The sequence below is a fragment of the Clostridium sp. Ade.TY genome (genome assembly GCF_000498355.1).
Classification (GTDB): Bacteria; Bacillota; Clostridia; order Clostridiales; family Clostridiaceae; genus Clostridium.
Genome location: NZ_AVSV01000003.1, coordinates 230,687 through 288,357, shown reverse-complemented (window position 1 = coordinate 288,357; position 57,671 = coordinate 230,687). Strand labels below are relative to the sequence as shown.

The 57,671-nt window shown below is 26.6% G+C and carries 56 protein-coding genes and 1 other annotated feature (1 of these 57 cut by a window edge); of the genes, 12 read left to right on the top strand and 44 right to left on the bottom strand.

Features of this window, described 5'->3' with window-relative positions:
* Positions 1 to 861: the 3' portion of a stage V sporulation protein B gene (spoVB, locus tag O212_RS0102050; protein ID WP_024613508.1), read on the top strand. Its footprint begins 633 nt before the window's first position; only the last 861 of its 1,494 coding nucleotides appear in the window; its start codon lies beyond the left edge, outside the window; the stop codon is at positions 859 to 861.
* Between the two features lie 32 nt (positions 862 to 893).
* Here spoVB and O212_RS0102045 read toward each other — a convergent pair whose 3' ends face one another.
* The 4 genes from O212_RS0102045 to O212_RS0102030 all read right to left on the bottom strand — a co-directional run bounded on the left by O212_RS0102045 (position 894) and on the right by O212_RS0102030 (position 6,900).
* Positions 894 to 2,516 carry a polysaccharide biosynthesis protein gene (locus O212_RS0102045; protein WP_024613507.1) on the bottom strand — a complete coding sequence of 541 codons (1,623 nt, stop codon included), beginning with the start codon at positions 2,514 to 2,516 and terminating at the stop codon, positions 894 to 896.
* Positions 2,517 to 2,530: 14 nt separating this feature from the next.
* On the bottom strand, positions 2,531 to 3,502 hold the full coding sequence (locus O212_RS0102040) for an RluA family pseudouridine synthase (RefSeq protein WP_024613506.1): 972 nt from the start codon (positions 3,500 to 3,502) through the stop codon (positions 2,531 to 2,533).
* Positions 3,503 to 3,569: 67 nt separating this feature from the next.
* On the bottom strand, positions 3,570 to 4,754 hold the full coding sequence (locus tag O212_RS0102035; protein ID WP_024613505.1) for an amidohydrolase: 1,185 nt from the start codon (positions 4,752 to 4,754) through the stop codon (positions 3,570 to 3,572).
* Positions 4,755 to 4,884: 130 nt separating this feature from the next.
* Entirely contained in the window at positions 4,885 to 6,900 is a 2,016-nt protein-coding gene (locus O212_RS0102030; protein ID WP_024613504.1) for an ATP-dependent helicase, read from the bottom strand.
* 110 nt (positions 6,901 to 7,010) lie between these two features.
* On the opposite strand from O212_RS0102030, the gene O212_RS0102025 reads away from it, so the two are divergent.
* Positions 7,011 to 8,486: a nicotinate phosphoribosyltransferase gene (locus O212_RS0102025; RefSeq protein WP_024613503.1), complete on the top strand. Its 1,476-nt coding sequence runs from the start codon at positions 7,011 to 7,013 to the stop codon at positions 8,484 to 8,486.
* Between the two features lie 76 nt (positions 8,487 to 8,562).
* Here O212_RS0102025 and O212_RS16805 read toward each other — a convergent pair whose 3' ends face one another.
* The gene (locus tag O212_RS16805) at positions 8,563 to 8,709 is read right to left on the bottom strand and encodes a hypothetical protein (protein ID WP_173391472.1); all 147 of its coding nucleotides are present in this window, start codon (positions 8,707 to 8,709) and stop codon (positions 8,563 to 8,565) included.
* A gap of 131 nt (positions 8,710 to 8,840) precedes the next feature.
* Positions 8,841 to 9,170 carry a hypothetical protein gene (locus tag O212_RS0102015; RefSeq protein WP_024613502.1) on the bottom strand — a complete coding sequence of 110 codons (330 nt, stop codon included), beginning with the start codon at positions 9,168 to 9,170 and terminating at the stop codon, positions 8,841 to 8,843.
* A 367-nt stretch (positions 9,171 to 9,537) separates the two neighbouring features.
* On the opposite strand from O212_RS0102015, the gene O212_RS0102010 reads away from it, so the two are divergent.
* A complete protein-coding gene (locus O212_RS0102010; RefSeq protein ID WP_024613501.1) occupies positions 9,538 to 9,945 on the top strand; it encodes a Fur family transcriptional regulator in 408 nt (135 codons plus the stop codon).
* Between the two features lie 34 nt (positions 9,946 to 9,979).
* Here O212_RS0102010 and O212_RS0102005 read toward each other — a convergent pair whose 3' ends face one another.
* A complete protein-coding gene (locus O212_RS0102005; RefSeq protein ID WP_024613500.1) occupies positions 9,980 to 11,197 on the bottom strand; it encodes an extracellular solute-binding protein in 1,218 nt (405 codons plus the stop codon).
* Positions 11,198 to 11,285: 88 nt separating this feature from the next.
* On the opposite strand from O212_RS0102005, the gene O212_RS0102000 reads away from it, so the two are divergent.
* A complete protein-coding gene (locus O212_RS0102000; protein ID WP_024613499.1) occupies positions 11,286 to 12,188 on the top strand; it encodes a hypothetical protein in 903 nt (300 codons plus the stop codon).
* A 131-nt stretch (positions 12,189 to 12,319) separates the two neighbouring features.
* On the opposite strand, the gene O212_RS0101995 is transcribed toward O212_RS0102000, so the two are convergent.
* The 12 genes from O212_RS0101995 to O212_RS0101935 all read right to left on the bottom strand — a co-directional run bounded on the left by O212_RS0101995 (position 12,320) and on the right by O212_RS0101935 (position 23,652).
* Positions 12,320 to 12,907, bottom strand: a complete 588-nt coding sequence (locus O212_RS0101995; protein WP_024613498.1) for a hypothetical protein — start codon at positions 12,905 to 12,907, stop codon at positions 12,320 to 12,322.
* A 149-nt stretch (positions 12,908 to 13,056) separates the two neighbouring features.
* The gene (locus O212_RS0101990; RefSeq protein ID WP_024613497.1) at positions 13,057 to 13,341 is read right to left on the bottom strand and encodes a hypothetical protein; all 285 of its coding nucleotides are present in this window, start codon (positions 13,339 to 13,341) and stop codon (positions 13,057 to 13,059) included.
* A 34-nt stretch (positions 13,342 to 13,375) separates the two neighbouring features.
* Entirely contained in the window at positions 13,376 to 13,918 is a 543-nt protein-coding gene (locus O212_RS15840; RefSeq protein WP_024613496.1) for a hypothetical protein, read from the bottom strand.
* Positions 13,919 to 14,071: 153 nt separating this feature from the next.
* Positions 14,072 to 14,668, bottom strand: coding sequence for a ribosome biogenesis GTP-binding protein YihA/YsxC (yihA, locus tag O212_RS0101975; protein WP_024613495.1), 597 nt, complete (start codon positions 14,666 to 14,668; stop codon positions 14,072 to 14,074).
* Positions 14,669 to 14,682: 14 nt separating this feature from the next.
* Complete coding sequence (lon, locus tag O212_RS0101970; protein WP_029699105.1) at positions 14,683 to 16,992, bottom strand: endopeptidase La; 2,310 nt, start codon at positions 16,990 to 16,992, stop codon at positions 14,683 to 14,685.
* Between the two features lie 126 nt (positions 16,993 to 17,118).
* Positions 17,119 to 18,417 carry an ATP-dependent Clp protease ATP-binding subunit ClpX gene (gene clpX / locus O212_RS0101965; RefSeq protein ID WP_024613494.1) on the bottom strand — a complete coding sequence of 433 codons (1,299 nt, stop codon included), beginning with the start codon at positions 18,415 to 18,417 and terminating at the stop codon, positions 17,119 to 17,121.
* Positions 18,418 to 18,444: 27 nt separating this feature from the next.
* The gene (gene clpP / locus O212_RS0101960; protein ID WP_024613493.1) at positions 18,445 to 19,041 is read right to left on the bottom strand and encodes an ATP-dependent Clp endopeptidase proteolytic subunit ClpP; all 597 of its coding nucleotides are present in this window, start codon (positions 19,039 to 19,041) and stop codon (positions 18,445 to 18,447) included.
* Positions 19,042 to 19,188: 147 nt separating this feature from the next.
* The gene (gene tig / locus O212_RS0101955) at positions 19,189 to 20,472 is read right to left on the bottom strand and encodes a trigger factor (RefSeq protein ID WP_024613492.1); all 1,284 of its coding nucleotides are present in this window, start codon (positions 20,470 to 20,472) and stop codon (positions 19,189 to 19,191) included.
* A 97-nt stretch (positions 20,473 to 20,569) separates the two neighbouring features.
* Positions 20,570 to 21,388: a hypothetical protein gene (locus O212_RS16630; RefSeq protein WP_024613491.1), complete on the bottom strand. Its 819-nt coding sequence runs from the start codon at positions 21,386 to 21,388 to the stop codon at positions 20,570 to 20,572.
* 57 nt (positions 21,389 to 21,445) lie between these two features.
* Complete coding sequence (locus tag O212_RS16800) at positions 21,446 to 21,601, bottom strand: hypothetical protein (RefSeq protein WP_173391471.1); 156 nt, start codon at positions 21,599 to 21,601, stop codon at positions 21,446 to 21,448.
* Positions 21,602 to 22,001: 400 nt separating this feature from the next.
* A complete protein-coding gene (locus O212_RS0101940) occupies positions 22,002 to 23,195 on the bottom strand; it encodes a hypothetical protein (RefSeq protein WP_024613490.1) in 1,194 nt (397 codons plus the stop codon).
* Positions 23,196 to 23,301: 106 nt separating this feature from the next.
* Positions 23,302 to 23,652: a hypothetical protein gene (locus O212_RS0101935; protein WP_024613489.1), complete on the bottom strand. Its 351-nt coding sequence runs from the start codon at positions 23,650 to 23,652 to the stop codon at positions 23,302 to 23,304.
* A 97-nt stretch (positions 23,653 to 23,749) separates the two neighbouring features.
* Between O212_RS0101935 and O212_RS0101930 the strand changes: the two genes are divergently transcribed.
* The gene (locus tag O212_RS0101930) at positions 23,750 to 24,523 is read left to right on the top strand and encodes a histidinol phosphate phosphatase (protein ID WP_029699104.1); all 774 of its coding nucleotides are present in this window, start codon (positions 23,750 to 23,752) and stop codon (positions 24,521 to 24,523) included.
* Positions 24,524 to 24,564: 41 nt separating this feature from the next.
* On the opposite strand, the gene O212_RS0101925 is transcribed toward O212_RS0101930, so the two are convergent.
* From O212_RS0101925 to cax, 4 genes are all read right to left on the bottom strand, one after another.
* Positions 24,565 to 25,530, bottom strand: coding sequence for an aromatic acid exporter family protein (locus O212_RS0101925; protein ID WP_024613487.1), 966 nt, complete (start codon positions 25,528 to 25,530; stop codon positions 24,565 to 24,567).
* A 16-nt stretch (positions 25,531 to 25,546) separates the two neighbouring features.
* A complete protein-coding gene (locus tag O212_RS0101920) occupies positions 25,547 to 26,746 on the bottom strand; it encodes a DHHA1 domain-containing protein (protein ID WP_024613486.1) in 1,200 nt (399 codons plus the stop codon).
* Between the two features lie 108 nt (positions 26,747 to 26,854).
* Complete coding sequence (locus O212_RS0101915; protein ID WP_024613485.1) at positions 26,855 to 27,370, bottom strand: nitroreductase family protein; 516 nt, start codon at positions 27,368 to 27,370, stop codon at positions 26,855 to 26,857.
* Positions 27,371 to 27,401: 31 nt separating this feature from the next.
* Positions 27,402 to 28,445 carry a calcium/proton exchanger gene (gene cax, locus O212_RS0101910; RefSeq protein ID WP_024613484.1) on the bottom strand — a complete coding sequence of 348 codons (1,044 nt, stop codon included), beginning with the start codon at positions 28,443 to 28,445 and terminating at the stop codon, positions 27,402 to 27,404.
* 364 nt (positions 28,446 to 28,809) lie between these two features.
* Positions 28,810 to 29,050, top strand: a binding site (T-box leader).
* Between the two features lie 231 nt (positions 29,051 to 29,281).
* Between cax and tyrS the strand changes: the two genes are divergently transcribed.
* Both tyrS and O212_RS0101900 read left to right on the top strand, forming a co-directional pair.
* Complete coding sequence (tyrS, locus tag O212_RS0101905) at positions 29,282 to 30,511, top strand: tyrosine--tRNA ligase (protein ID WP_024613483.1); 1,230 nt, start codon at positions 29,282 to 29,284, stop codon at positions 30,509 to 30,511.
* 322 nt (positions 30,512 to 30,833) lie between these two features.
* On the top strand, positions 30,834 to 31,751 hold the full coding sequence (locus O212_RS0101900) for an AEC family transporter (RefSeq protein ID WP_024613482.1): 918 nt from the start codon (positions 30,834 to 30,836) through the stop codon (positions 31,749 to 31,751).
* A gap of 114 nt (positions 31,752 to 31,865) precedes the next feature.
* On the opposite strand, the gene tdc (O212_RS0101895) is transcribed toward O212_RS0101900, so the two are convergent.
* The 6 genes from tdc (O212_RS0101895) to O212_RS0101865 all read right to left on the bottom strand — a co-directional run bounded on the left by tdc (O212_RS0101895) (position 31,866) and on the right by O212_RS0101865 (position 42,271).
* Positions 31,866 to 33,719: a tyrosine decarboxylase gene (tdc, locus tag O212_RS0101895; RefSeq protein ID WP_024613481.1), complete on the bottom strand. Its 1,854-nt coding sequence runs from the start codon at positions 33,717 to 33,719 to the stop codon at positions 31,866 to 31,868.
* Positions 33,720 to 33,913: 194 nt separating this feature from the next.
* On the bottom strand, positions 33,914 to 35,323 hold the full coding sequence (gene tyrP / locus O212_RS0101890; RefSeq protein ID WP_024613480.1) for a tyrosine-tyramine antiporter: 1,410 nt from the start codon (positions 35,321 to 35,323) through the stop codon (positions 33,914 to 33,916).
* A 501-nt stretch (positions 35,324 to 35,824) separates the two neighbouring features.
* A complete protein-coding gene (gene tdc / locus O212_RS0101885) occupies positions 35,825 to 37,678 on the bottom strand; it encodes a tyrosine decarboxylase (protein ID WP_024613479.1) in 1,854 nt (617 codons plus the stop codon).
* A gap of 181 nt (positions 37,679 to 37,859) precedes the next feature.
* Positions 37,860 to 39,275, bottom strand: a complete 1,416-nt coding sequence (gene tyrP, locus O212_RS0101880) for a tyrosine-tyramine antiporter (protein WP_024613478.1) — start codon at positions 39,273 to 39,275, stop codon at positions 37,860 to 37,862.
* Between the two features lie 654 nt (positions 39,276 to 39,929).
* On the bottom strand, positions 39,930 to 41,651 hold the full coding sequence (locus tag O212_RS0101870; RefSeq protein ID WP_035278941.1) for an MFS transporter: 1,722 nt from the start codon (positions 41,649 to 41,651) through the stop codon (positions 39,930 to 39,932).
* A 77-nt stretch (positions 41,652 to 41,728) separates the two neighbouring features.
* The gene (locus tag O212_RS0101865) at positions 41,729 to 42,271 is read right to left on the bottom strand and encodes a TetR/AcrR family transcriptional regulator (RefSeq protein ID WP_024613476.1); all 543 of its coding nucleotides are present in this window, start codon (positions 42,269 to 42,271) and stop codon (positions 41,729 to 41,731) included.
* Positions 42,272 to 42,534: 263 nt separating this feature from the next.
* Here O212_RS0101865 and aspD point away from each other — a divergent pair, with 263 nt between their 5' ends.
* Entirely contained in the window at positions 42,535 to 44,166 is a 1,632-nt protein-coding gene (aspD, locus tag O212_RS0101860) for an aspartate 4-decarboxylase (protein ID WP_024613475.1), read from the top strand.
* A gap of 94 nt (positions 44,167 to 44,260) precedes the next feature.
* On the opposite strand, the gene O212_RS0101855 is transcribed toward aspD, so the two are convergent.
* The 15 genes from O212_RS0101855 to O212_RS0101785 form a co-directional block, all read right to left on the bottom strand.
* Positions 44,261 to 44,557: a YciI family protein gene (locus O212_RS0101855; RefSeq protein WP_024613474.1), complete on the bottom strand. Its 297-nt coding sequence runs from the start codon at positions 44,555 to 44,557 to the stop codon at positions 44,261 to 44,263.
* A 39-nt stretch (positions 44,558 to 44,596) separates the two neighbouring features.
* Complete coding sequence (recQ, locus tag O212_RS0101850; RefSeq protein WP_024613473.1) at positions 44,597 to 46,741, bottom strand: DNA helicase RecQ; 2,145 nt, start codon at positions 46,739 to 46,741, stop codon at positions 44,597 to 44,599.
* An 88-nt stretch (positions 46,742 to 46,829) separates the two neighbouring features.
* Complete coding sequence (locus O212_RS0101845) at positions 46,830 to 47,396, bottom strand: NUDIX hydrolase (protein WP_024613472.1); 567 nt, start codon at positions 47,394 to 47,396, stop codon at positions 46,830 to 46,832.
* 16 nt (positions 47,397 to 47,412) lie between these two features.
* Positions 47,413 to 47,850 (bottom strand): GNAT family N-acetyltransferase, encoded by a 438-nt coding sequence (locus O212_RS0101840; protein ID WP_024613471.1) that lies wholly within the window; start codon positions 47,848 to 47,850, stop codon positions 47,413 to 47,415.
* A 29-nt stretch (positions 47,851 to 47,879) separates the two neighbouring features.
* Positions 47,880 to 48,644 (bottom strand): EFR1 family ferrodoxin, encoded by a 765-nt coding sequence (locus O212_RS0101835; RefSeq protein WP_242829546.1) that lies wholly within the window; start codon positions 48,642 to 48,644, stop codon positions 47,880 to 47,882.
* A 148-nt stretch (positions 48,645 to 48,792) separates the two neighbouring features.
* On the bottom strand, positions 48,793 to 48,930 hold the full coding sequence (locus O212_RS16795; RefSeq protein WP_173391470.1) for a clostri-philic family protein: 138 nt from the start codon (positions 48,928 to 48,930) through the stop codon (positions 48,793 to 48,795).
* 33 nt (positions 48,931 to 48,963) lie between these two features.
* Positions 48,964 to 49,551 (bottom strand): hypothetical protein, encoded by a 588-nt coding sequence (locus O212_RS0101825; RefSeq protein WP_024613469.1) that lies wholly within the window; start codon positions 49,549 to 49,551, stop codon positions 48,964 to 48,966.
* Between the two features lie 74 nt (positions 49,552 to 49,625).
* A complete protein-coding gene (locus tag O212_RS0101820) occupies positions 49,626 to 50,195 on the bottom strand; it encodes a class I SAM-dependent methyltransferase (protein ID WP_024613468.1) in 570 nt (189 codons plus the stop codon).
* Positions 50,188 to 50,712: an ECF transporter S component gene (locus tag O212_RS0101815; protein WP_024613467.1), complete on the bottom strand. Its 525-nt coding sequence runs from the start codon at positions 50,710 to 50,712 to the stop codon at positions 50,188 to 50,190. The genes O212_RS0101820 and O212_RS0101815 overlap by 8 nt, the downstream gene beginning before the upstream one ends.
* Before the next feature lie 116 nt (positions 50,713 to 50,828).
* On the bottom strand, positions 50,829 to 51,308 hold the full coding sequence (locus tag O212_RS0101810) for a hypothetical protein (RefSeq protein WP_024613466.1): 480 nt from the start codon (positions 51,306 to 51,308) through the stop codon (positions 50,829 to 50,831).
* Positions 51,309 to 51,407: 99 nt separating this feature from the next.
* Positions 51,408 to 52,088, bottom strand: a complete 681-nt coding sequence (locus tag O212_RS0101805) for an HD domain-containing protein (RefSeq protein WP_024613465.1) — start codon at positions 52,086 to 52,088, stop codon at positions 51,408 to 51,410.
* 11 nt (positions 52,089 to 52,099) lie between these two features.
* On the bottom strand, positions 52,100 to 52,597 hold the full coding sequence (locus O212_RS0101800) for a GNAT family N-acetyltransferase (protein WP_024613464.1): 498 nt from the start codon (positions 52,595 to 52,597) through the stop codon (positions 52,100 to 52,102).
* Positions 52,598 to 52,744: 147 nt separating this feature from the next.
* Entirely contained in the window at positions 52,745 to 53,182 is a 438-nt protein-coding gene (locus tag O212_RS0101795) for an ACT domain-containing protein (protein ID WP_024613463.1), read from the bottom strand.
* A 155-nt stretch (positions 53,183 to 53,337) separates the two neighbouring features.
* Positions 53,338 to 53,904 carry an NUDIX hydrolase gene (locus O212_RS0101790; protein WP_024613462.1) on the bottom strand — a complete coding sequence of 189 codons (567 nt, stop codon included), beginning with the start codon at positions 53,902 to 53,904 and terminating at the stop codon, positions 53,338 to 53,340.
* A 3-nt stretch (positions 53,905 to 53,907) separates the two neighbouring features.
* A complete protein-coding gene (locus O212_RS0101785; RefSeq protein WP_024613461.1) occupies positions 53,908 to 54,864 on the bottom strand; it encodes a PD-(D/E)XK nuclease family protein in 957 nt (318 codons plus the stop codon).
* Between the two features lie 188 nt (positions 54,865 to 55,052).
* On the opposite strand from O212_RS0101785, the gene O212_RS0101780 reads away from it, so the two are divergent.
* The 4 genes from O212_RS0101780 to O212_RS0101765 all read left to right on the top strand — a co-directional run bounded on the left by O212_RS0101780 (position 55,053) and on the right by O212_RS0101765 (position 57,592).
* Positions 55,053 to 55,268 (top strand): PspC domain-containing protein, encoded by a 216-nt coding sequence (locus O212_RS0101780; protein ID WP_029699100.1) that lies wholly within the window; start codon positions 55,053 to 55,055, stop codon positions 55,266 to 55,268.
* Positions 55,269 to 55,541: 273 nt separating this feature from the next.
* On the top strand, positions 55,542 to 56,132 hold the full coding sequence (locus tag O212_RS0101775) for an ECF transporter S component (protein ID WP_024613459.1): 591 nt from the start codon (positions 55,542 to 55,544) through the stop codon (positions 56,130 to 56,132).
* A gap of 58 nt (positions 56,133 to 56,190) precedes the next feature.
* Positions 56,191 to 57,162, top strand: coding sequence for a P1 family peptidase (locus tag O212_RS0101770; protein ID WP_024613458.1), 972 nt, complete (start codon positions 56,191 to 56,193; stop codon positions 57,160 to 57,162).
* Between the two features lie 247 nt (positions 57,163 to 57,409).
* Positions 57,410 to 57,592 (top strand): alpha/beta-type small acid-soluble spore protein, encoded by a 183-nt coding sequence (locus O212_RS0101765; RefSeq protein ID WP_024613457.1) that lies wholly within the window; start codon positions 57,410 to 57,412, stop codon positions 57,590 to 57,592.
* The last annotated feature ends 79 nt before the right edge of the window (positions 57,593 to 57,671 follow it).

Genomic DNA, 57,671 nt, shown 5'->3' with positions numbered 1-57,671 from the left:
AAACTACCAAAACCTAGATTTAAACCTGATGGAAGAGCGCAACTTCTTTTTAATGTTTTAGTTATTTCTATACCTTTATGCCTGAATGGATTTTTAAATAATATTTTTGCTACAATGTCAACTTTATTAGTTCCACGAAGGCTTATGGTTGCTGGTTTTTCTTATTCTGAAGCACTAGCTTTAATAGGAAAATATACAGGTATGGCTGTAACCTTAATAGGAATACCACTTATTGTTGTTGGTTCAATTAATACTCTACTAATTCCTGACTTATCTCAAACATTAAGTCGTGGAAATACTTATGAAGCTTCATTAAGAATAAAAAAAGTTATGAAAATAGCATTCTTATTAGGATTATCAACTACAGTTATATGTTCTCTAGTTCCTTATGAACTCGGAAACTTATTTTATGGAAGAAATGACCTTGGATCTTATATATTTATAGCCGCTTTATCTGCCCCAATTTTTTTCACTTCATCAACTATGTTTGGAATTTTAAATGGATTAAATAAACAAGGAATAATAGTTAGAAACTCTTTAATAATAGCAGTTCTTGAACTTATTTGTTTATTCATATTTACTTCAATACCTCAAATTAATGTTTATGGATATAGCTTAAATCTTTTTATAATATCAGTTGTTTCTCTAATTTTAAACTTACATGAAGTAAAAAAGGACGTTGATATAAATTTATCATTAACAAATATAATAATATTTGTACTATTATCAATATTAACTTTTTTAGTTTTAAACATATTTATAAAAAACGTACTAAGTCCATTAAGTTCACTAGAAACATTAATGATCGTCGCCGTTACATTTATTATTTTTATATACTATTCTAAATTTGGGGAATATTAAAGTGTAGGTAATTAATTACCTACACTTTTTATTTACCTTATTTTCTTTCTTATAAATCTTGGAAGAATTTTATATACTCTAGGAGATACTGCTTCTATATCTAGCTTTCTTATTCCACCTAGTACTATCATTACATAAACATATACAAATCCCCCAATTGCAACTAATATCATTGTATATATTAAAGTATATATAAATACAACAATCTTTGCAGTTCCAATAAAGCTACCTAATATTTCTATAGGTTGCTTTAATAAAAATATGACTATAACCATACAAACTGATGCTATTACTGGCTTAACACAATTTCTAACCATAGGAATTCTAGCTCTTATTGCTTTTCTTATTATTCTATGATTTATTATAACCGGAAGTAAATAACATAAGAAATTACCAATTAATACTCCCATTATATTTATTTCTCTTATTCCAACAAATATATAGTTTGCTAAAATTTTAAATATAATACCAATCGAGAATGATATTATCATTGGATAGAATCTACTAATACCTTGAAGTATAACTCCTTCTACTTGCGCAATTGCCATAAGTATAAGTATTATAGATCCAAGGCTCATAAGATATGCACCTTGAGAACTTCCATATAGTATTGTATATATATCATCACTTAAAATTGCAAGTCCGAATGCTGCTGGTATTGTTATTGCAAATGTTATTCTAAAGGCAAAATTTGTACTTCTTTTTATTTGTTTTCTATCTTTTAATGCATAAGCCTTAGATACAGCTGGCAATATAATAGTTGTAAGTGCTGTTACTATTATAAGAGGCACTCCAAGCAACGTCTTATATTGATAATATAATCCATACAACGTATCAGACTGGTTTATTGTAAATCCCGCACTTAAAAGCCTTAAATTAACATTTGCCATATCAACTAGACCACCAAAGTTCTGTATACCTGCACTTAAAGTTATTGGCAGACCATATCTTATTAATTTTCTTACAATAGTCTTTGTTGTAACCCTTTTTTCATGTAAATTTTCTGTAAGAATTTCCTCTTCAAATTTTTTCTTATCATAAACATATATAAGATAAAATATTGCAATCAAAGCTCCAACAGAAGTACCTATTGTTCCTCCTGCTGCTCCCATAGGTTCGCTTATATGTATAAAAAGGAATGCAAATAATAAACTTACTACTACATTTAATATTTGTTCTAACACCTGTGATATTGCAATTCCTGTCATTTCATCTTTTCCTTGGAAATATCCTCTATAAGCAGATAAAATAGCAGTTAACACTATACTTGGTGCTAAAAACATAATTGCAAATTTTGCATTGCTAATTTTTATTAAATTAGTAAGTGGTCCTGCTATAACTATTACTAAAATAGACAGAACTAATCCTACTATACCATAAATCTTCCTAGATACTTTAAGTGCCTTTATAGCATCTTTCTCATTTCCTAAAGCTCTTATTTCAGCTACTATCTTTGCTACAGCTGGCTGACATCCCATGCTTGTAAGCGCATAAACAAACATAAACACTTCATAACTTCTAGAATATATACCAACCCCATCTGTGCCTATAATTCTAGTTAAAAGTGGTACATAAAACGCTGATAAAACTTTAGCTATTATTCCAGCAAGAGATAGTATCATAAATCCTTTAGTAGATGATGACTTTTCCCTCATTTTAAATCCCCTATCTATAATCTAATTTTAAATACATCATGTTTAATTTTCTTAAATATAGGTGGAAGAGCTTCTACTATGATTTTATTTTTTAAATAAGCAAGTTTTCCGTCTACATTTTTAAAGTTTAACTTATATGCATATAAGAACTGATAATTTAATCCATATTTATTTAAGAAATGTGAATTTAACTTCTTATCTCCATATTTAGTATCTCCTATTATAGGATTACCAATATGTGAAAGATGCGCTCTTATTTGATGACTTCTTCCTGTTATTAAATCAATTTCTAAAAGTGAAAATAATCCATCACTTTGAATTGTCTTAACTTGCATTGATATTTCTTTTGAATCTCTAACTTTATTATCATAAACTTTTGATATGTTACTTTCTTCATTTTTTAATATGTACCCTTTATAAAGGCCATCTTTTATTCTGCCTTTAACTAAAGCCATATAATATTTTTTAACTTTACCTTCTCTAATTATTTCATTAAGTTCTCTTAATCCCTCAAAATTCTTACCAAATAATACAATACCTGAAGTATTTCTATCAAGTCTATTACATGGTGCTGGTGTAAATGTTACTTCCTTTTCTGGAAGGTAATCACCCTTTTCATTTAAATATGATAAAACGTAATCTGTAAGTGTAGGAATTTTTTTATTAGTATCAGGATGAACTAATACTCCTGGCCACTTTTCAACTACAACCATATTTTCATCTTCATAAGCTATTTTTAATGATCTTGGATCAACCTTTATAAAGTTTTCTTCTCTTTCAATCATCTTTTTGCTTTGTATATATCTAACTTCAACTACATCATTTATTTCTAATGTATACTTTTCCTTTTGTTTCTTACCGTTTACTCTTATGTCACCTTTTCTAAGGGCTTTAAATATTGCACTTAACGGAACATCCTTAAGTAATTTCCTTAAGAATTTATCCAGTCTCTGGCCCGCTTCATTAGCACCTATTTCTATTCTCACTATATAATCACTCCTATTTAAAGTTCTTTAGTAAATCTTTTTCTCATTTTTATAGATTAATCTTTATTTATTCCATTGTCAAATAATTAAAGGCTGATTGACACTGAATAGCAACCCCTAATGGTATTGCATCTTCGTCTATATCAAACAAACTACTATGAGCTGATTTATTTGTTCCTTTTTCTACATTTGCTGTTCCTAAGAAATAAAAGGCTGAATCTCTTTCCATAGCAAAGTATGCAAAACTTTCAACACCCATACTTGGAGCCTTTTGTTCTAATACATTTTCAGCTCCTAATACGCTTATTGCAGCATTTTTCACTAAATCTACACACTCATCATTATTTATAAGGCATGGATAGCTCTCTTCTATTGCAACTTCTGCCTTTCCTCTTCCAGTCATAGCTATTCCTTCTGATATTTCACAAACTCTTTTACATGCAAAAGCTCTATCTTCTGGAGTCATAGTTCTTATAATACCTGATATTTCTACTGACTCTGGAATTATATTTTGAGCTGTTCCTCCATGAAAAGTTCCAACTGTAACAACAGCCGGATTAACTGCTGAAATTTCCCTACTAACTATTGTTTGAAGTGTTGATACAACATTTGCACCAATAACTATTGGATCTATAGTTGCACTTGGTGATGCTCCATGTCCACCACTTCCTGTTATTTTTATTTTATATGGATTTGATGCAGCATTTACTACACCTTTTTTTATTTTTATTTTTCCATATTCAACATCTTCAGCTACATGAAGTCCTATAACTTTTGAAACTTTAGGATTTTCAAGTACTCCTTCTTCAATCATAACACTAGCTCCACCAGTAGTTTCTTCTGCTGGCTCAAATAATAATTTTATATTTCCACTAAATAAATGTTTATTATCATTTAAAATCTTTGCTGCACCTAAAAGAATCGTTGTATGTGCATCATGTCCACAGGCATGCATTCTTCCTGGAATTTTTGAACTATATTCACAAGTTTTTTTATCTTGTATTGGAAGTGCATCCATATCAGCTCTTAATGCTATTGTTTTTATAGGTCCTTCTTTTGTTCCTTTTATAATCCCACAAACACCAGTTGTTGCAACACTTCTATATTCAATACCTTCACTTTCTAAAAAGCTTTTTATTAAATTAGAAGTCCTAACTTCTTCAAATCCGACTTCTGGATGCATATGTATATCTCTTCTTATGTTTATTAATTGCTCTTTTATTTTATTTGCTTCCTCTTTAAAATTAATAATATTATTACTATTAATCATATCCAAAATATTAATCATCTTATTCCCTCCTAATCTTAAAGGTAAATATAAATTCTGACTTCTAGAGTTAATTATATCATCTTTTTTAGTTATATTTTATAATTTATAAACATCATCCTATTATAGTAATTAAATTTCTCTCTAATAATACTTTTATAGAAAAAGTTCTAGATGCACCATCTTGAAATAATATTTTCACTTTATCTCCATCTATACTATCTATAACACCATGCTCTTTTCTTCCATTGTGAAATATATTTACGCCTTTTTTAAACTCTCTTGGAACTTCATCATCATTTTTAAATTCAGTTTCACCTATAAATCTTGAAACTTCCTTAAATTTTCCTCCCTTTGTCTTTGGAGCATATATATAAAGATTATCTATAGCCCTTGTTATTCCTACATAAAAAAGTCTTCTTTCTTCTTCTATATTTTCTTCTCCCGCTGATATATGAGGTATTGTATCTTCATTACAATTTACAAGAAATACATTTTTAAACTCCATACCTTTAACTCTATGTATAGTACTTAATATTACTCTATCTTCATCAGTTCTTTCTTTTGATTTTTCTATTTCTTCTTTAACATTATCTATATGAGTAAAAAATTCAAATATTGTATTAAAACCATTAGCTGAAATTTTAAATTCCTCTATTATTTCTTCTAGGTCATCTATGTTTTGATTAAATTTATCACAATACTCTTTTAAATAATCTAAATATCCTAAATCACTTATTATAAATTGAATTGCACTATTTAATGATAACTTTGATAAATAATTTATGTCTTTTTTTAAATCATCTAATTTTTTAGCTTGAAATGGTGGTGTATCCTTCTTCCCTATTAAAATATCAAATGGATTTTTATATTCTCTAAAATTTCTAACATAATCTAAACTACTTTTACTAACATATCTAAATGGTTTATTTATTATTTTTAAAAATAACTCTCTATTATTTGGATCTATTGATAAATTTAAATAATTCAAAATATCCTTGCATATAAAATGTTCAAAAAAATTATATTCTTTATCTAATAACGTAAAAGGAATTTTCTTTCTAGTAAATATATCAATAAAGGTCATTGATTCCATATTCGTCCTATATAATATAATGTTATCTTTATAATTATAGCCTTTATTTTTTACTAAAGATTTTATCTCATCAACTATACCTTCACCTTGTATTTGTTCATCATAAGGTTTATTTATTTTTATAATACCGTCAGTATCTTTATTTGCTATAATATCTTTTTTATTTCTTTGAATATTTTTTTCTATAACACATTTAGCTCCATCTATTATATTTTTAGAACTTCTATAATTTTTAGATAAATAATATTTTTTTGCATCTTTAAAAATTTTATCATATATGACCATATATTCTGGTTTTGAACCTCTAAAGGAATATATACATTGATCTTCATCTCCAACTGCAAATAAATAATTATTTATATCTTCATTCATCATTTTTAAAAATTGTATTTGAAGATCATCACAATCTTGAAATTCATCTACTAATATATATTTAAATAAATTTTTATATCCATCTTTAAGTCTATTATCATTTTCAAGAATTTCTATAACTTTGATAGCTAAATCATCAAAATCCCATAAATTATTTTTTTCTTTATATTCACTATAAGCATTAAAACAATCTTCAAATATTTCTTTTGTTAATGATGGTTTAAAATCACTTAAACTTACTCTAGATGTTTTAAATAATGATATATTATTTATTACTTCTTTTATTTTATCTTCATTTATATCATCAAAATATTTCTTTAATATACCTTCTATTATTTTATTTACCTTATAACCTTCTATTATATTTATATTATAACCTTCCCTAATTAGCATTTTATAAAAAAGACCATGAAAAGTTCCAAAAAAAGGTGAACTAATTCTACTAAATCTATTCTTATATCTCTCTTTCATATTTAATGCAGCAGCTTTAGTAAATGTTATAACTATTATATTTTTATTATGTATATTAAGCTCTTTAACTAAATAATTTATTCTGTTTATAATAACCGTTGTCTTTCCAGAACCTGGAGCTGCAACAACTAAAATATTTCTCTCTTTAGCACATATGGCTTTATTTTGAAATGAATCTAAATTCAAAAAAATTCCCTCCTCTATTATTGATTATTGCCACTTCTTATAGGGAATAACTATATTGTAATAATTCTATTTAAGTTGTACAATAGTTTTAAGTATTTTTTTAGAGGAGTTGACTTATGAATAGTATAACAACTTTTGATGTTAGAGATGACAGAAACCTAACTATGTTAGTTGATTTTTATGAATTAACTATGGGAAATGGATACTTTGAAAAAGGCATTCAAGATAGAATAGCTTACTTTGATATGTACTTTAGAAGAGTTCCAGATGGTGGTGGATATTGTATAATGGCTGGGGTTAAGCAATTAGTAGAATATCTTAACACATTAAAATTTACAGAAGATGATATAGCTTATCTAAAATCTAAAAATATTTTTTCAGATAGCTTTTTAGAATATCTTAAAAATTTCAAATTTACTTGTGATGTTTGGGCTGTTCCTGAAGGTAATCCAGTATTTCCAAATCAACCACTTGTTACTGTAAAAGGACCTGTTGTTCAAGCACAATTTATAGAAACTATGATTTTATTAACAGTTAATCACCAAACTCTTATTGCTACTAAAGCAAATAGAATTTGTAGAGCTGCAAATGGCAGAACTGTAATGGAATTTGGTTCAAGACGTGCTCAAGGTTACGATGGAGCCATATATGGTGCAAGAGCTGCTATGATTGGTGGTTGTAATGCAACTGCATGTACTATAGCTGATCAACGTTTTGATATACCAGCAGTTGGAACTATGGCTCATAGCTGGATTCAATTATTTGATACTGAATATGAAGCATTTAAAACTTGGGCAGAAGTTTATCCAGATAATTGTCTTTTACTTGTTGATACATATAATGTTTTAAAATCTGGAATACCAAATGCCATAAAGGTATTTGATGAAGTTTTAAAACCTCTTGGAAAAAGACCTACTGGTATAAGAATAGATTCTGGTGATATAACTTACTTGACAAAAAAATGTAGAGAACTTTTAGATAACGCAGGTTATAAAGATTGTAAAATTGTAGTTTCAAATTCTCTAGATGAACACATTATTAGAGATGTATTAAGTCAAGGTGCTTGTATAGATTCTTTTGGTGTTGGTGAAAGACTTATAACTGCTAAATCCGAACCAGTATTTGGAGGTGTTTATAAGTTAGTAGCTGTTGAGAAATCTGGAAAAATAATTCCTAAAATAAAAATAAGTGAAAATAATGAAAAAATAACCAATCCAGGATTCAAAAAAACAGTTAGAATATTTGATAAAACTACACATACAGCAATAGCAGATTTAATAATGTTACATGATGAAGTTATAAATGAGAATGAACCTTTAACTATTTTCCATCCTATACATACATGGAAAAAGAAAAAATTAACTAATTATTATGTTAAAGATTTAATGGTTAAAGTTTTTGATAAAGGAAATTTAGTTTATAATTCACCATCTGTTATGGAAATAAGAGATTATGCAAAAAAAGAAACAGAAAAACTTTGGCCTGAAGTTTTAAGATTTGAAAATCCTCATACTTATTATGTTGATTTATCAGATAAATTGTGGTCTTTAAAGCAAACTCTACTTCATTCCACAACAAACTTTTATTCATAAAAACAAAAATAACATTGATATTTAAATATCAATGTTATTTTTGTTTTTTATTATTCTCTATAAATCACATCGTTTTCTATAGCTCAATAAATTTTAAATCACTACTATCTAAATATTCTTTAAAAACACATTCTTCATGCCTTTCTAAATCTTGAACCATAGGACATTCCTTATCGCAACTTATTTGTTCATCATCTGTCGACCAAAAAGGACACATTCTCATATTTTCTCACCCCATAAAGAAACCATTTATACTTCTTCATTATATATTAACTCATATCAAAAATAAACACTTTTTACAAATTTTATAATTAATTGTAAAATTAAAAGCCCTCACTAAGTGAGAGCTTTTTACTATCTTAAACAACCAGTATTTTTACCAACTGATATATCTATTATTTCGTTTTGGAATGCTTTTAATAAAGCTTTTTCTAAAACTTTTTCTTTATTAAAGTTTTCTATATCTTTACATATTGCAAAAACCTTATTAGTTTCTCCGTTTATATTTCTATATGTAAGTGTAACATTAGGTTTATCATACTCTACTTTTAATATTTTTATTCCCCATGAAATTTGAGCAAAATCATTTTCAACTTTTAATCTAGTTAATTCTTTAAGCTTTGCTTTTTCTTCTGTAGGATCATTTATTATTAATAATTCGTCACCAACTTTATATTTAGCCATATCAATTCCTCCTAGAACTATTCTCTAATATATCTTATCACTTTAAATTTTTTGTTTCAACTATACTTGCCCCTTATATTTTAAATTAACTCTTTATTAAAAGTTAGTTTAAAATATAAAAAAATATAGAACAGTTTTTAATGCTGTTCTATGTAAAATGAAATGAACACGGAATTTGTTAATCAATTAACAACTTTGTTTATATTTTAACATTGTTTTTCTCAAATAGCAAGTAATTTTTTTTAATATTATGACTGTTATCTAATATACATTATTAGTAAATTATGATAATTTTATAATATTTATTGACTATACTCATTAAAAAATATATAATTAAATTATTATTACAAGTTAAGGAGTGTAACCTATGGAAAATATAACGGCTATTTTTAAAGAAAAAAAGCTTAAATTAACACCTCAAAGACTTGCTGTTTATAAATATTTAATGAGTACAAAAGAACATCCATCTGCTGAAGTTATATATAAAGCTATACAAAAAGACTTTCCTACTATGAGTTTAGCGACTGTTTATAAAGCTTTAAAAACTTTAGTTGAAGTTGGATTAGTTCAAGAGTTAAATGTTGGTGAAGGTAACTTTAGATACGATGGAAATATACATTCTCATCCTCATATCCAATGTATTAATTGTGGAAGAGTTGATGATTTAATGAATATATCACTAGACCACCTAAATTCTGAAGTTGAAAATAATTCTAGTTATAAAGTTTTATCTAACCAGACTTATTTTTATGGTCTTTGTAAGGATTGTCAATAACATTAATAAAAAGCAAATCATCAATGATTTGCTTTTATTTTTTGTTTAAAACTCTACTCCACTCATTTCCATCATAATTACCACTTAATACTTTTTTACATTCATCAGTTATTCTTTTTATACCTTCATTTGATATTATATTAAAATAAACTTTATTTATCTCTTCCGCACTTGATATTTCTGTAGCCATTTTTATTTGTACACCATTTAAATTACTATCTGCAATTTTGTTTCCTGTTATATAATTCTTAGCAGATATTTTTTGAAAAACTCCACTATTTATAACATATCTAAAAAACTTATTTACATTATCAATTTTTTCATTGCCTATAGATGAACATAATATAGTATCAGTTAAAACAGGTGCATTTATTTTCTCATTATTTAAATGCATTTGATTTACTACACATATATTATCAGAATTACTTACTATATAATTTGATTCTAATGTTGTAACTAATATAACTGGAGTCTTTCCTTCATTGAATTTTTTTATAGCTTCATCATCTTCTATAAACATATTTTCGCTTATAATATTTTTATTATATAAATCATGCATTACATCAAATATTTTTTGACCATTTTTTATAGAATATATTTTTTTACTAATATCATGTACATATTCAGTATCATGCATATCATAAATTATAGTATCATTTGCTATCAACGCACTAATAAGTAACTCTTTACTATACTCACTATTTATTGATACGGGTATTTTTATATTTTTCTCATTTAACTTTTTAAACAAAGCATTTACGTCATTTTCTTCTACTTTTATACCATTCTTTTCTAGTTCACTTTTATTATAAACTAATTCTAATGAATATGGACTAATACCTAATCCATAATGTTTTCCTTCAAAAATTCCATATAAACTACTTATATCAGTAAACTCTTGTTTTATTTTTTCATCATTAAAAAGATATGTAAGATCTCTTAAATAACCTTTTAAATTATAATCAATAAATGTGAATGCATCTAATAACACTAATGAACTTTCTTCATTTTCTGTAAGTTTTTTTACCATATCTTCATTTTTTTCTAACGGAACTATATTTATTTTTCCGCCCTCTTCTTTTTCATATTCTTTTATTATTTCTGGTATAAAACTTATAGAATTTGTATCTATAGTATTATAATACAAATTCACAGTATTTTCATTACTATCTTTCTTATTCTTTATACTACATCCAAAAAAATTTATAGATAATATACTTATTACTCCTAAAGCAAATATTTTTTTATTCATTTTCACTCCTCCTTTCTTATGTATAGTTTGCCTAAATATTCATTAAATTATATATAGTTCATATACTTTATTAAAGGAGGTTTTTTACATGAGTAAAATTTCAAAATATATAGTTACAATATTTTTTCTTTCTTTATCCATTTTGTTTATTGTATATATAGTTAAAATTAATTATAAAGAAACACTTGAAATAAATTCTCCAACTGTATTACAAAATAATTCAAATGTAGATTTAAATGGAGATAGTAATTTTGAAAGTATAAAAGTAGTCAAAATAGATGATACTAAACAGGATATTGAGATAACTACAAATAATAAAACTTTTTTTCTAAGCTCTTTAACTAATAATAATTACTTATCTGATTGTAGTAACTCATATTACTTAACAGTTAGATTATTAAATATTTCAAGAGACAATAAACCTGAAATATTAGTTCAAGGTTACTTAAACAATGAACCTATAACATATTTATTTTCTTATAAAGATACAAAATTTAAATTAGAATATTCATGTAATAGCAACATATCTGGAATTATAGATTCTAATCTTAATAGAACGCCTCAAGTAACTTTTTTTAATAATTCTAATTTAAATAATTCATTTAAAAACTTTATGATTATAAATGATAATTTAGTGGATATAACTAAAAATTCAAATAAAACACCTGGTGTATATGAAATTTTGAAATTAATTGATATTATTTCTTTAGAATATGAAGTCATTGATTATCCAAATATTTTTCATAAACATGCAGATGATAATTCAATATCTCCTATATGGTCATTAAATAAAGATGAATTTAGATATTTATTTAAAAATGCATTTTTCTATGATAACGAAGTTGACGAAGATGGAATTTTACAAAACTTATCTTGGTCCTTGCACTTTGAAAAAATTAATAAATATTCTAATAAAAAAGAATCCTTTATATTGAAAGTTGATTCATCTAGAGATGAAAATAACTCATTTAAAATATCTAGTATAAAATAAATAAAAGGCCGCTATTGCGGCCTAAAAGGGGGATGGGGGGGTGCTATATTAAAAATAATATAGCTTGTAGGAGAACATTTCTCCGTTACAATTATATTATTGACGTTATATAAAAGTTTTATACAATATTTTTAATCCAAATCTCCTTTTTTATATAAGCCTATAATTTTATCAACAAATTCAACTCGCTCTCCTGATACTGAATTTCTAAGTGCTAATAACATGTCCATATTAGGATCTCCTGTATTATATTTATTACTTTTTTTCTTATTATTTTTATTTTGGTTGTTTTGATTATTTTGGTTATTCTGATTGTTCATATTATTCATAAGTTGAGTTATAATTGCCATAGGATTTAAGTTACTCATATTATTCATTGCATTACCATTAAAATTCCCCATATTGGCACCCATATTATTAAGAAATTCCATTGGATTAATATTCTGATTCGTGTTCTGATTCATATTTCCGTTATTATTTTGATTATTATTATTCATCTGATTTCCATTATTAAATCCATTCACAGGCGGAAATGAACTTAAATCAATTCCTTCTTTCTCCATAGATGCAATTATGTTGTTTAATTTATTTTGATCTATATTTCCTAACATCCCCATAAGTTGATTTGGGTCTATACCAAAAGGATTATTACTCAAATCATTTAATGGCATTTGTGCTTCATTAGAATCACTCTTACTTCTATGTCTTTTTTTAGCCATTTTAGCTCCTCCCAAAGAACTGCTTTAATTCTATTATATGTATATCCTTTATATTGGTTATTATTTTTGCACATTTTTTTGGAGGGTATAAAACCCTCCAACAATTATCAATCTATATTAAATTGATTAATTTGTTTTTATTATACTAATTAGTATCTACCGTAACCTGTTCCACATCCACAGCAACAGAAAAGTAATATTAATATAATCCACCAATTGTTTCCGTTTCCACAGCCGTTTCCGCATCCATCATTACATCCACCACAGTTTCCAAATCCATTATTACCAAATCCACAGAATAAGATTAATAATATGATAATCCACCACCAGCTTCCGCATCCGCCGAATCCACCATACCCATATTGAGCTGGAGCTTCAGCATAAGGTGAAACTACGATTGTTCTATCATTACAACAACAACTTTTGTGTGACATACAAAATTCCTCCTTTATCTATTCTCTTCTTTTATTAACATCCACAATTATTATTTCCGCATCCGCAGTTGTTTCCACAGTTTCCAAATCCACCATTTCCACAGCCATTGCCCCATCCGCAGAAGAATATTAATAGTATTATAATCCACCACCAAGAACCACCAAATCCGCCACATCCGAATCCATCATAAGCTGGAGCAGCTGGATAAGCATTAGCACTTTGTAATCCACATTCTGGTACATATACTGTTTGTTTTACTTTCTTGAATTTAGGTTCATCGCAACAACAACAACAACAATTTTTACTCATGTCATTATACCCTCCATATCCATAATTATTTCCTTGGCCTCCACAACAAGCTAATAACAATATTAATAGAAGCCATGAGTTATTATTTCCACAACCGCAGCTATTTCCACAATTAAAATTGTTTCCACAAAATCCGCAGTCTTCTCTTCCATCATCAAAATTGCAATCAAATTCACTGTCATCAAAACCGCAATAATCGTCATTACAATCGCAATCATTTGAATCTGGACAATCACTGAAGCCATTTAGGATATCATTAATTTCCATATATCTCCTCTGACCTCCTCCTTATTTGTTTTTATACTATATATTATTCCTAGATAAACTATTTGACACTAATTTTTAAAATTAAGATAAAGTTCTACAAAATAAAAAAGGTTTAAAGAAAGTTATATTTAACTTCTTTAAACCTTTTTATTATTATTCAGTATCTTCTGCTACATCACCAAATAAATTTTCTATTATTTGTTCTGTGCCTTTTTTAGTAAGTGATGAATAAAAATATAATTTATCATCTTTACTTAATTTAAGAGTTTCTCTTATTACTTTTTCACTCTTTCTTAAATTATTATTAGATAATTTATCACTTTTTGTTGCTACAACTATTACGTCATAACCATAGTGTTTTATCCACTCATGCATCATAACATCATCTGCTGTTGGCTTATGTCTTGAATCAACTAGAAGAATTACTCTTTTTAATTCTTCTCTTCCATTTAAATATGTTTCAATAACTTTTCCCCAGCTCTCTTTTTCCTTTTTAGAAACTTTAGCATAACCATATCCAGGTAAGTCAACTAAATAAAAATCATTATTTATTAAAAAGAAATTTATAAGTCTAGTTTTTCCTGGAGTTTGACTTACTTTAGCTAATTTTCTTCTATTAGTTAAGGCATTTATTATTGAGCTTTTACCAACATTTGATCTACCAACAAAAGCAACTTCAACTCTATTATCTATAGGATATTGACTTTGCTTAACTGCCGATGTTATAAATTCAGATTGTTTTATTCTCACGTTTATCACTCCAATTATTTTACTATTGCATTATTTAAAACAGTATCAATTTGTTCTGCAACTATTATATTTAATCCTTTTTTTACTGAAACTGGTATACTATCTATATCTTTTTCATTTCCTTTAGGAATTATTATAGTATCTACTCCTGCTCTAACAGCTGCAAGTGACTTTTCTTTAAGTCCACCTATTGGTAATACTCTTCCTGTTAAAGTTATTTCTCCTGTCATTGCCACATTATGTTTAACTTGTTTCTTTGATAATGCTGAAACTAATGAAGTTATCATAGTAACTCCAGCAGATGGCCCGTCTTTTGGAACTGCTCCTTCTGGAACATGTATATGAATATCTTTATTTTTATAAAAATCTAAGTCTATTCCATACTTCGCTGCATTAGCCCTTACATAAGTAACTGCTGCTTTTGCTGATTCTTGCATAACATCACCAAGCTTACCTGTTAATTGCAATTTACCTGTACCTTCCATAACCATAGTTTCTACTGGAAGTGTATCTCCACCATAAGCAGTCCATGCAAGACCTGTAACAACACCTATTTTATCTTCCATATCAACCTTATCATAGTTAAATATTTTTTTACCTAATAGACTCTCCACTTTTTTAGAATTTATACTTATTTTCTCTTTATTTTTCTTTATCATCTCTGTTATAGATTTTCTAATAATAGAAGATATAACTCTTTTTAAACTTCTAACACCTGATTCTCTAGTATATCCTTCTATTATTTCCTTTATAGCAGAATCACTTATTTTCAAATTCTCATCTTTTAAATTATGTTCTTTTAAAAGTTTTGGAATTAAATGATCTTTAGCTATATGGAATTTTTCTTCATAAGTATATCCTGATACCTCAATAACTTCCATTCTGTCAAGTAGGGCTCTTGGTATAGTATCTAAACTATTTGCTGTTGCAATAAAAAATACATTAGATAAATTAATTGGTAATTCTAAATAATTATCTCTAAAATTAAAGTTTTGTTCACTATCTAAAACTTCAAGAAGTGCATCAGCTGGATCTCCTTTGTAATCAGAGCTAATTTTATCAATTTCATCAAATAGTATAAGCGGATTATTTGTTCCAGCTTCCTTTAATGAATATGCTATTCTACCTGGTATAGCTCCAACATAAGTTTTTCTATGACCTCTTATTTCTGATTCATCTTTCATACCACCTAATGCTATTCTTGAATATTTTCTATTCATAGCTTCAGCTATTGATTTAGCTATTGATGTCTTACCTACTCCTGGTGGTCCAACTAAGCAAAGTATAGGTCCTTTCATACTTTTACTCATTTGCTTAACTGCTAAATATTCAATAATTCTAGTTTTTACATCTTTTAAACCATAATGTTCTTTATTTATAACATTTTCAGCCTTTTTTATATCAATTGTGTCTTTACTACTTTTGCTCCAAGGCATGTCCAATATCCAATCAAGATATGTTTTAATTACAGCCTCTTCTGAACTTGATGGTCCCATACTTTTTAATCTATTTAACTCGTACTCAGCTTTTTCTTTAACTTCTTTTGGCATTTTAGCTTTAGAGATTTTATCTTCATATTTTTTAATTTCACTCTTTGCTTCATCGTCTTCTCCAAGCTCCTCTTGGATAACCTTCATCTGCTCTCTTAAATAATATTCTTTTTGACTCTTTTCAGTATTTTCTTTTACCTTATTAGAAATTTTCTTTTGAATTGTTATAATTTGAATTTCTTCATGAATCATAACCAACATTCTTTCAATTCTTTTCTTTAAATCTATAGTTTCTAATAATTCTTGTCTATAATCTTCTCTAGTTATAGCAACTGTACTTACCATATCTACAAACTCATGAACTTTATTGTCAATCTCTATAGCTTTTATTATATCTTTAGAATTTTCTCCTGTAAGCTTCATAAATTTTATAAATATACTTTTTAATGATTTTATATATGCCTCTATTTCAACGCCTTTTACTTCTTCTTCTTTAATTCGCTCTAATTCAACTTCCAAATAAACTTTTTTAGCCTGATATTTCTTTATTTTAGCTCTTTCTTTACCTTCAACTAATACTCTTATAACATCATCAGGTAGCTTTATTATCTGTTTTATATCACATATTGTTCCTACATTGTTTATATCACTTTTTTTAGGTTCGTCTACTTCTGGATCTTTTTGTGGTGCCAAAAATATTTTCTCTCCATTTTGCATAGCTGCTTCAACAGCTGCTTTTGACTTTTCTCTTCCAACATCAAAGTGAGTTACCATATTCGGAAAAATAGTTATTCCCCTTAGAGGAATTAAAGGAAGAATATTTTCATTTGTCATACCTGTCTTCCTCCCATATTAATAATTATTTTTATTAGACTTAATAAGTATACCATAACCATAACTTTTTTCAATAATTCTATCTATTAAGAAAAAAACACTCTTATTATAAAGAGTGTTTTTTATTTAAGCTGTTTCCATATCTTCTTTACTTTTTAATGATTTCTCAGCAAGTGCAGGTCTTACCTCACCTTCTGGCAATCTTTGAATTTCTGGTTTTGAGCCTTTTTTAATAGTCTCTTCTGTGATAGTTACTTTTGTTATTCTTTCATCTGAAGGAATTTCAAACATTATATCCATCATCATTTCTTCTATTATAGATCTTAATCCTCTTGCTCCTGTATTTCTGCTCATAGCTTCATCTGCTATTGCATCTAATGCCTTTTCTGTAAATCCTAATTCTACATCATCAAGCTCAAATAATTTTTTGTATTGCTTAACTAAAGCATTTTTAGGTTCACATAATATTTTAACTAAAGCTTTTTTGTCAAGAGATTCTAGAGTTACTAATATAGGTAATCTACCAACAAATTCTGGTATTAATCCAAACTTTAAAAGATCTCCTGGCATTATTTCTTTAAATAATGTTCCTAAATCTTTTTCTTGTTTTGATTGAATATCTGCTCCAAATCCTATTGAACTCTTTCTAGTTCTCTTTTCTATTATTTTATCTATTCCATCAAAAGCTCCACCACAAATAAATAATATGTTTGAAGTATTTATTTGCAATAAATCTTGATGTGGATGTTTTCTTCCACCTTGTGGAGGTACTGATGCAACAGTTCCTTCTAATATCTTTAAAAGAGCTTGTTGAACTCCTTCTCCTGATACATCTCTTGTAATTGATGGATTTTCAGATTTTCTTGCAATCTTATCTATTTCATCAATATATATTATACCTTTTTCAGCTTTTTCTATATCAAAGTCAGCATTTTGTATTAATTTTAAAAGAATATTTTCTACATCTTCACCAACATATCCTGCCTCAGTTAATGTTGTTGCATCTGCAATTGCAAATGGAACATTTAATACTTTAGCTAATGTTTGTGCTAGTAATGTTTTACCTGAACCTGTTGGTCCTAATAATAATATATTACTTTTTTGAAGCTCAACTTCATCGTTTGATGATTTTTTGCTATTAATTCTTTTATAATGATTATATACTGCAACAGCTAATGATTTCTTAGCTGAATCTTGACCTATAACATATGAATCAAGGTATTCTTTAATTTCTTGAGGTTTTGGTAATTCTTCTGTAATTACATCATTTGTTTCTTCAAACTCATCCTCAATTATCTCTGAGCATAATTCTATACACTCATCACAAATATATACACCAGGACCAGCTATTAATCTTTTAACTTGATCTTGGCTCTTCCCACAAAAAGAACACTTTAATTGTTTCTTTTCTTCATATTTAGCCATATTTTCACCTCACTAGTACGGCAAACCTTAAGCTTTTTCTATTTCATTCTTAGTTATAACTTTATCAACTAATCCATATTCCATAGCTTCATCTGCTTCTAAGAAATAATCTCTTTCAACATCTGCTTTTATTTGCTCTAAAGGCTTACCTGTATTCTCACTTAGTATTTGATTTAATTTATCTTTTATTCTTAGAATTCTCTTCGCATGTATATCAAAGTCTGTTGCTTGACCTTGGAATCCACCTAATGGTTGATGGATCATTATTTCAGCATTTGGAAGTGCATATCTCTTACCCTTTTGTCCTGATGAAAGTAAGAATGCTCCCATTGATGCTGCCATTCCTATACATATTGTGCAAACATCTGGCTTTATATATTTCATAGTGTCATATATAGCCATACCTGATGTTATTGATCCACCTGGACTATTTATATAAACATAAATATCTTTATCAGGATCTTCACTTTCTAAAAATAATAATTGTGCAACTACTAAATTTGAAGTAACATCATTTATTTCACCATTAATCATTATTATTCTATCTTTTAATAGTCTTGAGAAGATGTCATAACTTCTTTCTCCTCTATTAGTTTGTTCAACAACCATTGGAACTAAACTCATAATTGTTCCCCTCCTTTAATGTAACTTAAATAAAATTATACTCTAAGATTATTCTTTTGTTAATGTTTTTATTTGAAATAATTGCCAGAAAATACTTTTCTGGCAATTATCTTATAGTTACATCTATTAAGTTTTAATATATCAAAACTATTTACAGTTATCTTCTAATAATTTTATTGTTTTTGCAACAATAATATCTTTTTCTATCATAGCTCTTTGAGTTTGCATTAACATTTCAGCCATTTTTTCAGCTTCATCTCCTGCATACATTTTAGCTATTTCAGTAGCTTTTTCCTTAACTTCTTCTTCTGTAGCTTCAATTTTTTCAGCTTTAGCTATAGCTTCTAAAACTAAGTCAGCTTTAACTTTCTTTTCTGCATTTTCTTTCATGTAAGCTCTCATTTTTTCTTCAGTGCTTCCAGTGAATTGCATATATTGATCTAATGATAATCCTTGGTATTTTAATCTATTTTCAAGATCTTTAACCATATTATCTATTTCTTTTTCTACCATTATTTCAGGAATTTCCATTTTTGAATTTTCAATAACAGCTGTTATTAAAGCATCTTCAAATTCTCTTTCTAATGAAGCTTTTTTAGTTTCTTCAATTTTTCCTTTGATATCTGCTTTTAATTCATCTAATGTATCAAATTCTGATACTTCTTTAGCAAATTCATCATCTAATTTTGGTAATTCTTTTACTTTTATTTCTTTTACTTTAACTTCGAAAGTAGCTTCTTTTCCGTTTAATTCTTCTCTTCCGTAATTTTCTGGGAAAGTAACTTTAACTTCTTTTTCTTCATCAACGCTTAATCCAATTAATTGATCTTCGAAGTTATCTATGAATGAACCTGATCCTATTTCTAATGAATAATCATGTCCTTCTCCACCTTCAAAAGCAACTCCATCGATGAATCCTTTGAAATCTATAACAGCGATGTCACCTTTTTCAATAGCTCCATCTTCTTTAGTTTCAACTCTTGCATTTTGTTGTTGCATGTTTTTTAATTGTCCTTCGATTTCTACATCTTCAACAACTACAGCTTTCTTTTCAACATTTAATCCCTTATATTCTCCAAGCTCGATTTCTGGATATAAAGTAACTTCAGCTGTATAAACTAATTCTTTACCTTCTCCAACTTCTAAAATATCTACTTTTGGGAAATCAACTGGTCTTAAGTTGTTTTCTTCTATTAATTTTGGATATGTTTCACTTATTACAGTATTTATAGCATCTTCAAAAAGTACTTCTACTCCGTAGTGCTTTTTAACCATTGCCATTGGTACTTTACCTTTTCTGAATCCAGGTACACTGAATCTATTTTTATTTTTGTTGTATGCTTTATTTAAAGCAGCAGTGAATTTTTCTGCCTCTACTCTTACTTCAAACTTAACAACATTAGCTTCTATCTTTTCCATTTTAGCTTCCATTTGCTCTTCCTCCTAAAATAGTTCTTTAATCACATTTATTAACTACGTTATTATAACATAAATTTCTACTTATTATCAAACCATTTGTTATATATAGTTATTTTGAAGTATTATCACTTGAAATACTTCCCTCATTACTTAATATATATTCATTTTTATCAATTTTAACTTCTATTCCTTTTTTATCTACAATTTTCCCAAATTCAATATTTTTACCACCAGATTTTTGTACAATCTTCTGAGTTCCATTTTTCAAATTGTAAATCCAAATATATTCTTTTGTTGCTGCACTTCCAAAGTAAGGTAAATTACTTACATATGCTATGTTATCATTATCTATAAATTTAGCATTTCCATGCCATAAATAATCTTTATATCTTTCTAACATAACACTCTTTGGATATTTTTCTCCTTTAGTAGATACATATTCTTTTCTTGTTATATCTTTAACTTTCCCATCAATATCTATTGTTTTCATATTTTGATTTTTATCTAAAACTAAAATCATTTGTTTATTAGGAGATATATCGTAGCTCATTCCTTTTTTCTTTTCCATACTTACAAATGTTTTTTTACCATCTTTTTCTTCATACTCACATTTTACAGTATCATTCTTATCAAGTTTTACTTCAAGTTCTTTTTTCTTTGGAGCCTCTTCTTTAACTTCTTCTTGTTTTGGAGGAGTTTCCTTAACTGTTTCTTTTGGCGTTTCAGGCGTACTATTATTAGTATTGTCACTATCAACCCATGCTTGTAATTTCATTCTTACATTTGAAAAATCCATATTTTCTATTTTAAACTTATAAATTAATACACCAGTAACTACAGCTGCTAAGATAACCCCTATTGTTATCTTTATTTTTCTTTTCTTCATTTTTCTTTCGTAATCTCTACTAAAAATACTTGGTTTCGCCAAAATATTCCCTCCTAAAATTTACTAACTATTATTATTTATTATATAATATAAATCTTATCAAATAATAAAATTTTTCTTATTTTTGCATTTGCAATTGCATTGTCTTATTCCTAATTCGTCTTGTTCTTTTTTTGTAAGCTTAGCTACATTCTCTGTATATCCTTCATATTCCGGTGCATCTTTTAAGTATGTTTTTTTCTCTAACCTTAACATAAATTTTCTACTCCTTAATTAATTTCTAAACTATATTTTATCATATATAAAATATTATAATAACTATTAATATTTAATTTATGATTTTCTTAATAAATTATATTTTTCTATTTTTAAATACATTTTAAACTAAATATTAACAAAAAGTAAAATTATATCTTTTTATTTGATTTATTTTTTTATTTTAGTTATAATTAAATTAACAAATAAATCAAAATAAAAAACAGCCCATACCACTCTATTAGCAAACGCTATAGAGTTTAAATAAACCCCACAAAATGTTCATTTATTCCCTTTCTTAAATGAACATAACCCTTTAACCTGTACTATTTTTAGTGCAGGTTTTTTTGTTATGTATTTTTTAACTAATCATACATTAATTAATGTATAATTAGTTATTTTATAATGAAAAATTTTCTATATCTGTTATTATCCATTGATTATCTTTAAACTTTACTTTCGTTAAAAACTTTTTACTCTTTTCTTCTCTTCCAATTCCAAATAATACTTTACTAGTATCATAATTGACATCACATACAACAGTACCTACATATTCTCCATTTTTATATTGAAAATTACTTTTATCTTTATCTAAATTTAAAGATATTAATGTATATTTATTTTTTAGTATAAAATACTTTTCTTCTAATATAGAATATATTTTATTCTTAGTATCTTCTGTTGTTAATTGTATTTCATTTTTATCTTCACTATTTAAAGAATTAAATACACTCTTATAAAATATATTCATACTATTATCTATATCACTCCAAAGTTTATCATTAGTTATTTTTAAACTTAATGCCACATTTGGAACATCTTCTAAAGTAACTTCTTCACCTGTTATTGTTCCCCAAGGAAAATCATTACTTAAAGATAATTTAATACTTCCATCTGATGGCATAGGCCCTATGTTTTTAAAATCAGATACTTTTATCCCACTATCTTCTCCATTTATAAGTACTTTTGCATCTTTAAATTCACTTTCTACACTAACTAATATCCCATCCAATTTAAGCTCTATATCTTTATTATCCATTAAAACAATATTTTCAGTAGCTTTCATATCACCATATTTATTTTTAAGAGTACCACTTATTTTATAACTACCTGGAATTAAGTTTTTTATTACCTCACCCTGCTTTATATTATTATCATTTAAATAAATAGACGCATCTTTATAATTACTATTGATTTTTAATTGTAAAGTTTTTAAATTTATATAGTAATCATCAAAAAATATTCCTTTATCTTCAATGAGTTCAAACACTTTACTTTTTCCAGTACTGTTTAAGGAATCTATTATAGTATTAACTTCAGAATTCTCACCTTTATAATAATCTATTAATGGTTTTAATTCCTTTTTTGAAATCTTTTTGTTATTTACTCTTATTACATCTTTGAGTTTACTTGCACTTCCTTCCTCAAGTCCTATCGCAAATTTTTTCATTACACTTTCTTTGCTACTATTGATACTTCCTACCATATATCCTAGTATTAAAAATAATATTAATACAGAAAAAACTACTACTATTTTATTTTTTATAATAAATTCTTTTGTTAGTTTCATAAATTCTTTTATTTTTTCTTTCAAATAACTCCACCTCATTACTTTTTACATATATAATACCTTTTATACCATAAAAATCAATATTTTTTATATAAAAAAACAGGTGAATTAATCACCCGTAAAATAAATATTAATCCATTGACTCTAAAATATCTATAATCCACTTTCCACAATCAACACATTTATATACTCTTATAACAAAAAGATCAAATGTTTCATTTTTTAAAACATTCTCATATTGCTCTTTCTCTTCTTTTGTTACAAATTCATCATTTGAATTTATATATCCATGTATTTCAACATAATAATTTTTCTTACTTATTTTGCAACATTCATTAATTTCTACACATTCAATTTTTTCATAAGTTAATTTTTCTTCTAATTCTTTTATAATTGGAATTATATCCTCATACTCATTAATATCATCTAAAAAATCTTCTTCATAAAAAGACATATCTTTTATTTTAAATAACTCTTTCATAATATATCCTCCTTATTATAGGCATTAATCTTCTTTATTATAATACTATGCTATAATATAAAAAAGCAATTTATATAATTTGGAGGTGTTTAAAATTATGATTTTTGATAGCCATATGCATACAGAACTATCTTCTGATAGTAAAATGTTATTATCAGAAGTTTTAGATAAATCTTCTAATTTTAACATAGGATGTATATTAACAGAACATTTAGACTTAAATTATCCTGTAGAAGGTTTATTTAAAGTTGATTGCAATCTTTTCTTTGAAAAATATTTAAATTATAGAAGTGAAAATTTACTTTTAGGTATAGAAGTAGGTCTTTCTAAAACTATAATTAAAGAAGCTACTATGATTACAAATTCTTTTCCTTTTGACTTTATCTTAGCTTCAATACATTCTATTAATGATGTAGATATTTTTTCAGATCCTAACAAGGACAACCTATCCAAAGAATCCTTCTTTAAATCATACTTTGAAGAAATGCTAAATGATATAAAACTTTTCGATAACTTTGATTCATTAGCTCATATAGATTACCCTTGCAGATATTTACCATTTGATGATAATAATATATATTTATCTGAATATGAGGACTATATAAATGAAATTTTTAAAGTTTTACTTGAAAAGAATAAAGTTATAGAAGTAAATACTAGAAGATTCAACGATGAAAAAGCTATAAATTCATTAATTTCTATATATAAAAGATATAATGAATTGGGAGGAAAATATGTAACTATAGGTTCTGATTCACACGATAAAGATACTATAGGAAAAAACTTTGATATAGCATTAAATATTATAAAAGAATGTAACCTTACTCCAGTTTATTTTAAAGAAAGAAAAATGCATATTATAAATATATAAAAAAATAACGAGAGATTTTTATTCTCTCGTTATGGATAACCCTATTTTTTATTTCTATACACCTTTATAAAATCTTTCTTTATATATAAAAAATCTTCTAAATCATTTAAAAATTGAAATAGCATAGCTCTATTCTCAAATTCTTCTCTTGTTTTTGGAAGATCCATACTCTTATATCTAACTCTTAATTTATTTAAATTATATATAAGTTCTATGCAATCATTATTTGAATATATATTATTTGCAATATTTTCAGTAAATTTTGCCATTATTATTGTTTGATCATAAGTTATTGAAAATCTTGAAAAGTGAGAATTCATTCTCTTTATCGTTTCTAATTGTTTGTTTCTCATCTCTATATAATCTATATAGTAATATTCATTTTTAAATATATAATTATTATTTATTTTATAAGCTATTTCTTTAGTATTTTCTATTATTTTTTCTACTTCTCTAAGTCTTTTTCTTTCATTTACTGGAACAGCTTTTGTTAAAAGACTTTTTGACATATCATTTATTATATCTCTATATATTTCTTCTATCTTTTCTTTATTTTTATTAAATTCATCGCTTAAAGACGGCATATACAAATTAAATATGGATGCCACTCCTATACCTATTAAAGTAACTGCTTCTTCATTTATTATCCATGTTAAATCTATATTTGAACTAACAAGTAAATGGGTTGATAAAACTGCTCCAACAACCATTCCTTCTTCTACTTTTAAGATTTTTGTGGCAGGAATAAATATAATTAAAAATAATCCAAATACTATTGAGCTATTTCCAAGCATAACATATAAAATATAAGATAATCCAACTGCTATAGTTGCTGCTATCACCCTTCTAAAACCAACTAATAAAGCTTCTTTTTTCGTTCTTTGTATACTAAGTATTGCTATTATACCTGCTGTAACACCAAACTTAAGACCAAAGGCTTCTGCTATCATTATGGCTATAGTTGCTGACGTTGCCATCTTAAATGTATTATTAGTAAAAATATTCATATATTCACCTAATTTATTATTTTAAACTTTCTCTTATTTTCATAAATGCATAATCTAATACAGATTCTAAATTATTATTATTTTTACCGCCACCTTGTGCAAGTATTGAGGTTCCACCACCTCTTCCATCAATTAAACTAATTGAATCTTTAAGTAAATCATTCATACGTATGTTTACTCCCTTTGAACATGCATATATTAAATTTGCTCTTTCTCCATTTTTAACTGCAAATAAAGCTATAACATTTTCACCTTCTGAAAGCTTTGTAGCAATCTTACTAACATATTTTACATCTTCATTATCATATATTTCTTTTACTATAGATATATTTCCTACCTTAGGGGAATTTTCTATAAGCTCTTTTCCTTTATAATCTGAAATTTCTAATGTAAGACTTCTATTTTTACTATTTAACTCTTTAACTTCTTCGTTTAATTTTTTTATGCTATTTATAGCTTCTTTATCATTACAACTTAAGAAATTGCATATATCTCTTACAAATTCATCTTTTTTTAAATAATCATTTATTGCCCTATTTCCAGCTAAATATTCTATTCTTGTATTTCCCTTATGCTTTTCAAATCTTAAAAGCTTAATACATTGAAGTTCTATTGTTCTACTTGGATGAACTCCACAGCAAGCATTTATATCAAGATCTTCTATTTTTACTATTCTAATTTTTTCATTTGTTTTAGGTAAATCTCTTCTAAGACCTAGCTTTTTAAGTTCTCTTTTTTCTGGAAATAAAAACTCAACTTTTAAATTTTCATTTATCATTTTATTAGCAAATTTTTCTGCTTCTCTTATCTTTTCTTCTGTAAGTTCCCCTACTATATCTATAGTACTTATTTCTTTTCCCAAATGAATTCCAGCAGTATTTTGATTAAATAATTTAAAGAAACATCCTGAAAGCGTATGCTGTGCTAAATGTTGTTGCATATAATCAAATCTTCTGTTCCAATCTATTTTACATTTTACTTTATGTATTTTTATTGGTTTTTTATTTAATACATGAATTACATTTCCATCTTCTTCATAAACATTTATTACTTCGCAATTTTCTATAAACCCTAAGTCACAAGGTTGCCCTCCCCCTCCAGGGAAAAATGCACTTTTATCTAATACTACATGATACTCTCCATTTTTTTCTTTTACATCTTCTACTTCTGCTGTAAACTCCCTTATGTATTGATCTATATAATATAATTTTTCCAAAAACAATCTACTTCCCTTCTAAATGTCATTCTAAATAGTATATCATTTATACATATACAAATGTAATAAGAGCTTAAATTATAAACTAATATTTAAGCTCTTATTTTATTAATATTTATTATAATGAATTTTTGTAAAATTTAAATTCTCTAAATTATAACTTGCTTTTTCTTCATCCTTATAACCTAAAGTAATTATATTCAACACTCCCATATTACTTGGTATATTTAATACTTTTCTTACAGCATCTTCTGAATCCATACAATTATTTTGTCTATTTCTAATCTGTATCCAACAAGTTCCAAGCCCTAGATTTTCAGCTTCTAACATAATATTTGAAGATGCAATAGATGCATCTTCAATCCAAACATTGCTTTTTTCAAAATCAGCTATAACTACAATAGCTAATGGAGCTGTCTTTAGAGCTATTGTTCCTTTATCTTTACAATCCTCTAATTGTTTTAATGTATATTTATCATTAACCACTACAAATTCTACTGGTTTTTTATTCATTGAAGATGGAGCAAGAAGCGCTCCTCTAAGTATTTGTTCTACCTTAAAATCTTCAACCATCTTATCTTTATATTTTCTTATACTTCTTCTTTTAGATAATAAATCAATCATAATCTAACCACCTTTTATAATATTACCTATATTATACTATAAAAAATGAAGCCGCTATTATAATATAAACCGCCAACAACTGTACTCCTTCAAGCCAATTTGATTCTCCATCTAAAGCTACCTTATTAGCTATTAAAACTGCAACTATTAAGGCAACAAGTTCAAAAGGATTAAATACTATACTCATTGGTGTAAATATTAAACTTAAAAACACTAAAACCGGTGCAACAAATAATATTATTTGAAGACTTGATCCTAGAGCTATTTCAACAGAAACATCCATTTTATTTTTAAGTGCCATAACAATAGCAGTGCTATGTTCTGCAGCATTACCTATTATAGGTATTAAAATTATACCAACAAAAAATTCACTTAAACCTAAAGTTTTAGTTATAGGTTCAACCCCACTTACTAAAAATTCACTTTCTATAGCAATTAAAACAGTGGCTACAGCTAAAACTAAAATTGATTTTTTCATTGACCATTTAGCTTTTCCACCTTCTTCTGCTTCTGAAGTATATAAATCTTTATGAGTAAAAAATGAAAAAACTAAACTTAATATGTATATAAGAAACATAATTATAGCTACTATAACACTAAGACCTTCATACTTAGTATTTAATAAATCTTTACTAACTGTATGTGTAAATATTGCTGGAATACTAAGACCTATAACAGCAAATAAAAGCATACTTGAACTTACATCTATAATCTTTTTATTAAACTTTTGAGTTTTATATTTTAACCCTCCAGCTAACATACTAGCACCTAAAACCAATAAAACATTTCCTATAACTGAACCTGCAATAGAAGCCTTAACTACATCAAACAAACCACTTTTTAATGCAAAAAATGATATTATAAGTTCAGTTGCATTTCCAAATGTTGCATTTAAAAACCCTCCTATTTTAGGACCTGTGTAAAATGATATCTCTTCTGTTGCCTCTCCCATAAGACCTGCTAAAGGAATTATTGAAAGCGCTGCTAATACAAATATTATTGTTGGGGATACATGCATAAATTCAGCAATAATACTTATAGGAATAAATATTAATAAGTACTTTAATATTTTCATGTTTAAACCTCTTTCTTATTTAATTTTATCTATTATATAAAGTTTTAATTTATATACAAAATTTATAACTTAAAATCAAAATATTTTTAATTTAAGTCATAAAAAAGTGTTAAATTTTAATACAACTTAATATCTTATAATAAAATTATACACTATAAATATTAATAATTTTTAAATGACAAAATTTATTAAACCCCTTTATCCACCTCATTCTCAAGACATATATTTACAGATACTTAATCTAAAATTTGTACTTAAATGCTAATTTAAACTAAAATATAAAAAAAATATTGTTGACTATAAAAATTTATAGGTTTATAATGAGTTCATGTAGCAGAACAAACCGCTGTTTACAAAAATAATATTAAAGACTATGAAAAGAACAAGTAAAAATATCTAAGGTTTAACAGAAAGTTGCCGGTTGATGAGAGGCGCTAAATCATTTATTTTGAATACATCTTGGAGTCATACATTGAACTTTATCATATTTTGATAAATATTAGATGCTATCGGTTAAGAACCGTTATTAACTTATTAAGATGTTACATACATATTTTGTATGTTTCGAATTAAGGTGGTACCGCGTGAGTAATCTCGTCCTTATTGGATGGGGTTTTTTTATTGTATAAAAATAATTTTCACTCATAATTTGTACCATAATAAAAAAACTATATAAACAATGTTTATATAGCTCTATAAAAGAGTTAATAATTAAGCATAATTATTGTTCTTCTACAATATGATTTTTCCCAAATACTATTATATTGTATTTTTTTCAGAAGGTCAATAATTAATGCTAAAAATATAAATCACATTAATTATTGGAGGTTAGAGATATGGAAAGAAATGTTTTAGACGTTTTAAAAGAACGTGGATACATTAAACAATTCACACATGAAGAAGAAACAAGAGAATTACTTGGAAAAGAGAAAGTTACTTTCTACATTGGATTCGACCCAACAGCTGATAGCTTACACGTTGGTCACTTTATAGCAATGATGTTCATGGCTCATATGCAAAGAGCTGGACACAGACCAATCGTACTTGTTGGTGGTGGTACTGTTACTATCGGAGATCCAAGTGGAAAAACTGATATGAGAAAGATGTTAACTGATGAACAAATTCATCATAACGTTGAATCAATAAAGAAACAACTTTCAAGATTCATAGATTTTGGAGATGACAAAGCTATATTAGTAAACAATGCTGATTGGCTTAGAGGATTAAACTACATAGATTTCTTAAGAGAAGTTGGTGGACACTTCACTGTTAACAAAATGTTAGCTGCTGATGCTTTCAAGAGAAGATTTGCTCTTGATAGAGGTTTATCATTCTTAGAATTTAACTACATGTTAATGCAAGCTTACGACTTCTTAGTTTTAAATGAAAAATTTGGTTGTAAGATGGAACTTGGTGGAGACGACCAATGGTCAAACATGATTGCTGGTGTTGACTTAGTAAGAAAGAAAAAAGGAGAAAGCGTATACGCTATGACTTGTACTCTACTTACTAACAGCGAAGGTGAAAAAATGGGTAAAACTGTTGGAGGAGCTTTATGGCTTGATCCTGAAAGAGTTTCACCATTTGAATTCTTCCAATACTGGAGAAACATAGCTGATGCTGACGTTGAAAAGTGCTTAAAACTTTTAACTTTCGTACCAGTTGATGAAATAAATGAATTATGCTCAGTTGAAGGAGCTGCTATAAACGAAGCTAAGAAGAGATTAGCATTCGAAGTAACTAAATTAGTTCATGGTGAAGAAGAAGCAGAAAAAGCTTTAAAAGCTTCAGAAGCACTATTTGAAGGTGGCGTTGATTTAGAACACGTACCTACTATCGAATTAGAAGAAATTAAACTTGGAAACAACTTAATTGATATATTAGTTGAAACTGAAGTTTTCCCATCAAAATCAGAAGCTAAGAGATTTGTAACTCAAGGTGGATTAGCTATAAACGATGAAAAAGTTGAAGATTTCGGAAAAACTTTGGAAAAAGATCACTTTAATCAAGGATTCGCAATGATTAAAAAAGGTAAAAAAGGATTTACTAAATTAATACTAAAATAATGTTTTAAATATTAAAAATTAAATTATAAATATAATTATATAAATTTTAATTTAAAACTTTTTTTAGGGGATTAAGTTTAAAATTAAATATTTAACTATAATTATATGAATTAAATTAGTTCGGAAAATTTAAAAATTTATACACTACACTGTTCATAAAAGATAATTAATATAAATTATAAAATGTTAAAATAATGCTAAAAATAAAATATGTTTAAATATGTCACTCATTTTTAATGTATAATAAAGGATATCGATTTTAATGCTTTTCGATATCCTTTATTTTTTAATGCTTTTAAAACTTAATATAGGAGATGATATATTGAATATCACAATAATAAATCAAGTTATAATTTTATTTTTGATTATCATTGTTGGAATATACGCAAGTAAAAAGAAAATAATAACTGATGAAGGTAATAAAACACTATCTAATTTTCTTTTAAATATTGCCCTTCCCTTCTTAATACTATCCTCATTTGATTATAATATTTCAAAAGAAGTTATTCATAATGCATGTCTTATCTTTATATACTCAGCAGTAATTCATATATTTCTAATATTAGTAAGCAAACTATTTTGTTTAAAATATGATAAAGATAAATCAATAGTTTCTAGATGCGCTCTTATATATTCAAATGCAGGATTCATGGGATATCCACTTATGGCTGGACTTTATGGTAATACAGGCGTATTTTATACTGCAATTTATGGAATTCCTTATAATATACTACTTTTCACTTATGGAGTTATGTTATTTAATAAAACTAATTTCAAAACTAATAAAACAGCCTCAATAAAAAAAATTTTATTAAATCCAGGTATTATCGCTATAATACTAGGTAGTATTTTATTAGTAACAAACTATAAACTTCCATATCCTATTTCTCAAGCTATATCATTAGTAGGTAATATGACTACCCCTTTAGCTATGCTTATAGTTGGGTCTATGCTTAGTAAATTAAATATAAAGGAAATTTTCAAAGAACCAATAGTTTATTATATAAGTTTTATTAAACTAATAATAATTCCTATATTAATATTTATATTAGCTACATTAATAAAAGCAGATTACTTGCTTAAAAATATTTGTATATTATTAGAAGCTACTCCATCAGCTGTAGTATGTTCAGCTTTTGCAACTCAATATAATATAGAAAAAGATTTAGCTGCTAAATTAGTGTTTATAACAACATTATTTTCTATAATAACAATTCCTATAATAATGAGTATATTATAAAAATAAAGCAACCATTTAAATTAAATGGTTGCTCTATTTTTGTTGTACTTATATACTTAATTTTACATTGAAATAAAAGATAGGATTGCACTAAACAATCCTATCTTGAATTTATTATCTTACATCATAAATTTTATTTAATTTCTTTTGAATAGCTAAATGTATTTTATCCATATATTCATTAAATGTTTCTTTATCATTTATAAATGGTGAAAGTACGCAAGCTCTTAAAATAGTAACTTTTTCTTCTTTCTTCCATTCTGATTCTGGAATTCCACATCTTTCAACGAATTTTAATGGACTATTTCCGTAATCTGGTACTGCGAAATCAGTATGTGAAGTTATAAAGTCATTATCATATAATCCACCATCAACATATGATGCTTCATCATAGAAATCATGATTTAACTTATTCATTTTAGCTAAATCTTTATTTCCTTCTTCATTAAATACAAAGTCAACCATATTAAAATCTGGTCTTGTTAAATTGTGCATTTTTATAGTCTTATCTCCAACTTTAAATTCTTTTCCTTCAAAGTAAGTATATAAGTTATATGCTCCTTCAATACCTGCTCCAATAAGTTTTCCATATCCAGTTATATTTAATGGTAATACTCTATGAGCTGTCCAAACTGATGCAGCTGTAGCTCCTGCCTTTGATCCTTCAAGCATAAATGCTCCAAGAAGTGCTGGAATATCCATTCCTTTTTCAAATACATAAGTTGCAAAATATGAAATTGAATCTCTCATTCTCTTATCTTTTATAACAATACCACCAGCTGCATATGGAACGTATCCCATTTTATGTGGATCTATTGTTATTGAATCTGCTTTACTCATAGCCTTGAATGCTTCATAAGTATCATCTGATGGCCATTCTGTTTCAGCATTTAAGAATACTCCATGTTCTAAATATTTATCTTTTAATTCATCTTTAGCTATGAAACTATAGTCTTCATCTAAGAATATTGATCTAGCATATCCACCATATGCAGCATCAACATGTACATAGAAGTTAATTCCTTCTTTAGCTAATTTATCTCTTACAGCTATTACTTTATGAACATCATCAACTGCTCCTTCTTCTGTTGACCCAACAACTGCAACAACTCCTAAAGTTGGAATTCCATTAGCTGCATTTGCTCTTATTTGTTTTTCAAGAGCTTCAGTGTTCATTCTAAATTGATCTGTAACTTCTACAGCTTCAATTTGATCTAATCCGATACCAATTATATCAGCAGCTTTAAGCCATGAATAGTGTTTAGTTTGAGGAACTAACCATTTTCCAAGCTTGTCTAAATTTTTACCACTTCTAGCTGATTTAGCTTTTAATTCATCTAATTTTTCAGGAACTTTAGCAACTAAATCTAAAATTTCTTCAACTGACATGTTTAATAATTCCCATTCAGTTTTTCCTTCAACTAATTCTTTAGCAACTTCTTTCATTGCAAGTGGTAATGATTTTATATTTCTTGCATACCAAATAGCTTCTAAGTTAGCTATTGATCCATCTGCACAAATATGTCCCCAACCTTTTCCTTCTTCATAACTCATAAGTCTTGCAAAATCTGCTCCAACTTCTTCTTCCATTTGTGAAGTTCCTGGTGATGATTCATAAGCAACGTTGTTTCCATTATATAACATAGCTGCAAAATATCCTAATAATGCTGGCATTAAAGTTTCTGAATTCATATGTCCTAAGAATCTTGGTGAATGCCATGGTAATGATTTTGATCTTAAAATTACTGATAATTCAGTTAAAACTTCTTCCATTTTATCTGATGTAATTCCAAAATCTTCTCTATTCATATCTGATTTTTTTATAATTGGTCTATCTTCTGGATGATAGTTCTTTCTCCATTCACTATGATCTTCAAATAACATAGTTAAATACTTTTCGAAAGTTTCTTTATTTTCTGATTTTGGTCCTAAAAATAATGCTTTTAAGTTTAAATCTTGTCCATTCATTTTTATCTTCTCCTTTGTTGACTCAATCAAACTATATGACCATTTAAAATAAACCTATTAAAATTCATTTTAAATTACCACACGTTATATTTTAAAAGTCTTATATTTATATTAACCATATGACATTTAAGATAATGCTAAAACTTAAATGCCATATGATTCATTACTAAATTACTAAAAATTTTTAATGCTTATTATTTTACTTTTCTCCATTCAGGTTTTCTGAATTTGAATATTATAAGTGGTATTATTACACTTACTAATGTTCCGATTACTTGGAATGCGATATAGAAAGTGTGTTGGCTAGTAGGTAATATTGATGGTGGTATTAAACTTACTAATATAGTAATTGATACACCAAATATTGCAAGTATTGCAACTACCCACATTAATCCATTACCTTTAGCACCTAGTCTAAATGGTCTGTTAACATCTGGTTTTTTATATCTTAATACTATAGCTGATACAGCCATTAATATATAAGCTACACAGTAAACAATAGTTGTAGTTATAGTTATCATAAAGAATGCACTATTAACATCTGATGTTACTAAGTATGTTATTGAAATTAATGAAATAACTATAGCTTGTATTAAAACGAAAGTTATTGGAACTCCTTTTGAAGTTCTTTTTTGGAATACTGGAGGTAAGTTTCCTTCTTCAGCAACTTTAATCATTGCTTTTGATGGTCCAAGTACCCAAGCACTTAATTGTGCTAAAACACCAATTGCTATCATAGCTGATATTATATTGTTAAATATTGATGGTATTCCAAGTCCTTGACAATATATAACAAATGGTTGTGTTATATTTGATAATTCCATTTTTCCATTTGGTACTGCATTTGCAACTGTTAAACCAGCAATTAAGTTAACAATAACTAATAATATAACTGATGCAATAACAGCTATTGGATAGTTTTTCTTAGGGTTATCAATATTATTAGCATGAACTGATGATATTTCAACCCCAGCAAATATAAATATAATTCCTGAGAAATAAGTTAATGTTCCAAAATCATGGAAGTTAGGTATTATTTTACTTGCGCTAAATGTTCCTAAATAACTTCCTGGTTGAATACCAAATTTAAATGCATAAGCTAAACCAAGTACTACTAATGCTATAAATGGAATATAAACACCTATTAAAGCACCTAAGTTACCAACAACCTTAACCATATCGAATTTAAGATTTAATAAAGTAACTCCCCAATAAGAAATAATAATAACTAAAAATACGAATATGTGGTTTTGTGCAAGACTTGCATCACCAATTACATATCCAAGTAAAACTCCAACTGTTGAAGCAACCATTACCATTCCGAAGAACATTTGAACCCATAAAAGCCATGAAGTTACAAAACCCCATCTCTCTCCTAAAGCTTCAGTTACCCAAACTTGAGGGCCTCCTTCTTCTGGCCATCCAGTAGCAAGCTCTGCTGCTATTAATGATATTGGAATCGCAAATACTATAACTGCTCCTACTAGATAAAATATTTGTGACCAACCATTAATTGCTAATGTAGGAACACTTCTTACTGTACCAAAGAAGGCCATAGTGATTCCTATAAGTTGGAATAGTGTAAGTTTTTTAACACTGCTCATAAGACTAATTCCTCTCTTTCAAATATTAAATTTTTCTTAGAAACAGTGATTTTTGTTTTATCACCAAAACCTATATGGATATAACAAAACAATAATCACTAATATCTTTTTAGCGCTTTTCACACACTACACATACATATTAACTCTATGAAAATTATTGTCAAATTTTATTCTTCTTAATTGGAATATTTTATAAACATTTGTTTCTTTTTGTATATTTTATTTATTATTTATTCATTTTTATTTCTATATATGTAAGTTATTTAACCACTTATTTGCTATTTTTGTTATTTTTCTTAAAATCTAGTTCATTTTTATGTATTTATTTGGATTAGTTTCTTTTTTTTGTTTTTTAATTTGTGAATATACAAAAAAGTTTCCTTTAAAATAAAATTTAATTTATTTTTAAGGTCTTATTTGTATTTTTCATATAAAACTTTCTATATTTTTTGAATAAAAAAAAAGGAATTTACCTAAAAGTAAATTCCTTTTTATGTTAAATTATCTTACGTCGTAGATTTTTTCTAATTTCTTTTGTATTGCTGTATCTACTTTTTCCATATACTCATCAAATGTTTCCATATTGTTTATGAATGGTGAAAGTACACATGCTCTTAATACAGTAACCTTTTCTACCTTATCCCACTCTTCTCTTGAGAATCCAAGTGATTTAACAAATGGGTATGGGCTGTTTCCGTAATCTGGTACTGCGAAATCAGTATGTGAAGTTATGAAGTCATTGTCATATAATCCACCCTTAGCATATGATGCTTCTTCATAGAAGTCATGGTTTAAGTGATTCATCTTAGTTAAGTCAGTATTTCCTTCTTCGTTGAATGCGAAGTCAACCATGTTGAAGTCTGGTCTTATTAATGTGTTAAGGATAACTTTCTTATCTCCAACCATGAATTCTTTTCCGTTGAAGTGGTTGTAAAGGTTGAATGCACCTTCGATTCCAGCTCCAATAAGTTTTCCGTATCCAGTTATATTTAATGGTAATGTTCTGTGAGCTGTCCAAACTGATGCAGCTGTAGCTCCTGCCTTTGATCCTTCAAGCATGAATGCTCCAAGAAGCGCAGGGATGTCCATTCCTTTTTCGAATACGTAAGTTGCGAAGTATGAGATTGATTCTCTCATTCTCTTATCTTTTACAACTATACCACCAGCTGAGTATGGGATATATCCCATTTTGTGTGGGTCGATAGTTACTGTATCACATTCGCTTATTGCCTTGAATGCTTCGTAAGTATCATCTGAAGGCCATTCTGTAGCTTCGTTTAAGAATACTCCATGCTCTAAATATTTCTTCTTTAATTCATCTTTAGCTATGAAGCTATAGTCTTCATCTAAGAATATTGCTCTAGCGTATCCGCCGTATGCAGCGTCAACGTGTGCATAGAAGTGAATTCCTTCTTTAGCTAATTTATCTCTTACAGCTATGATCTTATGGATATCATCAACTGCTCCTTCTTCTGTTGAACCAACAACTCCAACAACTCCTAGTGTAGGAATTCCTTTTGCTGCGTTTTCTCTAATTTTTTGCTCAAGAACTTCTGTGTTCATTCTGTATTGCTCATTAACTTCTACAGCTTCTACTTGATCTAATCCAATACCAATTATATCAGCAGCTTTAAGCCATGAGTAGTGTTTAGTTTGAGGTACAAACCATTTACCTAATTTACCTAGGTTCTTACCACTTCTAGCTGATTTAGCTTTTAAGTCATCTAACTTTTCTGGAACTCTATCAACTAAATCTAAGATTTCTTCTGTTGACATGTTTAATAATTCCCATTCAGTTTTTCCTTCAACTAATTCTGGTGCAACTTCTTTCATTGCAAGTGGTAATGATTTTATGTTTCTTGCATACCAGATAGCTTCTAAGTTAGCGATTGATCCGTCTGCACAGATATGTCCCCAACCTTTTCCTTCTTCGTATCCCATAAGTCTTGCAAAATCTGCTCCAACTTCTTCTTCCATTTCTGAAGTTCCTGGTGATGATTCGTAAGCAACGTTATTTCCATTGTATAACATAGCTGCGAAGTATCCTAATATTGCAGGCATTAAAGTTTCTGAGTTCATGTGTCCTAAGAATCTTGGTGAATGCCATGGTAATGATTGTGATCTTAACTTTCTTGATAATTCAGTTAAAACTTCTTCCATTTTATCTGCAGTCATTAAGTAATCAGCTTCATGCTTATCTGATTTCTTTATGATACATTTATCTTCTGGATGATAGTTTTTTCTCCATTCACTATGATCTTCAAATAACATTTTTAAATGTTTTTCAAAAGTATCTTTGTTTTCTGATTTTGGTCCTAAAAATAATGCTTTTAAGTTTAAATCTTGTCCACTCATTTTTAACTCTCCTTTAATATGTTTTGTATTAAATACAAATCATATGACCATTTAAAATGAAAGGTGAACCTCATTTTAAATGCCCATACGTATTTTGATTTAAATAATGCTTTTAATGTTTAAATAATGCTTTTTTAATGTTTTAATGCTTTAAAATTTATATAATTAAATAATATTAAAATTATTTATTATCTGATTTTATCCATTCAGGTTTTCTGAATTTGAATATTATAAGTGGTATTATTACACTTACTAATGTTCCAACTATTTGGAATGCGATGTAGAAAGTGTGTTGGCTAGTAGGTAATATTGATGGTGGTATTAAACTTACTAATACAGTAATTGATACACCAAATATTGCAAGTAATGAAACTACCCACATTAATCCGTTACCTTTAGCACCAAGTCTAAATGGTCTTTCTACTTCTGGTTTCTTATATCTTAATACTATAGCTGCTACTGCTATTAATATGTAAACTACGCAGTAAAGTATAGTTGTTGTTACAGTTATCATAAAGAATGCACTGTTAACATCTGATGTTACAACATAAGTTATTGAAATTAATGAAATAACTATAGCTTGTATTAAAACGAAAGTTATAGGAACTCCATTTGCAGTTCTTTTTTGGAATACTGGAGGTAAGTTTCCTTCTTCAGCAACTTTAATCATTGCTTTTGATGGTCCAAGTACCCAAGCACTTAATTGAACTAAAACACCGATTGCTATCATAGCTGATATTATATTATTAAATATTGATGGTATTCCAAGATCTTGACAGTATATAACAAATGGTTGTGTTATATTAGCAAGTTCCATTTTTCCAGCTGGAACAGCATTTGAAACTGTTAATCCTGCAATTAAGTTAAATATAACTAATACAATAACTGATAATATAACTGCTATTGGATAGTTTTTCTTAGGGTTTTCAATATTGTTAGCATGAACTGATGATATTTCAACACCTGCGAATATAAATATAATTCCTGAGAAATAAGTTAAGCTTCCGAAATCATGGAAGTCTGGTATAAGTTTGCTTGTGCTGAATCCGCCTAAGTAACTATTAGGTTGTATTCCGTTTTTAGCTAAATAAATTAATCCTAAAACTACTAATGCTATAAATGGAATATAAACACCAATTACTGCTCCCCAGTTACCAACGATTTTAACCATATCGAACTTAAGGTTTAATAAAGTAACACCCCAATATGAAATAAGTATTACTACAAATATAAATATGTTATTTTTTGATAATGACTCATTACCAACAACATATCCAAGTAAAACTCCAACTGTTGAAGCAACCATTACCATTCCGAAGAACATTTGAACCCATAAAAGCCATGAAGTTACAAATCCCCATTTTTCTCCTAATGCTGCTTTAACCCAAACGTGAGGACCTCCTTCTTCTGGCCATCCAGTAGCAAGTTCTGCTGCTATTAGTGATATTGGAATAGCAAATACTACAACTGCTCCTACTAAGTAGAAAATTTGTGTCCAACCGTTGATTGCTAATGTAGGAACACTTCTTACTGTACCGAAGAAGGCCATAGTAATCCCTATAAGTTGGAATAGTGTAAGTTTTTTAACACTGCTCATAATATTACTTCCTCTCTAATATTTAGTTTTTTAGTTAAATAAATAAATTTTAAATTTCTTATATATAAAACTTATTTATCTAACTTTTTTGCTCCGGTTCCGAAGCACATACTCTATATTATTCTCTTTTATTTTTTTGTCAAATTACATCATATTTTATCTACATATCTTATTCATATTATTTATTTTTCATTAATTTTATTTTCTTTTTGTTAATATTAAATACCATTTAATACAATTTTTAATCCATTTGAAACCATTTTTATATAAACTTTTTTAACTACTATTCATAAATTTCTACTTTTTTCTTATTGTAATCGATTTCATATTTTACCTTTTTATTAACTAAAAAAGACTTAAATTTAAGCTGTTTTATATATATAAAATCACTATTAATATGTAAATATTTTTATTTTTTAACATTTATAAAGGTTTTTGGATAATAATATAGAATATTAAAATTATTCTGGTATGTGGGGGTATAGAATATGGGTATGGAAAAAAGATCTGATGCTATTAAATTTAGCTTAGGAATTATAGGACTTTTTATTTTCTTAATTCTGTTTGCTTTATTTTATCAAAAATTTTTTGTTTAATATTTAAAAATGGGTACTTGAATTTCAAAATTCAAGTACCCTAAATTTATATAATAACTTAATTATTCTTTTTATTAGTTAAAAGTAATGTAAAGATTAATCCCACTGCAGCTATTATTGCTGAAGCTATAAAAAGATGTGCAAATCCATTATTCATTGTTTGTTGAAAAGTATTTTCTATCGCAACTCTTGCACCATCTACTTTATCTAAATATCCAGCTTTCATACTATTAAATACTGCATCTACATTTGCATGAGGTGGTAATTTACTCACTAATCCTTGTTCTATTCCAGGTTTTGCCTTATCAAACATAAAACTTGCAAATTCTTTCATAGTTCCTGTGATACTTGTAACATCTGCATTTTGGAAAGAATTTAATATATTTTGTGGAACTCCACTTACACTCATTGATTGTGATGCATTACTTACTCCTTCTTGTATTGGAGGCATAACTGCCATAAGATTAGATGGCATTTTATTACCTGCTTCTGCAATAAAGTTTATAAGTATATTAGGTGAAACAGCTATACCAATACTTTTTATAAGTGATAATGTTGATTGTGCTGAAGCTGCTTCTTCTTTTCTTACATTTATTTGCATTAAATAATTAAGTGGTGTACCCATTGATAAGCCCATTCCTGCTCCCATAAATATAAGTCCTACTATTAACAAAACTACATTGTTTGTCTTTGCTACTATAAGTGCTAATATAAGAGTACCTATTATTGTTGAACTAAATCCTACTATAAGTACAGCCTTTGCAGAGTACTTATCTATAAACTTACCCCCAACTGGTGCTGCTATACCTGAACATATAGCCATTATAGTAACTAAATATCCACCTGACCCTTGACTTAATCTTAATACATTTTCACCAAACTGAGGAATAAATACTACACTCATCATTCCACAACCAACTACTAAACTTAATAATAAAGTTATAGCAATATTTCTTTTCTTAAAATATTCTAAGTTTATTATTGGATCTTCTGCTTTACTTTCTCTATATATAAATAAAGGTAATAAAACAATAAATACTATTAAAAATGGATAAACATCTGTTGAAGTTATAGATTTAATAAAATCATGGAAACTTAAATTAGTAACTCCATACATAAGTGAAATTATCATAATTGATACTATTACACTTCCTATAGTATCCATTTTTCTATCAGTTCTTTTATTTTCTACTACTTTAACTTTAAATGACATTAATATTATAATTATACATATTGGAACATTTATAAAAAATAAAAGTCCCCAATTATCTCTTCCAAACATATTTATTATTCCAGAACCTATTGTAGGTCCAAGTGTTGTAGCTATACCATATGTTGCTCCAACTATTCCTAGTGCTGCTCCTCTTTTTTCCTTAGGAAAGCTTTCCCCTATAAAAGCTGTTGCAATAGGCATTATTCCACCACCACCTATAGCTTGTATTACTCTAGCTACAAGAAGCATATTATATCCACCAAAATAATCTGATATTCCACATAAAGCTGAACCTAGTCCAAATAGTGTTATTGAGAAAATAAACATTTTCTTTTTTCCATACCTATCTGACAACTTTCCTGATATAGGCATAATAACTGCATATGCTAATGTGTATATAGTAATCATCCATATTGAAACATCTGCACTTATTCCAAGAGTCTCTGCTATTACAGTTCTCGCTGGTGAAACTATACCAGAATCCATTCCACCTATAAATATTCCAAGTAAAAACATTATCATAAGTGCCTTCGAAGTCTTTTTACCTAAGTTTATTTCATTTTCCATTGAATTCTCCTCCTTTATTTGAACACTGTTCATATAAAAATAAAAATTATTGCTAACTATAAATATTTATAATTAGCTTATTTTTTAATAATAACTGTCATTAAATCTTCAAATGTATATCCTTTATTTTTTATTATTACTATCATATTACTCACAATAAAATTACTTAAATTATTTTTTAATGTTAGTTCTATTGTATTATTATTTAAATGATAGCTTATAATTTCATCAATAATACTACATATATCTTCTAATATATTATTATGACATTTAGTTTGACTATACTTTTTATTTTCTGAATTATATAATTCAAAAAATATATCTACATGATTTGTAAAAAATATATCCATGCCATCATATATACACTTCATCTTATCAACAAAATCTATATTTTTTGAATTTGTATTTGATAATTCATTTATTAAATTTTGCCAATCAGTTTTTATAATAGCTCTTACAATAGCTTCTTTATTTGAAAAATAATTATATACTGTTCCAAGACCTATATTACTGTTTTTAGCCAATTCTCTCATACTAAAATTTTTATATCCATTAGTATCTAACATTTTCTTTGCTTCTTTTAATATACGTTCTTTAGGATTATCTAATATTTTAGGCATTATTAACTCACCACCTTTTATGAACCATGTTCATATTATATTTTTTTATATATAAAAATTCAATATATTTTATATTAACTTTTTATTAACACGTTGTTATTAATCTAATATATAATATTTATGTGACTTTAATAAAATAATTTGAATAATTTAATCAGAAATTTAACAATATTATTACTTTTTATCTATTTTATTAAGTGAAAGATGTTGTATAGTTTTTTTTGGGGCTAAATTTATATATTATTTTCAGGAGGATTTTTAATATGGAAATCAATAATTCAGATGTAAAACAAATAGAAAAAGTTTATGAAAAAATAAGTCCCTTTGAGTTTAAAGACAAACTTATAGAAATAGCAAAAAAAGATTTAGAGGTTAGTAAACGTCCATTACTTGATGCTGGAAGAGGTAATCCAAACTGGACTTGTGCAACACCACGTCAAGCTTTCTTTACTTTTGGTCAATTTGCTGTTCTTGAAACTCAAAGAGTTTGGAAAGATGGCGATCTTGCAGGTATGCCTCATAAAAATGGCATTTATAATAGATTTAAAGAATTTGCAGATACAAATATAAATGCACCAGGTATGGAGCTTTTAATAAATATAATTGAATATGGAATTAAAAATAAAAATTTTGATGCTGATTCTTGGGTATATGAACTTACTGATGGAATAATTGGAGACAATTATCCATTTCCTGATAGAATGTTAACACATATAGAAAGCATTGTTCATGATTATTTAGTTAAAGAAATGTGTTCTTCTGATTTTGAAAGTTCATCTTTTGATATATTTGCTGTAGAAGGTGCAACAGCTGCTATGTGTTACATATTTGACTCATTAAAGGCAAATGAACTCTTATGTAAGGAAGATAGAATTGCTATAATTACCCCAGTATTTACACCTTATTTAGAAATACCAAAAATCCCAAGATACAGCCTTGATATTGTTCAAATTAAAGCTACTGAAAATCCTAATACAGGAAATCACTCATGGCAAGTTCCTAAAGAAGAATTAGAAAAACTTAAAGATACTACTATAAAGGCATTATTTATAGTAAACCCTGGTAACCCTTCTTCAGTTGCTTTAACAAAAGAAAGTAAAAATAATCTAATAAAAATAGTTAAAGAAGATAATCCTAACTTAATAATTATATCAGATGATGTTTATGGAACTTTTGTACCAAACTTTCGTTCATTAATGGCTGATTTACCTTATAACACAATAGGAGTATATTCTTTCTCAAAATATTTTGGTGTAACTGGTTACCGTTTAGGAACTATAGCCCTTCAAAAAAATAATATTTTGGATAAATTAATTAAAGAACTTCCTGAAGAAAAGAAAGCTCTTATTAGATCTCGTTATGAAGATTTATCTACAAACTGTGATAATATACCATTTATTGATAGATTAGTTGCAGATAGTAGACAAGTAGCACTTAATCATACAGCAGGTCTTTCAACACCTCAACAAGTTCAAATGGCATTTTTCTGTGCCTTTTCACTACTTGATAAAGATAATACTTATAAAAAGTTAACAATGGAAATTTGCCGTCGTCGTAAAAAACTTTTATTTGATGGATTAGGAATAGAACTTGAAGATAATAAATATAGCGCTTATTATTATACTGAATTTAATATACTTAAGTGGGCTAGAGATTCTTTTGGAGAAGACTTTGCTAAATACTTAGAAAATAATTATAAATTAGTTTATATACTTTATGAGTTAGCTAAAGAATGTTCTATAATACTTTTATCAGGAAGCGGTTTTGATGATTCAGAATGGTCACTTAGAGTTTCACTTGCAAACCTTGATGACCATGAATATTATACTATTGGTAAAGTAATGCGTAATTTAATGATAAGCTTAATTGAAGAATGGAAACAAACAATTAAATAAACTTTTAATTTATGATAAAAGGTCAGTTACTAACTGACCTTAATTTATTTATAATATACTTTATTGCAAAATATTTAATTTATTAATTATTATTTTATTTATTAAACCACTCACTTGGTGATTGATTAAAGTAATTAGGATTAAACTCTATAACTTTATAATCTTGTATTTCATTTATTTTAAAAGGTTCATTCATTAAATATTCTTCTACTTTTTTTAAAGTTTCTGATTTAATAATAAATATTCCTCCAGTCATATCTTCCTTAAGTCCTGACATTAATATCATTCCATTATCCATAGCTTTTTGTGTGTAAGCCATATGTTCTTTCATAATGTTATCATTTATTTTATCTGAATCTTTTAAATTGCCTTCAACTATAAAATATTTCATTTTGCTATCCTCCTAAAATAGTTATTTTATATTTTAAATTCAACTAATATTTTTTATACTTTGTTTTAATACAACTAATTTTATTTGATCATAAGTTATATTATTTGGTAGAGATTCTTTTATCGGTTTTATTTTTGAATATCCTATTTCTCTTACTTTTTCCAATATAATTTTCTCTTCCTCTTTATTAAAATAATTATTGAAATTAATATTAAAATCAACTTCAAGTCCCTCTGCTATATATTGATTTAAATGTGCTATTATAGTTGATATTGCTATTTTCCTATTACTTGCTATTTCTTCTAATGACATATTATTTCTAATCATATCAACTGTTATCTCATAAGATTTTTGTTTTTTTATATTTTCATTTTCTTTATTTGAATTTGAATATTTATTATCCCATTTTATATCTATATCATTTTCTTCTATATAACTTTGTATTTTACTTATAAATATATTTCCATACTTCTCGATTTTCTTCTCACCAACACCACTTATTTCTATAAGCTGAACATTATTAATTGGCATTCTAATACTCATTTCTTTTATAGTATTATCTCCAAATACCATATATGGTGGTATTTTTTCTCTCTCTGAAATCTCTCTTCTAAGTTCCTTTAATATATTAAATAGGTCATTATTTTCTGTTAACTTAATTATTTTTCTTTCCTCTTTAAATAATACTTTTTCAATTCCTTTAACTACTTCAATAGATTTTGAATTTGGTTTAACAACAGGATATTCCCCACCATAATTAATAAACCCATGAGCAATTAAAGTATTTATAAAATCTTTTAAATCTTCTTTTGAATAATCTTTCATTATTCCATAAGTAGTTAATTCTTGTAAGTTTAACTCTTTTATTTTTTTATTATTGGAACCTCTTAATACATCAATTATCATTCCTATTCCATATGGTCTCTTCATTCTATATATACATGATATTACTTTTTGAGCATCTACTGTTTTATCAACAACTTCACCATCTGATTCACAATTACTACAATTATTACAATCCTCTTTAAGTTCTTCACCAAAATAATTAAGTATATATTTTCTATAACATCCATTAAAGTAAACTAAATCTGTCATACTTTTTAGCTTTGATAGTTCATTTAATTTTCTATTTGGATTTAATGTTCCTGTTTCTATAATATATTTTTGTGTTTGAACATCTCCAGGTGAAAACAACATTATACATTCTGAAGGTTCTAAATCTCTCCCTGCTCTTCCTATTTCTTGATAATATCCTTCGATATTTTTAGGCATATTATAATGTATTACATATCTAATATTTGGTTTATCTATTCCCATACCAAATGCATTAGTTGCAATCATTAAATTAGTTTTATCATATACAAAGTCCTCTTGATTCTTTTTTCTCTCATCATCAGATAAACCAGCATGATATTTCCCGAGAAATAGACCTTTTTCACTTAATAATTCATATAAATAATCTACTTCTTTCCTTGTAGCACAATATATTATTCCCGATAAATCTTTATTTTTATTTACATAATCTAATATATATTGTTTTTTATTAACTCCTTTTTCTATTACTATTTTTAAATTTTCTCTATCAAATCCTGATATAAATACTTTTGGCTTATTAAGATTTAGTAATTTTACTATATCTTCTCTAACTTCCGTTGTTGCTGTTGCTGTAAATGCAGTAAATATAGGTCTTTCTTTTAATATTTCAATAAAATTTTTAATTCTTCTATAACTACTTCTAAAGTCATGTCCCCAAGCTGATACACAATGTGCTTCATCAACTGCTATTTGTGATATATTCTGATTTGATATTATATTTAAAAACTCTAATGATTCTAATCTTTCTGGAGCCACATATAATATTTTTATATTTCCATCTTCTATATTTTTAAATGTATTTATCATTTCATCATTTGAAAGTGATGAATTTATATAGGCAGATTGTATTCCTATACTATTTAATGTATCAACTTGATCTTTCATTAAAGATATTAAAGGTGAAATTACTATAGTAATACCTTCTTTAAGTAATGCTGGAACTTGATAACATATAGATTTTCCACCACCTGTTGGCATTATTGCTACAACATCATTCCCTTTTATTATCTCATTTATTATTTCTCCTTGCCCTTTTCTAAAATTACTATATCCAAAATAATTTTTTAAAATCTTTATTGCATTATCCAAATTACTTCTCCTCTTTTTATACTTTACTTAATAATAATTATAGACTAATTATTTAAATTATAAAAAGGAATTGCATATACAATTCCTTTTAATCAAATTTTATATTATCTCTATCTAAAATCTTCTTATAAACCTTTAGCATAAATGGTTCTCTTTCAGTGCATTTTTTTAAATCCTTTATTGGAATCCATTTTACACCACTATTTTCATCTTCTTTTATACTTAATTTTTCACTTTCATCACCTTCAAAAAGATAAGCAATTGATAAGTGAAGATGTGGTGATACAAACTCACCTCTTTTTATATGTCCTTCAACTGTAAGTATATCTATTGATGCTATTCCATCATAAAGTAGCCTTGCATTTTTAAGACCTGTTTCTTCTTCTAATTCTTTAAAAGCAACCTTTAAGAAGTCATTATCGCCATCCATATGTCCACCTGTCCAAGCCCATGATTTATAAATATTATGATAAGCCATAAGTGCTTTATCTTTATCATTATTTACTACAAAAGCTGAACTAGTTAAATGACAAACTACATTTTTTCTTGTTAATACATCATTAAAATTATTTATACACATTAATATAGCTTGTTTATCTTTTTCTTCTTGTTCATTAACTGGTATATATCTTTCTATTACCTCTTTAAAATCCATATCTTCTTCCCCTAACTTATATTTCTTTTCCCATTACAATTAAATTTTCCATAACATTATACCCATTTTTCTTATAAAATCCTTCTGTCATATCCCCCTTAGCAGTCCATAAATATATATTGCTTATTCCTTTATCTTTTAATCTAATAGTGAATTCATTTAATACTTTTTTCCCTATACCTTTTCCTTTTTTAGTATTATCTACGCAAAATTCCTTTATGTTAAAATGAATTCCATCATAATAATATTCATGATTTCCTAAAATCATAGCAACTATTTCATTTTCTAAATAGCACACAAGTCCGTATGCCCCTTCACAATTAAGCATTTGATTTAATCTTTTTTTAGCTGTTTCTTCTGTCCATTTATCATTCCATGGAGGTGAGTTAAATGATTTTACATAAAGCTTTGAAACTTCATCTAAATAATTTATATTAAATTCTTTATATATCATAATAATCCCCTTTCTTAATTAATAAAATTTTATATAAGTTCATCTACTTTTATATATGGATTTATATATCTATCTTTTTTGACAGTTTTTGTTCCTATATTTATAGCCTTTTTAGGACATATATTTATACAAGCCATACAGTCAATACATTTTCCTTTCCAAATAACTTTTTTATCTTTAACTTCAATATTATCTACAGGACAAATGTTTTTACATATATTACATCCAATACAATTACTATTTGAAATAAAGTTTTTATCTTTCTTTTTATACTTATCTTTCCACATTTTGTGTACAAATTTACTAAGAATTTGTTTATTTAAAGATACTTTTTTTATTTCTCTATTATTTATATATTCTATAAATTTATTAAGCTTTTCAGATTCATGTTCTATAGCTTCTATCGCTCTATCTTTATTAGGATTTCTTCCTGCTCTTGTATAATTTGAAATATATTTAACCTCTTCAAAATTGTTTAATTTAAGTCCTTTTGAAGCTAATATATTATTTATTTCTAAAAATCCATTATTCGATGCGCCACCACCTGTAACTTGCACCGCAAAAATATATGGATTACCTTCTATTTTTAAACTTCTTAAAAATTCTTCTACTATTATAGGTAGTCCAAAACAATGTAACGGATATATAATTCCTATTACTTCATCCTTTTCAATATAATTTTTATTATTAATTATATCCTTTATATTTACTAACTTTGAAGTACATTTTTTTGATATTTCTTTTGCAACATATAATGAATTGCCCGTTGAAGTAAAATAATATAATTTAATCATTTCATTTTCTCCCATAATAATATATTTTTTATAATTATATCATTTTTAACTTAATTAAATTATTATTTTTTACATTTTAATATTTGAAGCTAATAATTTTTAATAACAAAGGACTTTAATAAACATTTATTAAAGTCCCTAAAATCAATTACTTTATTTCTTCACCATCAAAATTTTTATATTCTGAAGGTTTTTTACTATTACCTACATTGTTTTGATTTTGATGTAATCTTTGTCTTCTTTCGCCTTTTTGCATAGGATTTCCTAAATTATCTTTCTTTGGCATACTATCATCTCCTTCCTCGAGATTATTTTTTCTCTAATTGAGTTTAGTATACCTAAAAAAATATCCTTTATATTCAATAGTTAAAACATTTCCATTTGTATTGAAATAAGCAATATTTTTACTACCTCTATTTTTAACCTCTACACTATAAACCTGTCCATCCAAATTCATTCCATTTAACTTTGAACTAATAAATATTATATTATTATCTAATTTATTTATTATTCTATTACTTTCTTTTTTTATTGAGTAATATGGATCATTAAATTGCTCATTATAACTTTTTTCTGAAAATCCATCATAATATCTATGTTTTGATATTATGATATTTTTTTTTGCAATTTCTGAAAATTTTTGTTGAAGTGATTTTGTAAATTTAACATCTTTATTATATCCATACATCTCACCATTTCCCCAAATTCCAGTAATACTTTTTAAAAACTCTTGGTTATTTGTATACTCAATACTGTTATCTTCTTTTTTATCTTGATTTCCTAAAGGATCTTCATTATAACTTTTAAGTTTATTAATTACATTAGTTTTATTGCTAGCCTTAACTGAATAAGCTCCAAGTGTAACAATTATTAAAATGACGCTCAAAATCAAAATTATTTTTTTCATCAGTTTACCCTTCCAAAACCTACTCTATTTATAAATTACAATCATATATTACTCCTTTTATATATTGAGTTCAATTAAATATTCGTTAATATTACAATATAAAATTTAACACCATCTAAAATAAATTCTTCTTTAAGACTTTTAGGTATTATTTTTCTAAAATCTTCTCCACTTAAAAGTTTTGATGCTATATTTATAGGTATCTTTTCATGAATATTATCTATTTCTTCTCTTCTAAAATTATGACAAACTGCAATTTTCCCTCCAAAATCTAAAAGCTTTGATAAATGATTAAGTAACTTCTCTTTTTCATTAAAATGAGGAAAAGCATTAAATATAATTATTAAATCAAATTTACCATTTCTTAAATTAAATATATCATCACATAAGTATTTAACCTTACAATTATTGTTTTTTCTTTCTGCAACTTTTATCATATTTTCAGAAAAATCTATTCCTAAAATTTCTTTTGGATTATACTTTAATAAATAATTTTCTAATATACCAGTTCCACAAGCAACATCTAATATTTTTATATTTTCTTTTATTTTTATAATTTCTAAAATTTCATTTATATGTTTATGATTACTTCTCTCATCCCAATTATTTGCAACTTCATTAAAAAAATTTTTTACATCATTCATTTATTAACCCTCTCTTTATAAAAAACTTATAAATTATAGGTATTAATATAATTTGTATTAATATTCCTGGTAGTGCTGTTATAAATAATCCTATTATAAAAGTATAAAGCGCAGTATAACTTGGAACTACTCCAAGTAATATAAAATTAATTATACAGGATACTACTCTTCCTAAAATAAGAGCTATTATAAGTGAAATATAAATATTATATTTATTAAGTAATTTTGGTAACAAAAATCCATAACATGCAAGTTCAAAACCCATAACTATTGCAACTGGGAAAATAGGTGGCATTCCTGTTAAAATTGAAGATATAATTGGAACTAAAAATCCACAAATAGTCCCCCATCTTTCTTTACATATTAAAGCACATATTAATACTGGTATATGCATAGGCAAAAATACATTTCCCATCATATTAAAGGAATGAAATATTGTTGGAAGTATAACTCCTATGCATACAAAAAATGATGTTACTACAATTTTTCTTGTTTTGGTCCATTTTATCTTTTCCATTCATCTCCCTCCTATTTTAAATTTATATGTTTATTATGTTAATTTATACTTTTAAAATTTATAATATAATTATTTTTAAAAAATAAAAAAGCCACCTTAAAAAAGGTAGCTTTTTATTAATTATTATTTATTGAACTATACATTTTTGTTTTTAAATTTTTAATTCTTTTACTTGCATCACTATACTTTTTATTGTTAATTAAAGTTTGAATATTTTTTATTTCTGATTTTATTGATTTTCTTTCTGAATCATTAAATTTACTTAAATCAAAGTTTTTAAGATCATCTAATTCTGTATTTAATATTTTTTCATTATAAGTCTTAGCTGTATTTATTAATTTATTCATTTCATTTTCTAACTCTGGAACTATTTTTACATTTTTGTGATCTATTGCTCTATTAGCCTTCTTACTTAATTCTTTATATTCTTTTTCTTCTTTTCCAATCATATATTGACTAAATTCTGTTTTATGGCTACTTAAATATCTTTCAAACTGTTTTATTATTTTATCTTCCCTTATAGTATTTAATATTAGTAATGCTAATACCCCTACTGATATTAATATAGCTAAAATAATTTTCGTTTTCTTTTTCATCTTTTGTCACCCTCATATTATAAATAAATTCTTGCATTTTATTATAATAAATTAAAAATATATACAAACTATTTTTAGATCTTGAATTATTTATTAAATTTATACTATAACATCAAATTCCTCAAAGAATCTATTTAAATATTCTTCCATGTAATCGACTCTCTCTTTAGCAATTTCTTTTCCTACATTTGTTATCATATCATATTCAAGTTTAAATAATTTCTCATAAAAATGATGTATTATAGAACTACTTCTAGAAGTTAAGTCGTATTCTCTATCTTCTAATTTTTCATTTGGATCATACATTTCTTCTCCTATATATTGACCAAACATAAATGCTCTTGCAATACCAACAGCTCCTAATGAATCTAAATTATCAGCATCTCGTAATATTATTCCCTCAATTTGAGATTCTGATTCTTCAATTACATCACCACAAAAAGAATGTTTATCAGTTAAAACTATACACTCTTTTAACTTTTCTATTAATTCATCTCTAAGATTTAATCTATTACAAACTTCATTAAATATTTCATCTATATCATCTGAATGCTTTAATTCAATATCGTCTTTTAATTGAAGTCTATGTAGATCATGCATATATGATGCTAAACACAGAATATCCAAATCCCCATTCAAATTATCTTTTTCATTTATATATAAAGCCATTTTATAAACTCTATCTAAATGATATATATCATGAGCTCCCTCTTTACAATATTCTTTTATAAGCTTTTTAACTTCGTCTCTCACAATACTGTAATATTTACTATACTCCATATTTTTCACCTCTATAAATTATTCTCATAAACCTCTTTAAATTTATCTCTTGTTAATCTATACACAGTCCATTCACTCATTGGAACTGCTCCTAAATTTTTATAAAATTCAATTGAAGGCTTATTCCAATTTAGACAACTCCATTCCATTCTATGGCATCCTTTTTCATAAGCAATTTTTGTTAAATATTTAAATATTTCCTTTCCATATCCATTACCTCTATATTCAGGTTTTATATATATATCTTCTAAATAAAATCCTGCCCTTCCTATAAAAGTAGAATAATTGAAGAAATAAACTACATATCCTATATCCTTGTTATCTTTTTCAACAATTAAAACTTCTGCTTCTTTTCTTTTAAATATAGATTCATATATTTCTTCTCTTGTAGCAATAACTGAATCTGACATTTTTTCATATTCTGCTATTTCCATTATAAATTCTAATATTAAATCTACATCATCTTCCGTAACTTTTCTTAAATTAATATTTCCTACCCTTTCACTCATAAATACAGACACCTCTCATTTCCCTTTCTTTTTTTATATTATATCATAATAATTATTTATACTTAATTAATTTAAAATTATCTTTATTTATATTTATTAAAAAAAGCTTGATAATTAAAGTTTATCAAGCTTTTTAATATTTAACTATTATTCCATAGCTATAAAATCAACTTTTTCTACACTAGACATTTCTCTTAGTCCATCTAAAAGTGCTGTTATATCACATTCTAATGATGACATATCAATAGTAATACTAAGATTTGCAGCTCCATTTATAGGAATACCTTGATCTATTGTAAGTACATTTCCACCCTTATCTGATATATAATTTAAAGTATCTGATAATACACCCTTTTTATGCTTTATCATCATACTAAAAGTCATTTTTCTCCCCTGGACACTTTCTGCAAAATCAAATACATGATCCTTATACTTATAATATACACTCCTACTTATTCCTACTATTTTAGTAGCTTCTGTTATTTCTTTTACCTTTCCCTCTTTAAGGATATTCTTAACCTCTATAACCTTAGAATACACCTCAGGTAAAACCTTTTTATCTACAACTAAATAATTACCTTTCATTTACTACACCTCTATAATGATAGCCCCCAATATATATTTCTTATCGCTAGTGTATTTAATAAAATTATTTCTACCATCATCTATAATAACATGTGTATTCATTGTATACAACTGTATTTTATTTGTATACATATTTTTTTCATTTTCTTAACATATTAATATATATTTTGTATTAAGTTTAATATTATTCCACCTTTTATTGAAATGTTATTTTTAGCTACAAATTCTCTTGCTTCATCTATTTTAATTTTTATAACTTCAATTTCTTCATTTTCTTCTATATTATCTGTAGATATATCTCCATATACATCCATTTTTACTATAGCTGTAGTTTCATCTGTCATTCCAACTGATGTATAGCTAGGTTTTAAAAACACTTCATAACTACTCGCTTTAAGTCCTGTTTCTTCAAACAACTCTCTTTTTGCAGCTTCTTCCATAGTTTCACCTGGATCTATTATTCCTGCTGGTAATTCGTATATATAATCACTTATTACAGGTCTATATTGTTTTATTAATACTATTTCTCTATCACTTGTTATTGGAATTATCATAACTCCATCTGCTTTTTTATGATCTTTAGTCTTACAAGCAAGATCCGTTTCTTCTCTTCTAGTTGCAAAATAATACTTTTTTAAATTGCCTTTTTTATTTTCCAAATCCATCTCATACATATTTAAGTACTTATTATTTGTTTGTTTTTTTAATTTAAGTAATTTCATAATTTAACATCCACCCTTTTTACACAATCTCTTATATTTACAAATAGAACATTTATAATCCTCTTCACACATTAAAAAAGTTTCTTTACTTTTTGGCTTGTTTAAATTTTTATCATCTAATAATGCATCTATAACATTTAATTCTAACTTTATTCTTTTTTTAATATCTTCTATATCTTCTTTTGTAAAAATATACTCATAATTTTCTCCTAAATACAAATATTCTATTCTTCCTTTTATATGATCTAAAGGAATATTATATTTTTCCATAACATATATTGCATAAACTAAAATTTGATATTTATTTTCTTCATCATATTTTCCTGTTTTCCAATCTACTATAATATAATTATTATCTTTATCTATATAAAGCATATCTATAATTGAAAAAACTTTAACAGTATGAATAAAAATATGATTAAAACTACCTTCATCAATTTCTAGTATATTTTTAAAATTACCCTTACATACATCAAAAAAAGTTTTGCTTTCAAAAAAATTTTCAGTGCATTGCTCTATTCTTTCCTTAACTTCTTCTATATCATCTTTATTTATCTTTCCATCATAATAATATTCTTGTAGCATATTACCTTTAGGATAAGTATCCCATTCAATATCTCTATCTTTTTTACTACTTTGCTTAACTAATATGTTTAACTTAAGTTTAATAAAATTTTTAAATCTATCAACATCAACTTCTTTGTCTGGATTTTTACTTTGAAACTTAATTATATTTTTTATTCCTTCATGAATTATATCTCCAAAATATATCCATATGTTAGTTAACTTTTTTAATCTCCAAGCTAATTTTCTTTCTTCAGAAACTTCCATTTCCCATCCTCTATGCGAACCATAATATGTGTAATAATATTGCCTTAAACAATTTTTCAATGTTTTAACCCTAGAAATGCTCCAAGACTTTTCTGGATATGCTTTTGCAATAAAATTTTTTCCTTTCATATTCTCCTCCTAAGACATACTCTAATATTATTATACTATTTATTTTTTCATTTCTTAATAAAGTCTATTAAACTCTTAAAAAAATATAAATATTATATTTCTCATATGCAAGTGTGTTGTATTATATAATTTTTTAACATATACTTTATTTATCTATTAAAGGCTTTTTCTAAGGGGGTTTAACTATTATGAAAAGACTATACAAAGTTCCTGATAAAGGTAAAATAAGCGGTGTTTGTCAAGGGATATCTGAATATTTAAATGTTGATGTTACAGTAATTAGACTTTTATGGATTATATTAACTTTATTTTCTTTTGGTGCAGGTATTATTGGTTATATAGCCTGTATTTTTATAATGCCAAATAAAGAAGATGTAATTAATGACAACAATAATTTATATTAAATTTAAAGAGCAACTTATCTATTTGCTCTTTTTTGAATTTTCTGAATAAAACTACTTTATATTCCTAAATATAGTAAATATCTCATATATTAATGTCATTAGAAAATTATCGATAAATTTTTAACAATTTCTATTGAAACTCCTTTTTCTTCATTGTAAAATATATACTGTCGGTATTCAAAATATTGAAACTGAACGCAAAATTCAAAATTTTTACATTGTTTTTTGCCGAATTATATCCTAAATGGGGGAATAAGAACGGAGGTTACAAAAATGGAAAGAAGTACAAGTAAAAGAGCTTTAGGACTTCGTCAAATGGTTGTTGTAGGTATGCTTTCAGGTATATCAATCTTTATGGGACTTACAGGTTTAGGGTTTATACCACTGCCTTTTATGAAGGCTACAATAATGCATATACCTGTAATAATAGGTGCAATAGTTGAAGGACCTATAGTTGGTGCGTTAGTTGGAGGAGTTTTTGGTCTTTTTTCAATGTATCAAGCTTTTACAGCTCCAACACCATTATCTTTTATATTTTACAATCCAATAATTGCAATTGTTCCAAGAGTACTAATAGGTATAATAGCTTATTATATTTATACTTTATTAAAAAATAAATTTAAAAAAGAATCAATTCCTATAGGAATTGCAGCTGTACTTGGAACTATTACTAATACTGTTGGTGTTTTAGGGCTTACTTATGTTTTTTATTTAGACCAATATGCAAAAGCTTTAGGTATATCATCTGCCGCAGCTGGAACTGCTATAGCAACTGTAGCTGCTACTAATGGAATTCCAGAAGCGCTATTGTCAGCTCTTATAACAATACCAGTAGTTTTAACAATAAAAAAAATAAAGAAATAACTTGAACTTATATGCTCCTATTTTTTATAGGAGCTTTTAATTTAGGAGGTTAATTTTTATGAAAGAAATTAAATTTACTGATATAGATGGAATAAAATTAGGTCATGTTCAAAATACAAAAGGTCTTACTGGATGCTCTGTTATAATATGTGAAAAAGGTGCAACAGGTGGTGTTGATGTAAGAGGTGGTGCTCCAGGAACTCGTGAGACAGACCTTTTAGCTCCATCTGAAATGATAGAAAAAATTCATGCTGTTGTTTTATCAGGAGGAAGTGCTTTTGGACTTGATGCTTCATCAGGTGTAATGAAATATCTTGAAGAAAAAAATGTAGGATTTGATGTTCAAGTTGCTAAAGTTCCAATAGTATGTTCAGCGGTACTTTTTGATTTAGCTTTTGGTAATCCCAAAATAAGACCTGATAAATCTATGGGATATGAAGCTTGTATAAATAGTGAAACTTATAAAGATGATATAAATGGAAATATAGGAGCAGGATACGGTGCTACTGTTGGTAAAATTTTAGGTCCTCACACTGCTATGAAAGGCGGTCTTGGAACATATGCCGTAGAAGTTAATAATTTAAAAGTTGGAGCTATAGTTGCCGTTAACTGCTTAGGTGATGTTATAGATCCTAAAAATTCTAATATAATTGCAGGTGCAATAAATAACGAAACAAATGAATTTTTAAATAGTGAAAATATTTTAATTAATAATTTAAAGAATCCTAAAAGTCCATTTAAAGGAAATACAACTATAGGATTAATAGTAACTAATGCTACATTAACAAAAGCTAATGCAAAAAAAATAGCTTCAATGGCCCATAATGGTTATGCTAGAACTATGAGACCTGCTCACACTATGTTTGATGGCGATACTATCTTTACAATGGCTACAAACGAAGTGGATGCAGATATTACAACTATAGGTATGATAGCTTCTAATGTTATGGAAAAAGCTATTTTAAGAGCTATAAAAGAAGCAGAAACATTAAATGGAGTTAAAGCTTATAAAGATTTAAATAAAAAATAAAAGGTATAAATTGGATTAATTTTTTGTAGTATTTTTTTCTTTCTTGGTTAAACTATAAATAATCTATTACCAGATATGAAATATAAAGATTAAAATCTAAAAACTTTTTAGAAAAATTTATTTCTTAAATATTCCATAACTGGTTTTAGAAACATAGTTTATAAATTCTAAAAAAACATAAACTATGATTGTAAAGTAAATCAAATAAACTTTACAAAAAAACATCTCGTATAAGGAGGAATGAACAATGGCAAAAAAATTAGTACCAGAAGCAAAAGATGGATTAGCAAAATTCAAAAATGAGGTAGCTAATGAAATGGGAGTTCCATTCACTGACTACAACGGAGACCTATCTTCAAAACAATGTGGAAGCGTTGGTGGAGAAATGGTTAAAAGAATGGTAGAACAATACGAGAATACAATAAAATAATATCAAATTACAACTGAAATGGTAGGATGAAAATCCTACCATTTCTCTTTTTGAATATTTATCCTTTTTCATTGATATA

Excerpts from the sequence above, each read along its gene's own strand:
- O212_RS0102045 (WP_024613507.1), bottom strand. The coding sequence starts at position 2,516 with ATGAGGGAAAAGTCATCATCTACTAAAGGATTTATGATACTATCTCTT.
- O212_RS0102025 (WP_024613503.1), top strand. The coding sequence starts at position 7,011 with ATGAATAGTATAACAACTTTTGATGTTAGAGATGACAGAAACCTAACT.
- O212_RS16805 (WP_173391472.1), bottom strand. The coding sequence starts at position 8,709 with ATGAGAATGTGTCCTTTTTGGTCGACAGATGATGAACAAATAAGTTGC.
- O212_RS0102015 (WP_024613502.1), bottom strand. The coding sequence starts at position 9,170 with ATGGCTAAATATAAAGTTGGTGACGAATTATTAATAATAAATGATCCT.
- O212_RS0102010 (WP_024613501.1), top strand. The coding sequence starts at position 9,538 with ATGGAAAATATAACGGCTATTTTTAAAGAAAAAAAGCTTAAATTAACA.
- O212_RS0102005 (WP_024613500.1), bottom strand. The coding sequence starts at position 11,197 with ATGAATAAAAAAATATTTGCTTTAGGAGTAATAAGTATATTATCTATA.
- O212_RS0102000 (WP_024613499.1), top strand. The coding sequence starts at position 11,286 with ATGAGTAAAATTTCAAAATATATAGTTACAATATTTTTTCTTTCTTTA.
- O212_RS0101995 (WP_024613498.1), bottom strand. The coding sequence starts at position 12,907 with ATGGCTAAAAAAAGACATAGAAGTAAGAGTGATTCTAATGAAGCACAA.
- O212_RS0101990 (WP_024613497.1), bottom strand. The coding sequence starts at position 13,341 with ATGTCACACAAAAGTTGTTGTTGTAATGATAGAACAATCGTAGTTTCA.
- O212_RS15840 (WP_024613496.1), bottom strand. The coding sequence starts at position 13,918 with ATGGAAATTAATGATATCCTAAATGGCTTCAGTGATTGTCCAGATTCA.
- lon (WP_029699105.1), bottom strand. The coding sequence starts at position 16,992 with ATGACAAATGAAAATATTCTTCCTTTAATTCCTCTAAGGGGAATAACT.
- clpX (WP_024613494.1), bottom strand. The coding sequence starts at position 18,417 with ATGGCTAAATATGAAGAAAAGAAACAATTAAAGTGTTCTTTTTGTGGG.
- clpP (WP_024613493.1), bottom strand. The coding sequence starts at position 19,041 with ATGAGTTTAGTTCCAATGGTTGTTGAACAAACTAATAGAGGAGAAAGA.
- tig (WP_024613492.1), bottom strand. The coding sequence starts at position 20,472 with ATGGAAGCTAAAATGGAAAAGATAGAAGCTAATGTTGTTAAGTTTGAA.
- O212_RS16800 (WP_173391471.1), bottom strand. The coding sequence starts at position 21,601 with ATGTTAAGGTTAGAGAAAAAAACATACTTAAAAGATGCACCGGAATAT.
- O212_RS0101935 (WP_024613489.1), bottom strand. The coding sequence starts at position 23,652 with ATGAAAGAGTTATTTAAAATAAAAGATATGTCTTTTTATGAAGAAGAT.
- O212_RS0101930 (WP_029699104.1), top strand. The coding sequence starts at position 23,750 with ATGATTTTTGATAGCCATATGCATACAGAACTATCTTCTGATAGTAAA.
- O212_RS0101925 (WP_024613487.1), bottom strand. The coding sequence starts at position 25,530 with ATGAATATTTTTACTAATAATACATTTAAGATGGCAACGTCAGCAACT.
- O212_RS0101915 (WP_024613485.1), bottom strand. The coding sequence starts at position 27,370 with ATGATTGATTTATTATCTAAAAGAAGAAGTATAAGAAAATATAAAGAT.
- cax (WP_024613484.1), bottom strand. The coding sequence starts at position 28,445 with ATGAAAATATTAAAGTACTTATTAATATTTATTCCTATAAGTATTATT.
- tyrS (WP_024613483.1), top strand. The coding sequence starts at position 29,282 with ATGGAAAGAAATGTTTTAGACGTTTTAAAAGAACGTGGATACATTAAA.
- tdc (WP_024613481.1), bottom strand. The coding sequence starts at position 33,719 with ATGAATGGACAAGATTTAAACTTAAAAGCATTATTTTTAGGACCAAAA.
- tyrP (WP_024613480.1), bottom strand. The coding sequence starts at position 35,323 with ATGAGCAGTGTTAAAAAACTTACACTATTCCAACTTATAGGAATCACT.
- tdc (WP_024613479.1), bottom strand. The coding sequence starts at position 37,678 with ATGAGTGGACAAGATTTAAACTTAAAAGCATTATTTTTAGGACCAAAA.
- tyrP (WP_024613478.1), bottom strand. The coding sequence starts at position 39,275 with ATGAGCAGTGTTAAAAAACTTACACTATTCCAACTTATAGGGATTACT.
- O212_RS0101870 (WP_035278941.1), bottom strand. The coding sequence starts at position 41,651 with ATGGAAAATGAAATAAACTTAGGTAAAAAGACTTCGAAGGCACTTATG.
- O212_RS0101865 (WP_024613476.1), bottom strand. The coding sequence starts at position 42,271 with ATGCCTAAAATATTAGATAATCCTAAAGAACGTATATTAAAAGAAGCA.
- aspD (WP_024613475.1), top strand. The coding sequence starts at position 42,535 with ATGGAAATCAATAATTCAGATGTAAAACAAATAGAAAAAGTTTATGAA.
- O212_RS0101855 (WP_024613474.1), bottom strand. The coding sequence starts at position 44,557 with ATGAAATATTTTATAGTTGAAGGCAATTTAAAAGATTCAGATAAAATA.
- O212_RS0101845 (WP_024613472.1), bottom strand. The coding sequence starts at position 47,396 with ATGGATTTTAAAGAGGTAATAGAAAGATATATACCAGTTAATGAACAA.
- O212_RS0101840 (WP_024613471.1), bottom strand. The coding sequence starts at position 47,850 with ATGATATATAAAGAATTTAATATAAATTATTTAGATGAAGTTTCAAAG.
- O212_RS0101835 (WP_242829546.1), bottom strand. The coding sequence starts at position 48,644 with ATGATTAAATTATATTATTTTACTTCAACGGGCAATTCATTATATGTT.
- O212_RS16795 (WP_173391470.1), bottom strand. The coding sequence starts at position 48,930 with ATGCCAAAGAAAGATAATTTAGGAAATCCTATGCAAAAAGGCGAAAGA.
- O212_RS0101825 (WP_024613469.1), bottom strand. The coding sequence starts at position 49,551 with ATGAAAAAAATAATTTTGATTTTGAGCGTCATTTTAATAATTGTTACA.
- O212_RS0101820 (WP_024613468.1), bottom strand. The coding sequence starts at position 50,195 with ATGAATGATGTAAAAAATTTTTTTAATGAAGTTGCAAATAATTGGGAT.
- O212_RS0101815 (WP_024613467.1), bottom strand. The coding sequence starts at position 50,712 with ATGGAAAAGATAAAATGGACCAAAACAAGAAAAATTGTAGTAACATCA.
- O212_RS0101810 (WP_024613466.1), bottom strand. The coding sequence starts at position 51,308 with ATGAAAAAGAAAACGAAAATTATTTTAGCTATATTAATATCAGTAGGG.
- O212_RS0101805 (WP_024613465.1), bottom strand. The coding sequence starts at position 52,088 with ATGGAGTATAGTAAATATTACAGTATTGTGAGAGACGAAGTTAAAAAG.
- O212_RS0101800 (WP_024613464.1), bottom strand. The coding sequence starts at position 52,597 with ATGAGTGAAAGGGTAGGAAATATTAATTTAAGAAAAGTTACGGAAGAT.
- O212_RS0101795 (WP_024613463.1), bottom strand. The coding sequence starts at position 53,182 with ATGAAAGGTAATTATTTAGTTGTAGATAAAAAGGTTTTACCTGAGGTG.
- O212_RS0101790 (WP_024613462.1), bottom strand. The coding sequence starts at position 53,904 with ATGAAATTACTTAAATTAAAAAAACAAACAAATAATAAGTACTTAAAT.
- O212_RS0101785 (WP_024613461.1), bottom strand. The coding sequence starts at position 54,864 with ATGAAAGGAAAAAATTTTATTGCAAAAGCATATCCAGAAAAGTCTTGG.
- O212_RS0101780 (WP_029699100.1), top strand. The coding sequence starts at position 55,053 with ATGAAAAGACTATACAAAGTTCCTGATAAAGGTAAAATAAGCGGTGTT.
- O212_RS0101775 (WP_024613459.1), top strand. The coding sequence starts at position 55,542 with ATGGAAAGAAGTACAAGTAAAAGAGCTTTAGGACTTCGTCAAATGGTT.
- O212_RS0101770 (WP_024613458.1), top strand. The coding sequence starts at position 56,191 with ATGAAAGAAATTAAATTTACTGATATAGATGGAATAAAATTAGGTCAT.
- O212_RS0101765 (WP_024613457.1), top strand. The coding sequence starts at position 57,410 with ATGGCAAAAAAATTAGTACCAGAAGCAAAAGATGGATTAGCAAAATTC.